Origin of the sequence: Paraburkholderia phymatum (assembly GCF_040965635.1) — a bacterium.
Taxonomy (GTDB): domain Bacteria; phylum Pseudomonadota; class Gammaproteobacteria; order Burkholderiales; family Burkholderiaceae; genus Paraburkholderia; species Paraburkholderia phymatum_B.
The window spans coordinates 1-55,717 of the sequence record NZ_JBFRCH010000019.1 but is presented as its reverse complement, the minus strand read 5'-3'; the positions used below and the strand labels follow the sequence as shown (position 1 = coordinate 55,717).

General features: G+C 62.0%; 57 protein-coding genes. 22 read left to right on the top strand and 35 right to left on the bottom strand.

The window, feature by feature from the left end:
- Positions 1–51: 51 nt before the first annotated feature.
- From AB4Y32_RS26440 to AB4Y32_RS26425, 4 genes are all read right to left on the bottom strand, one after another.
- Positions 52–186, bottom strand: a complete 135-nt coding sequence (locus AB4Y32_RS26440; RefSeq protein ID WP_368724189.1) for a hypothetical protein — start codon at positions 184–186, stop codon at positions 52–54.
- A 77-nt stretch (positions 187–263) separates the two neighbouring features.
- Entirely contained in the window at positions 264–1,172 is a 909-nt protein-coding gene (locus AB4Y32_RS26435; RefSeq protein ID WP_368724188.1) for a methyltransferase domain-containing protein, read from the bottom strand.
- 21 nt (positions 1,173–1,193) lie between these two features.
- The gene (locus AB4Y32_RS26430) at positions 1,194–2,363 is read right to left on the bottom strand and encodes a PLP-dependent aminotransferase family protein (protein ID WP_368724187.1); all 1,170 of its coding nucleotides are present in this window, start codon (positions 2,361–2,363) and stop codon (positions 1,194–1,196) included.
- A gap of 240 nt (positions 2,364–2,603) precedes the next feature.
- A complete protein-coding gene (locus AB4Y32_RS26425; protein WP_368724186.1) occupies positions 2,604–3,356 on the bottom strand; it encodes a helix-turn-helix transcriptional regulator in 753 nt (250 codons plus the stop codon).
- Positions 3,357–4,362: 1,006 nt separating this feature from the next.
- On the opposite strand from AB4Y32_RS26425, the gene AB4Y32_RS26420 reads away from it, so the two are divergent.
- On the top strand, positions 4,363–4,602 hold the full coding sequence (locus tag AB4Y32_RS26420; protein ID WP_368724266.1) for a hypothetical protein: 240 nt from the start codon (positions 4,363–4,365) through the stop codon (positions 4,600–4,602).
- A 73-nt stretch (positions 4,603–4,675) separates the two neighbouring features.
- On the opposite strand, the gene AB4Y32_RS26415 is transcribed toward AB4Y32_RS26420, so the two are convergent.
- Entirely contained in the window at positions 4,676–4,801 is a 126-nt protein-coding gene (locus AB4Y32_RS26415; protein WP_368724185.1) for a hypothetical protein, read from the bottom strand.
- Between AB4Y32_RS26415 and AB4Y32_RS26410 the strand changes: the two genes are divergently transcribed.
- Positions 4,800–5,285: a hypothetical protein gene (locus AB4Y32_RS26410; RefSeq protein WP_368724184.1), complete on the top strand. Its 486-nt coding sequence runs from the start codon at positions 4,800–4,802 to the stop codon at positions 5,283–5,285. The two genes, AB4Y32_RS26415 and AB4Y32_RS26410, sit on opposite strands and share 2 nt — an antisense overlap.
- A gap of 72 nt (positions 5,286–5,357) precedes the next feature.
- Here AB4Y32_RS26410 and AB4Y32_RS26405 read toward each other — a convergent pair whose 3' ends face one another.
- The 4 genes from AB4Y32_RS26405 to AB4Y32_RS26390 form a co-directional block, all read right to left on the bottom strand.
- Entirely contained in the window at positions 5,358–6,068 is a 711-nt protein-coding gene (locus AB4Y32_RS26405) for a lysophospholipid acyltransferase family protein (RefSeq protein WP_368724183.1), read from the bottom strand.
- Positions 6,069–6,266: 198 nt separating this feature from the next.
- The gene (locus tag AB4Y32_RS26400) at positions 6,267–7,085 is read right to left on the bottom strand and encodes a hypothetical protein (RefSeq protein ID WP_368724182.1); all 819 of its coding nucleotides are present in this window, start codon (positions 7,083–7,085) and stop codon (positions 6,267–6,269) included.
- Between the two features lie 18 nt (positions 7,086–7,103).
- The gene (locus AB4Y32_RS26395) at positions 7,104–7,805 is read right to left on the bottom strand and encodes an SDR family NAD(P)-dependent oxidoreductase (RefSeq protein ID WP_368724181.1); all 702 of its coding nucleotides are present in this window, start codon (positions 7,803–7,805) and stop codon (positions 7,104–7,106) included.
- Positions 7,802–8,791 (bottom strand): catalase family peroxidase, encoded by a 990-nt coding sequence (locus tag AB4Y32_RS26390; protein WP_368724180.1) that lies wholly within the window; start codon positions 8,789–8,791, stop codon positions 7,802–7,804. Before AB4Y32_RS26390 ends, AB4Y32_RS26395 begins: the two co-directional genes overlap by 4 nt.
- A 440-nt stretch (positions 8,792–9,231) precedes the next feature.
- On the opposite strand from AB4Y32_RS26390, the gene AB4Y32_RS26385 reads away from it, so the two are divergent.
- Positions 9,232–9,768, top strand: coding sequence for a hypothetical protein (locus tag AB4Y32_RS26385; RefSeq protein ID WP_368724179.1), 537 nt, complete (start codon positions 9,232–9,234; stop codon positions 9,766–9,768).
- On the opposite strand, the gene AB4Y32_RS26380 is transcribed toward AB4Y32_RS26385, so the two are convergent.
- Positions 9,723–10,730, bottom strand: coding sequence for an AraC family transcriptional regulator (locus tag AB4Y32_RS26380; RefSeq protein ID WP_368724178.1), 1,008 nt, complete (start codon positions 10,728–10,730; stop codon positions 9,723–9,725). The genes AB4Y32_RS26385 and AB4Y32_RS26380 overlap by 46 nt on opposite strands.
- A gap of 266 nt (positions 10,731–10,996) precedes the next feature.
- Between AB4Y32_RS26380 and AB4Y32_RS26375 the strand changes: the two genes are divergently transcribed.
- Complete coding sequence (locus AB4Y32_RS26375; RefSeq protein ID WP_368724177.1) at positions 10,997–11,599, top strand: phosphatase PAP2 family protein; 603 nt, start codon at positions 10,997–10,999, stop codon at positions 11,597–11,599.
- Between the two features lie 56 nt (positions 11,600–11,655).
- Here the strand turns inward: AB4Y32_RS26375 and AB4Y32_RS26370 are convergent, their stop codons facing one another.
- The 5 genes from AB4Y32_RS26370 to gtdA form a co-directional block, all read right to left on the bottom strand.
- Positions 11,656–13,020, bottom strand: coding sequence for an MFS transporter (locus tag AB4Y32_RS26370; RefSeq protein ID WP_368724176.1), 1,365 nt, complete (start codon positions 13,018–13,020; stop codon positions 11,656–11,658).
- 88 nt (positions 13,021–13,108) lie between these two features.
- A complete protein-coding gene (locus AB4Y32_RS26365; RefSeq protein ID WP_368724175.1) occupies positions 13,109–14,317 on the bottom strand; it encodes a 3-hydroxybenzoate 6-monooxygenase in 1,209 nt (402 codons plus the stop codon).
- A 55-nt stretch (positions 14,318–14,372) separates the two neighbouring features.
- Positions 14,373–15,014: a maleylacetoacetate isomerase gene (gene maiA / locus AB4Y32_RS26360; RefSeq protein WP_368724265.1), complete on the bottom strand. Its 642-nt coding sequence runs from the start codon at positions 15,012–15,014 to the stop codon at positions 14,373–14,375.
- A 33-nt stretch (positions 15,015–15,047) separates the two neighbouring features.
- Positions 15,048–15,746: a fumarylacetoacetate hydrolase family protein gene (locus AB4Y32_RS26355; protein ID WP_368724174.1), complete on the bottom strand. Its 699-nt coding sequence runs from the start codon at positions 15,744–15,746 to the stop codon at positions 15,048–15,050.
- 99 nt (positions 15,747–15,845) lie between these two features.
- Positions 15,846–16,892 carry a gentisate 1,2-dioxygenase gene (gtdA, locus tag AB4Y32_RS26350; RefSeq protein ID WP_368724173.1) on the bottom strand — a complete coding sequence of 349 codons (1,047 nt, stop codon included), beginning with the start codon at positions 16,890–16,892 and terminating at the stop codon, positions 15,846–15,848.
- Positions 16,893–17,093: 201 nt separating this feature from the next.
- Here gtdA and AB4Y32_RS26345 point away from each other — a divergent pair, with 201 nt between their 5' ends.
- A complete protein-coding gene (locus AB4Y32_RS26345) occupies positions 17,094–18,038 on the top strand; it encodes a LysR substrate-binding domain-containing protein (RefSeq protein WP_368724172.1) in 945 nt (314 codons plus the stop codon).
- A 263-nt stretch (positions 18,039–18,301) separates the two neighbouring features.
- Here the strand turns inward: AB4Y32_RS26345 and AB4Y32_RS26340 are convergent, their stop codons facing one another.
- Complete coding sequence (locus AB4Y32_RS26340) at positions 18,302–18,622, bottom strand: DUF4148 domain-containing protein (protein ID WP_368724171.1); 321 nt, start codon at positions 18,620–18,622, stop codon at positions 18,302–18,304.
- Between the two features lie 286 nt (positions 18,623–18,908).
- On the opposite strand from AB4Y32_RS26340, the gene AB4Y32_RS26335 reads away from it, so the two are divergent.
- The 3 genes from AB4Y32_RS26335 to AB4Y32_RS26325 all read left to right on the top strand — a co-directional run bounded on the left by AB4Y32_RS26335 (position 18,909) and on the right by AB4Y32_RS26325 (position 20,157).
- Complete coding sequence (locus tag AB4Y32_RS26335) at positions 18,909–19,253, top strand: cupin domain-containing protein (RefSeq protein ID WP_368724170.1); 345 nt, start codon at positions 18,909–18,911, stop codon at positions 19,251–19,253.
- Positions 19,254–19,411: 158 nt separating this feature from the next.
- Complete coding sequence (locus AB4Y32_RS26330; RefSeq protein ID WP_087733216.1) at positions 19,412–19,696, top strand: hypothetical protein; 285 nt, start codon at positions 19,412–19,414, stop codon at positions 19,694–19,696.
- 185 nt (positions 19,697–19,881) lie between these two features.
- Positions 19,882–20,157, top strand: a complete 276-nt coding sequence (locus AB4Y32_RS26325) for a hypothetical protein (RefSeq protein WP_368724169.1) — start codon at positions 19,882–19,884, stop codon at positions 20,155–20,157.
- Between the two features lie 11 nt (positions 20,158–20,168).
- Here AB4Y32_RS26325 and AB4Y32_RS26320 read toward each other — a convergent pair whose 3' ends face one another.
- Positions 20,169–21,134 carry an alpha/beta fold hydrolase gene (locus AB4Y32_RS26320; RefSeq protein WP_368724168.1) on the bottom strand — a complete coding sequence of 322 codons (966 nt, stop codon included), beginning with the start codon at positions 21,132–21,134 and terminating at the stop codon, positions 20,169–20,171.
- Between the two features lie 403 nt (positions 21,135–21,537).
- On the opposite strand from AB4Y32_RS26320, the gene AB4Y32_RS26315 reads away from it, so the two are divergent.
- Positions 21,538–23,541 carry a sigma-54-dependent Fis family transcriptional regulator gene (locus AB4Y32_RS26315; protein ID WP_368724167.1) on the top strand — a complete coding sequence of 668 codons (2,004 nt, stop codon included), beginning with the start codon at positions 21,538–21,540 and terminating at the stop codon, positions 23,539–23,541.
- A 175-nt stretch (positions 23,542–23,716) separates the two neighbouring features.
- Here AB4Y32_RS26315 and AB4Y32_RS26310 read toward each other — a convergent pair whose 3' ends face one another.
- Complete coding sequence (locus AB4Y32_RS26310; RefSeq protein WP_368724166.1) at positions 23,717–24,892, bottom strand: hypothetical protein; 1,176 nt, start codon at positions 24,890–24,892, stop codon at positions 23,717–23,719.
- 179 nt (positions 24,893–25,071) lie between these two features.
- Positions 25,072–25,503 (bottom strand): plastocyanin/azurin family copper-binding protein, encoded by a 432-nt coding sequence (locus tag AB4Y32_RS26305; RefSeq protein WP_368724165.1) that lies wholly within the window; start codon positions 25,501–25,503, stop codon positions 25,072–25,074.
- A 253-nt stretch (positions 25,504–25,756) separates the two neighbouring features.
- Here AB4Y32_RS26305 and pqqA point away from each other — a divergent pair, with 253 nt between their 5' ends.
- The 5 genes from pqqA (at position 25,757) to AB4Y32_RS26280 (ending at position 30,315) form a co-directional block, all read left to right on the top strand.
- Positions 25,757–25,831, top strand: coding sequence for a pyrroloquinoline quinone precursor peptide PqqA (gene pqqA / locus AB4Y32_RS40715; RefSeq protein ID WP_439899849.1), 75 nt, complete (start codon positions 25,757–25,759; stop codon positions 25,829–25,831).
- 80 nt (positions 25,832–25,911) lie between these two features.
- Positions 25,912–26,193 carry a pyrroloquinoline quinone biosynthesis peptide chaperone PqqD gene (pqqD, locus tag AB4Y32_RS26295; RefSeq protein WP_368724163.1) on the top strand — a complete coding sequence of 94 codons (282 nt, stop codon included), beginning with the start codon at positions 25,912–25,914 and terminating at the stop codon, positions 26,191–26,193.
- A gap of 327 nt (positions 26,194–26,520) precedes the next feature.
- Positions 26,521–28,248, top strand: coding sequence for a methanol/ethanol family PQQ-dependent dehydrogenase (locus AB4Y32_RS26290; RefSeq protein WP_368724162.1), 1,728 nt, complete (start codon positions 26,521–26,523; stop codon positions 28,246–28,248).
- A gap of 68 nt (positions 28,249–28,316) precedes the next feature.
- On the top strand, positions 28,317–29,555 hold the full coding sequence (locus tag AB4Y32_RS26285; RefSeq protein WP_368724161.1) for a c-type cytochrome: 1,239 nt from the start codon (positions 28,317–28,319) through the stop codon (positions 29,553–29,555).
- A gap of 319 nt (positions 29,556–29,874) precedes the next feature.
- Positions 29,875–30,315 (top strand): zinc-finger-containing protein, encoded by a 441-nt coding sequence (locus AB4Y32_RS26280; protein ID WP_368724160.1) that lies wholly within the window; start codon positions 29,875–29,877, stop codon positions 30,313–30,315.
- 50 nt (positions 30,316–30,365) lie between these two features.
- On the opposite strand, the gene AB4Y32_RS26275 is transcribed toward AB4Y32_RS26280, so the two are convergent.
- Positions 30,366–31,073, bottom strand: a complete 708-nt coding sequence (locus AB4Y32_RS26275; protein ID WP_368724159.1) for a DNA-3-methyladenine glycosylase I — start codon at positions 31,071–31,073, stop codon at positions 30,366–30,368.
- A gap of 277 nt (positions 31,074–31,350) precedes the next feature.
- Between AB4Y32_RS26275 and msrB the strand changes: the two genes are divergently transcribed.
- Positions 31,351–31,803 (top strand): peptide-methionine (R)-S-oxide reductase MsrB, encoded by a 453-nt coding sequence (msrB, locus tag AB4Y32_RS26270; protein ID WP_368724158.1) that lies wholly within the window; start codon positions 31,351–31,353, stop codon positions 31,801–31,803.
- 71 nt (positions 31,804–31,874) lie between these two features.
- On the opposite strand, the gene AB4Y32_RS26265 is transcribed toward msrB, so the two are convergent.
- Positions 31,875–32,390, bottom strand: coding sequence for an MOSC domain-containing protein (locus AB4Y32_RS26265; protein WP_368724157.1), 516 nt, complete (start codon positions 32,388–32,390; stop codon positions 31,875–31,877).
- Positions 32,391–32,499: 109 nt separating this feature from the next.
- On the opposite strand from AB4Y32_RS26265, the gene AB4Y32_RS26260 reads away from it, so the two are divergent.
- Positions 32,500–32,823 carry a hypothetical protein gene (locus AB4Y32_RS26260; protein ID WP_368724156.1) on the top strand — a complete coding sequence of 108 codons (324 nt, stop codon included), beginning with the start codon at positions 32,500–32,502 and terminating at the stop codon, positions 32,821–32,823.
- Between the two features lie 15 nt (positions 32,824–32,838).
- On the opposite strand, the gene AB4Y32_RS26255 is transcribed toward AB4Y32_RS26260, so the two are convergent.
- On the bottom strand, positions 32,839–34,119 hold the full coding sequence (locus AB4Y32_RS26255) for a DUF445 domain-containing protein (RefSeq protein WP_368724155.1): 1,281 nt from the start codon (positions 34,117–34,119) through the stop codon (positions 32,839–32,841).
- A gap of 260 nt (positions 34,120–34,379) precedes the next feature.
- Here AB4Y32_RS26255 and AB4Y32_RS26250 point away from each other — a divergent pair, with 260 nt between their 5' ends.
- Positions 34,380–34,808: a DUF3293 domain-containing protein gene (locus tag AB4Y32_RS26250; protein WP_368724264.1), complete on the top strand. Its 429-nt coding sequence runs from the start codon at positions 34,380–34,382 to the stop codon at positions 34,806–34,808.
- Positions 34,809–35,450: 642 nt separating this feature from the next.
- Here the strand turns inward: AB4Y32_RS26250 and AB4Y32_RS26245 are convergent.
- The 5 genes from AB4Y32_RS26245 to AB4Y32_RS26225 all read right to left on the bottom strand — a co-directional run bounded on the left by AB4Y32_RS26245 (position 35,451) and on the right by AB4Y32_RS26225 (position 42,398).
- Positions 35,451–35,819: a hypothetical protein gene (locus AB4Y32_RS26245; protein WP_368724154.1), complete on the bottom strand. Its 369-nt coding sequence runs from the start codon at positions 35,817–35,819 to the stop codon at positions 35,451–35,453.
- Positions 35,820–36,959: 1,140 nt separating this feature from the next.
- Positions 36,960–37,928 carry a ParB/RepB/Spo0J family partition protein gene (locus AB4Y32_RS26240; protein WP_368724153.1) on the bottom strand — a complete coding sequence of 323 codons (969 nt, stop codon included), beginning with the start codon at positions 37,926–37,928 and terminating at the stop codon, positions 36,960–36,962.
- Positions 37,929–37,939: 11 nt separating this feature from the next.
- Positions 37,940–39,091, bottom strand: coding sequence for a ParA family protein (locus AB4Y32_RS26235; protein ID WP_368724152.1), 1,152 nt, complete (start codon positions 39,089–39,091; stop codon positions 37,940–37,942).
- 84 nt (positions 39,092–39,175) lie between these two features.
- Positions 39,176–40,531, bottom strand: a complete 1,356-nt coding sequence (locus AB4Y32_RS26230) for a replication initiation protein (protein WP_368724151.1) — start codon at positions 40,529–40,531, stop codon at positions 39,176–39,178.
- Positions 40,532–41,558: 1,027 nt separating this feature from the next.
- Entirely contained in the window at positions 41,559–42,398 is an 840-nt protein-coding gene (locus tag AB4Y32_RS26225; RefSeq protein ID WP_368724150.1) for a MipA/OmpV family protein, read from the bottom strand.
- A 273-nt stretch (positions 42,399–42,671) separates the two neighbouring features.
- On the opposite strand from AB4Y32_RS26225, the gene AB4Y32_RS26220 reads away from it, so the two are divergent.
- Both AB4Y32_RS26220 and AB4Y32_RS26215 read left to right on the top strand, forming a co-directional pair.
- Positions 42,672–43,088 carry a MarR family winged helix-turn-helix transcriptional regulator gene (locus AB4Y32_RS26220; protein ID WP_368724263.1) on the top strand — a complete coding sequence of 139 codons (417 nt, stop codon included), beginning with the start codon at positions 42,672–42,674 and terminating at the stop codon, positions 43,086–43,088.
- Positions 43,089–43,308: 220 nt separating this feature from the next.
- Positions 43,309–44,253 (top strand): LysR family transcriptional regulator, encoded by a 945-nt coding sequence (locus AB4Y32_RS26215; RefSeq protein WP_368724149.1) that lies wholly within the window; start codon positions 43,309–43,311, stop codon positions 44,251–44,253.
- Positions 44,254–44,302: 49 nt separating this feature from the next.
- Here AB4Y32_RS26215 and AB4Y32_RS26210 read toward each other — a convergent pair whose 3' ends face one another.
- Genes AB4Y32_RS26210 through AB4Y32_RS26200 form a run of 3 tightly spaced genes read right to left on the bottom strand, consistent with a single transcriptional unit; the run spans position 44,303 to position 50,265 of the window.
- Positions 44,303–45,763, bottom strand: coding sequence for an efflux transporter outer membrane subunit (locus AB4Y32_RS26210; protein ID WP_368724148.1), 1,461 nt, complete (start codon positions 45,761–45,763; stop codon positions 44,303–44,305).
- Between the two features lie 19 nt (positions 45,764–45,782).
- Positions 45,783–47,057, bottom strand: coding sequence for an efflux RND transporter periplasmic adaptor subunit (locus tag AB4Y32_RS26205; protein ID WP_368724147.1), 1,275 nt, complete (start codon positions 47,055–47,057; stop codon positions 45,783–45,785).
- A gap of 10 nt (positions 47,058–47,067) precedes the next feature.
- Positions 47,068–50,265, bottom strand: a complete 3,198-nt coding sequence (locus tag AB4Y32_RS26200; protein ID WP_368724146.1) for an efflux RND transporter permease subunit — start codon at positions 50,263–50,265, stop codon at positions 47,068–47,070.
- Between the two features lie 352 nt (positions 50,266–50,617).
- Here AB4Y32_RS26200 and AB4Y32_RS26195 point away from each other — a divergent pair, with 352 nt between their 5' ends.
- A complete protein-coding gene (locus AB4Y32_RS26195) occupies positions 50,618–50,944 on the top strand; it encodes a DUF4148 domain-containing protein (RefSeq protein WP_368724145.1) in 327 nt (108 codons plus the stop codon).
- Positions 50,945–51,067: 123 nt separating this feature from the next.
- On the opposite strand, the gene AB4Y32_RS26190 is transcribed toward AB4Y32_RS26195, so the two are convergent.
- Positions 51,068–51,766, bottom strand: a complete 699-nt coding sequence (locus AB4Y32_RS26190; RefSeq protein WP_368724144.1) for a hypothetical protein — start codon at positions 51,764–51,766, stop codon at positions 51,068–51,070.
- Between the two features lie 308 nt (positions 51,767–52,074).
- Positions 52,075–52,263 carry a hypothetical protein gene (locus AB4Y32_RS26185; RefSeq protein ID WP_368724143.1) on the bottom strand — a complete coding sequence of 63 codons (189 nt, stop codon included), beginning with the start codon at positions 52,261–52,263 and terminating at the stop codon, positions 52,075–52,077.
- Between the two features lie 35 nt (positions 52,264–52,298).
- On the opposite strand from AB4Y32_RS26185, the gene AB4Y32_RS26180 reads away from it, so the two are divergent.
- Positions 52,299–52,619, top strand: coding sequence for a hypothetical protein (locus AB4Y32_RS26180; RefSeq protein WP_368724142.1), 321 nt, complete (start codon positions 52,299–52,301; stop codon positions 52,617–52,619).
- A 112-nt stretch (positions 52,620–52,731) separates the two neighbouring features.
- A complete protein-coding gene (locus tag AB4Y32_RS26175; RefSeq protein WP_368724141.1) occupies positions 52,732–53,166 on the top strand; it encodes a response regulator in 435 nt (144 codons plus the stop codon).
- 40 nt (positions 53,167–53,206) lie between these two features.
- Here the strand turns inward: AB4Y32_RS26175 and AB4Y32_RS26170 are convergent, their stop codons facing one another.
- From AB4Y32_RS26170 to AB4Y32_RS26160, 3 genes are all read right to left on the bottom strand, one after another.
- A complete protein-coding gene (locus AB4Y32_RS26170) occupies positions 53,207–54,601 on the bottom strand; it encodes an FAD-binding oxidoreductase (RefSeq protein WP_368724140.1) in 1,395 nt (464 codons plus the stop codon).
- A 313-nt stretch (positions 54,602–54,914) separates the two neighbouring features.
- On the bottom strand, positions 54,915–55,202 hold the full coding sequence (locus tag AB4Y32_RS26165) for a hypothetical protein (RefSeq protein ID WP_368724139.1): 288 nt from the start codon (positions 55,200–55,202) through the stop codon (positions 54,915–54,917).
- 278 nt (positions 55,203–55,480) lie between these two features.
- Positions 55,481–55,717 (bottom strand): hypothetical protein (locus tag AB4Y32_RS26160; RefSeq protein WP_368724138.1); only part of this gene is annotated, 237 nt, incomplete at its 5' end.

The following is a 55,717-nucleotide window of genomic DNA, read 5'->3' as shown; positions in this document are numbered from 1 at the left end:
GTTCGGACTCGCGCATGATTCGTCGCCACACATGCCACACGACTTGCGGATTCATCGCGCAGCCCCCAGTTCAGCGGCCTGTACACGCTCGCCCCGCCCGGCCTCCGGCCGGTAGCGGTTCCAGAGCGCGCGCGCCCGTTCAAGATCGGCGACGATCATGTCGCCGTCGTCCTGACCGCCGAGCACGCGCGTGTCCGGATGGTGCGCCTGCCCCTGATATTCGAGGATGACCGCGTGAAAAGTCTGAACGGAGCCAGTCGACCTTACTTGATGCAGAAAAGGCCTTCGAAACAAACGTGCTTGAAGACTGTCATGACGTCGGTGAAGCCCGCGCGCCGCAGCATGTCAATGTTGCCCTGGCTCGAGAACGGCTCGAGCACACCCTTCAGGCTCTTCGACTTCGCGATGATCTCGTCGCACGCATAGCCCTGCTCAAGCTTGTAGTCGATGTAAAGACCGCTCGCGATATCCTGGAAACGCGCGTCGGGCGCCCGCACCTTCTCAAACAGCAGGAGCGCACCGCCCCAATTCAACGATTGGTAGATGCGATTGATCAATTCCTGCCGCACACGCGGCGCAATGAACTGCACGGTGTAGTAGGCGATAATCAGATCGCTCGGCTCGTACTCGAACGACAGCGCGTCGCCGATAACGTAATGAACGTTGTCCGGCTTTGGCGACATCTGCGCCAGGTAGCACTTCGCCTGATCGACCATGTTGGCTTCGACATCGATCCCCACCCAGCGCACCGAACCTGCATGGCGCTGCGCGAGCTGGCGCGTGAGCGCGCCCGTCGACCAACCGATTTCATAGCACACCGAATCGTGTTTGACGAAAAAATCGCTCAACCCCAGCACAATGCGATGACCGTCCGCATAGCGCGGCACGGATTTCGATACATGCGCTTCGAAATGACGGGCCGTGTCCCCGCCGAAGCTCCATGATGCATTACCGGTCACTATGCCGTCACCGGCGATGAGCGGCTTCTCGACAGCGGGGGTTTGCAAAGCCTCTTCCATGGTGGCCTCGTTTCGAAATTGTCGTGACTTAAACTGATTCATATTAATCGGCAACTCAAGGCGCAACCTAGTCAAAAGCTGCCACGCCGGGAGATTGCTGAAGCGATTTTGGGCAGCGAATATGCGTTCCCCGCGCGCAAGACCACTCTGCACATCCCGGCGCCCAGACCACGCTCAGAGCAGACCGCCGAGCGCAGCCGCAAGCTGAGCCACGCCCTCCTCGATGCGCGGCGGCGGCACAGTGACGAACGAGAGGCGCAGCGTATGGGTATCGGCCACCCCGGCATAGAACGGCGAGCCAGGCACAAACGCGACGCGCGGCCCGCTCACCGGCGCCAGCGTCGTTTCGAGCAGGCGCGTGGCATCGACGGAATCGGGAACGCGAGCCCACAGGAACATGCCGCCCTCGGGCACGTTCCAGGTCATGCGCGACGCGCAGTGCGACGCGAGCGAAGTCAGCATCGCATCACGCTGCGCCGCATAGAGCCCGCAGATCCGCTTGACGTGTGCATCGAGAAAGCCCGTGCGGAGCGCCTCATAGACCATGCGCTGGGTGAAGCCGGAAGTGTGCAGATCGGACGCCTGCTTCGTCTGCACCAGCTTCTTCATCAACGGCTCCGGCGCGATCGCATAGCCGACGCGCAGTCCGGGCGCGACGATCTTCGAAAACGACCCGAGATAGACGACGCCATCCGGATTCATCGACAACAGCGTCGGCAACGGTTCGCCCGTGTAAGCCAGTTCGCCGTAGGGGTCGTCTTCGATCACTACGACGTCGGCCGCCCGCATGGCCGCGATGAACTGGTGACGCCGCGCTAGCGGCAGACGTCGGCCGGTCGGGTTCTGGAAATTCGGCATCGTATAGACGAAGTTGGCGCCGCGAATCGCCGCCTCGGTCAGCGCCTCGGGAACGATGCCCGCGTCGTCGCACTCAATCGGCACCACGACCGGCTCGAACAGCGAGAAGGCTTGCAGCGCGCCGAGATAGGTCGGGTTCTCGACGAGAATGCGGCTACCAGGATCGACAAGCACTTTCGCGAGCAGGTCGAGCGCCTGCTGCGAGCCGGTGGTGATCAACACCCGGTCAGGCGTCACACCATGCCGGTCGGCGATCCACTCGCGCAGCGGCGTATAGCCCTCGGTCGGCGCATATTGAAGCGCAGCATGTGGCGCCTTATCAAGGATTGCCGCACACGCCTCCTTCATCAAGCCGACTGGAAACGTTTGCGGCGAGGGAATACCGCCGGCAAACGAAATGACTGACGAGTCTTCGGTGACCTTCAAGATTTCGCGAATGGCTGACGAGGTCAGACGCTGCGCTCGCTGCGAAATATCGAAATGCATACACACGTCTCACGGTTGGGCCGACGCGCGCAAAGGCCGCGCCACCCGGCGGTTAGGCGTCAAGCCCGGAGCGGGCCTTTCGCAGTGGGGTTCTCCTAGCCTAAATGCCTCGTCGAGACGCGCCCTAGTCAAAAATTGTGGGGTTAGCGCTTTTTTGCCCCCTTCAGGCGGTTATGCGGAACAGCAGAAGTTCCCGGAAGCGGCGCTGACGGACGAAACGCGCGGAGCCGGCGCGACGCATCAGGCGACTGAGACGAAGGCTGAGCCCTTGATGACATAGCGGGCGCGATAGGCTGTTGGCGTAAAGCCATGAGCGCGCCGGAACTGCTTTGAAAACTGCACGGGGTCCCCAAAGCCACTCGCGAACGCCGCGTCCTGAATCGACATGTCGTCGCGCCTCAGGCACGCGCAAGCGTGCTCGAGGCGCCGCTTCAACAGATACTGGTACGGCGACATGCCCGTGGCCTGCTTAAAGCAGCGGCAGAAGTAGTACTCGCTGAGCCCCATCTGGCTCGCCAGATCGGCGAGACTGATCGGCAATGTGATATTCGCGTCGATGAACTGGTCGAGACGACCGAGCTTCACTGAGTTGATCGACGGCAGCTTGCTGTTCGTCTTGCCCGACCCGCGGTAGCGCGTGACGATGTGCGCGGCCAACGTCCGTGCGAACGTTTCCGCGAACAGCTTGCCATGCGGATTGCCGTTCGCTAGCTCGGCGTCGATCAGTTCCGCAGCCTCAAGCACGAAGCGGTCCTCTTCGACCGCGAAGCGCGGCGTAAGGTCCACGCGGCTGAGCCCCATCTCCGAAGCCACCGTGTCAACGAACGACGGCTCGAATGTCATCAGATGCAGGCGCCCAAGCGGGGTGGCGTATTGCACGCGATGCGAACAGCCGCTGGGAATATAGGCAGTGCTCCCCCGCCGCTGAATTTCCGACTGCCGCACGCCGTCCAGCACCCGATGTGCCTTCGAAATCGGGTTGAGCTTCACCATCAGATAATGCTCATGGATTACATGCCCTACTGTCTCGAACAGGTCATCCTGCCCGTGTTCGAAATACAGGGACTGCCACCCGAATGATGCGCTCGTTCTCACCGCCGCAGAACGCAGAACAGCTAGTCTGCTCGAATCATCGCGGAAATTGAGGATTGGGATCGGCTTGCTCATGAAAATTTGTCATCCTTAAAGTTGCCCTCGAATCGTCGGAAGCTTCGGCGACATAATCCGAACTGGCACTCGTAAGCACTATAAGCATACTCAACGTAACTCCGGCCCCCCGGCAAAATAGGAAGTGTGGTTGGATAGTCCGTCTGGCGGTAGTCGAGCGAGACAGGCTCATTCAAAGGAAACATCGACATGTTCGTTACAGCCCGTATGCACATAACAGCCATAATTGCTTCCCTTCCAACCAGCTGAATCACATTAATAGCCCATAATTTTTACGAGATATACCTATCAGCCAAAGAGGTTGTAAAAAGATATCCGTGTGGTACGGATGATTCTCCGATCCAGCAGGGCGCGACGGAAAAGGCCCTTCGACGCGAGAGCTTCGGACTGGATGCTTCAAAGACGGCAAGCGCTACGAAGCCGAGCGAGTGCAACCCGGCTCCGAGACTTTGAGGAAATGTTCGATAAGGCCATAACCTTACGGACGGGATTCGGAGTGTAGGGTTTAGGAGGTGGAGTGACGAATATAATGCGCACCCGTGCGAATTGACTGTTTTATTTCTTTCGCACTAGAAGTAAAAGTGTCACTGCAGCATAAGCTATGCGCCGCCATTTCGGGACTCACACGGTGACACTCTCATTGCCGCCTAAGCCCACGCCCTTCGATTTCCCTCTAACTGCTTGTTACGAAACTCGCATACATGTTGCACCTTCGGCGTGGGCCGCCGCGTACACTGCGCTGACGCCATCGGCGCGAATCGACTCGCGAATGCCATTGAATTCAGCCGTACTGGCGCAACATCAGATCGAACAACTGAAACGGGGTATCAGAATGACAGGATTCGGTAAGGCCACGCTTGCCGCCGCAACGCTTCTTTTCGCCGTCAGCGGAACGGCGCACGCGGCGGGCTGCATCAAGGGGGCCGTGGTCGGCGGCGTCGCGGGACACTACGCGGGGCATCACGCCGTCATCGGCGCGGTTGGCGGCTGCGTTGTCGGGCATCACGTCGCGAAGAAACATGCCGAAGAACAGGCGGCGCAGCGTCAGGCAGCACACGCCCAATACCAGTAGTTTTCGACGAAGCCCGCGTGCGGTGATCTGCACGACACTCGCGATTTAATTCTGTCTTAATTGTCGCGGCTCATTATCCGTTCGCTGGCTTGTCATTGATTTCCCCTGTACGTGCCGCCAGTGCATCGGCGGCATCTTTTTCCGCGCGTTTCACAAGCCATTCGCGCGCCGGAAACGAAGAGAAGAGGTACACCACCATGTCGCACAAATCGCGAAGCCGCAAACAGACCCGTCCCGCCATGTCGCCGCTGCTGCGCGCGCTGACGTTCAGCCGCGCCGCGCACGAGCCCATCACGCGCGCCATGCTGCTGCAGGCGTACGCGAGTCTCGACGCGTTCCGCCGAGGTCAAGGCTCGCGCGAGCTGTACACGACGCTCGGGCGGCAACTCCTCGTCGCCGAAGAACTCGGCCGCATTGGTCGTCTTTCTGAAGCGCTCGACGATATCGCCGAAGCGCAGATCGCGATGACGGACATCGACGCGATCGAGAAAACGCACGGCAAGTGGATCATCGAAGGCGACAACTACGCGTGGCTGACCATCGCGCTCAGCATCTTCGAGCGGCAACTCGCTGCCGCGTCGCTGGAAGACATCGCGAAAGCCGAAGCGCGGATGATCGAAGGCCTGATGCGCGTCGAGCAGCAAATCGCGCACGGCACCCTCGCTGCCGCCGTAACGGCATGAGTGGATAGCGCGCGTCACGCGGCGCGCGATCAGCGACCTAGCCTTCGCGCGGCGTGATGCGAAAGGCCCGCGCTAGAGCTTCTTCAACTCCGACTGCATCCAGTCGTGAACGTCGTGAATCAGTTCCTGCGGCGATCGCTCGGCAGGCGATAGCGTAGGACCGACGACGACACGGATGTGCCCCGCACCCGTCGGCCAGCCTTTCGCGGGCCACACCTTGCCCGCGTTGTGCACCACGGGCACGATCATCGCGCCCGTTGCACAGGCGAGGCGCACGCCGCCCGATGTCAGCCTGACGGGCGCATCATGCGGCACGCGCGTGCCCTCCGGAAAGATCACGACGATATCGCCTTTCGCCAGACGCTCCGCCGCTTCACGCGTGACGGCGACATGCGCCTGCCGAGGCGAGCCGCGGTCGAGACTCACCATGTCGAGTCCCTTCAGCACCCAGCCGAAGAAGGGAATGCGCAAAAGATCCTGCTTGAACACGAAGCTGATCCGGCGCGGAAAGAGCGCGAGAAACGCGAGCGTCTCCCATGTCGACTCGTGCCGGCAGAGGATGATCGACGGTTCTTTCGGCAGATGCTCCAGGCCTTCTATCGAGCAGCCGATGCCCGGCAACATGCGCATCGCCCGCACGAGCGCGCGGCACCATAACGCCGCGAGCGCGTAACGGCCCGAGCGGCCGACAAACGGGTAAAGCAACAACATCACCGTGGACCAGATCGTTCCGCTGCCCAGCAGACAGGCGATGAACAGCCATTTGTTGATCACAGCGCGCATGTTATGTGGCATCGACGGATAGGGAGGGAAGGCGCAAGCCAAACCCAGATACTACCGGCGATGAGCTATCCGCACGCGTCAATGCTGCAACGCGCGGGCAATCGACGTCGGGCTTTCCGCCTTGTTGCCCTTTGATCCGCTCCCGCACCAAGACGGCATGGGACGAAGAAAACGCCGGCCAGAGCCGGCGTTCAGTCTTTAGTTATCGAGGCCGAGGTCGCCGGGCAGCGCCGGAAGGCCGGATGTTCGGCAAAGGTTCGCGCCGCGCGGCGCTGGTACATTGCAGGCGCCACAACGCTTTGCCTCTTTCGACTTGTCGTGATGCGCAAACTTCCCCCGTGCGCGAGCAGAGCATCTCCGGCAAATGCACGCTGCAATGTGGACAAGCCAACGTTCAGACGAAACCTGCCGCGCGTATCGACGTTCAAATCGCGCGTCGTGTGAATCGTCCTCCTCTTCATCGACGCATCCGTTTGCGCATGCCCCCTCGCGCGAACGTGATGCTTCGGTAGCGGCGAAGTCTGGGTCCGGAACTTCCAGATTGTGAGCGGCGCGCAGCGCCCTTACTCTCCAGTCACACATTACCGGCACCCATCGCCCGTGAAAGGAGACACCCATGCTTTCCGCGTTGGTCGAAACAATCGGCGCGCTCGGCATTCTGGCGAGCGTCGCGGCGAAGATCGTCGAGTTGCGCAAGCAGTACAAGCGTTGCGCAAAAGTGTGCAGCGATATAAAAGCCCCTCCGCAGAGGGGTCGATGAACCGCGTGAGAGCCGTGCCTTTCGTTACGGCTCGAAGCATCATCAATTTCCTCACGATGCGACTTGAGGGGATCGCTGCGAGCGAGCGTTGCCGTCAGGCCTGCTTGAACCAGCGTGATCGAGGTCGGGTCTGCCGTCAGATAGCCGATCGCCGCACGGAAGCGATCCTCGTAGTTCGCGCGCACGTGCGGATCGAGCGTGGACTGCACTTTCGCATGCAGGCTGCTCCAATCGCCCGCATGCTCGAAATTGCTCATGATGTAGGCTGACTGGGTTCAAACACGTCCGGCAACAGGAACCAGTGCCCCCGTGATGCACTGCGCCTCTTTCGACAGCAGGAACGCGATCACTGCTGCGATCTGCTCCGGCGTCACCCATCGCGTGAAATCGGCGTCGGGCATGTCGGCGCGGTTCTGCGGCGTATCGATGATGCTCGGCAAGATCGCATTGACGGTCGCGCCCTTGTCCTTGAGTTCTTCCGCAAGCGCTTCCGTCAAACGCATCACGGCGGCCTTCGACGCCGCGTAAGCGCCCATCCCCATCCCCGCCTTCAACGCGGCCATCGCGCCGACATTGACGATGCGTCCGCCCGCCGCTGCAGTCAGATGCGCAAGCGCCGCCTTCGATGCGTTCAGCGTCGTCTTCACGTTCACGTCGAACATTCGCTGCCAGTTCTGCGCGCTGCCATCGGCGACCGACTCCCAACTGAAGCCGCCCGCTACGTTGACGAGCGCGTTCAAACCGCCGAGCCGGCCTGCGATCGAATCGATCGCTTGCTGGGCCGCGTCCGGTTCCGCGAGATCGACATCGCTCGCGATGCAGGCCTGCGCGAGCGGCGCGGGCAGGTTCGCGGGCGCCGCCCCGCGTCCGACGAGCGCGACTTTCGCGCCGCGCTGCGCCAGCAATTGCGCCGTGGCGAGACCCAGGCTGCCGAAAGCGCCCGTCACGGCGACGATGGTTCCGTCGAGGCTGTTCATGAAGTACGCGCTCCCAAATCTTTGTCCGCATCATGCCGCTTCGAAAACGAAATGCCGTACGCGCTGCTGCGCGCCGCGAAGATTTCGTCGGGCGGAAAGCCGATGCCCTCCGCGAGATGCGAAGGATCGAAAACGGTGTTGTCACACGGCTCGCTAGCGTCAATCGACGTGATCTCGATCGTGCCCAGCCGCACGGCCTCGCGATTGGCCTCGTCGGGCCAGCGCTGCGTCACATCCATCGTCGGATCGCCGGGTCGGTCGAGCAGCGCAAGCACATGAAAGCGCGCTGTGCCGGCCGCGATCCGTTGTTCGAGATCGGCGCGCAGGAAATCGGCGCTTCTGTCCTTCGCTTCGTCGTCGGAAATCGTGACCTCGCCTTCGGCGGGCACGACCTTGAACTTGATGAAGCGCGTCTGTCCCGCTGCGTTGGTCGCCGGAAAAGCATGGACGCCCCAATACGTCGTGCCCGCGAAGCTCTCCGGCAGCGGCCTCGCGACCACATGGTTCGCCTGATTCAGCGTTTCAGGATTGGCTGCGGAAAGCGCCTTTACTTTTTCGGCATCGGGCTTGCCGTCCGGACCCGGAATGCGCGCCTTCAGGAACGCCAGCATCCGGTCGAGGTTCTTCGCCAAATGAACGGGCGCGCTTTCCGTGAGAATGTCGGTGAATGGACCATCGTTTTCGAGCCTGAAACTGAAGCCTCTCAAGACCAGCTTGTTCGTATCCGCGACAACGGGATTGCCGCCGCCAACCGAAAAACGCGCAAGCACGCGCGCCGGCTTGTTGAAGCTCGCCGGCTTCGTGACCTGCGATACGTCTTCCGACGGCGTATAGCGGCCTCGCACGCCGATCCCTTTGGCAAAGCTTGCGCGCACGCCTTTCGGATTGCCGGCGACGGCCTTCAGCGCGTCGACGATGGCTGCCGGCGTCGACGCGCCAGGCTGTGTTTGCTGCGAACCGACGGTATTACCGCCTTGAGCATTCATAAGACCACTCCTTTTTTTGTCGATGCAGACGCCGCGTCCACAGACCAGTTTTAGAGCAATCGAAACGAAAGCGCACGTTAGGAATGACTAAAGGTGATTGCGTGATCGCTTTGCGACGCGAGCGGCGCGGCTTGCGTGCTGTCTTGCCGTGCGCCGCTCACGATATGAGTCCGCGCGATGCGCTCACGAAAACAGGACGATAGGACAAAGAGGCGCGACGCAAGGGCAATGGCCATTTGCACATACTGCCTCATAGTCACACACAAGACGGCATCGAGCACCATGAATCACCTATTGCAGCAAACGCGTTCCTGAACGTCGGGCAGCAAGGTCTTCTGAAATCAGGGTGTCCTGCCTTTTCCGTCGCCGAGACCGGATGCGATGCGTCGCTCGCCATCGGCCACGAAAACCGCGACCCTTGAGAAAGAGGAGATCCTGTCATGCTCGATCTGCCAGAGCGACGCCGACGCTGCATCGGCGAAGACCCATACGAGCAACTTCTGCTGCAACTGCAAAGCGATGCGCTGATGCAAGGCGGCCTCGCGCTCTTGCCGCCCGTGTTATTGCTCGCGCTGCTGCATGCGCATTCGCACGTCGGCTGGGATGTCTGCTATGCGGCGCTGCGCCAGTTGAATAACGATCATGGCAGACATATGCGGGAACTCGGCACCGCGCTGTCGCTGTTGAAGTCACTGCGCGGCAGCCGGATACTCGATCCGCTCGCATGGCACGCGGCGATGCGCCGGTTGGTGCACGGCATCGGAGGCCGTTTGCATGCATCGCCTTCGATGCGGATGCGAGCGATGCGGCGCGCCGTCGTCGTCCGCGCCACGCTCATCGGTTCGTGCGCTTTCACGTTGCACAAGCCTTCGCACGCCGCGCCGCCGCCGACCCCAATGCGCGCTGTGAGAACGCCGATCGATTGGCAACGCTACTGGCTTTCGGCGATGACCTCGGCGCGGTCCACATGGCTGTGACGCTTTCGCCACGCGGCGGGCGGCATGCCGAACTCGCGCCTGAACGCGCGATGAAACGCCGATTCCGATTCGTACCCGACCTGCTCGGCGATTGCCGCAATCGCCTTGCTGCTGTACGCCAGTTCCTGCGTCGCGACGATCAGGCGCCAACGCGCGAGGTATTGCATCGGCGGCTGCCCGAGCAGTTCGCTGAAACGATGTGAAAACGCGGAGCGCGACAGACCGACTCTTCGCGCGAGCTCGTCGACGGTCCAGTCGTATGACGGTTGCGCGTGCAGCATCGACAGCGCGCGTCCGACGAAACGGTCCTTGACGCCCGCTAGCCAGTTCTTGCGCTCGGCGGGCAAGTCGTCGATGCAGCGTCGCACGGCCCACACGAACAACAGCTCCGACAACCGGGAGAGAACGATCGCGCTGCCCGCGCGCGATTGCGCGGCCTCGGAGGCGGCAAAGCGCAGCGATGCTTCGAGCCATGCCGATTGTTGATCGTTGCGCACGTCGACCTTGAAGAGGCGCGGCAAAGAGCCGAGCACGGGATTGCTCAGCGCGTCGTCGCACGCGAGGAAGCCGCACAGGAGGCGCGTCGGCGCGCCGCCGCCGCCATGCGAGACATTCAGCAGTTCGCCTGGCGCGGTACCGAGCTGCGATTCGAGCAGCGGTCCCGCCGGCACGGGCGCGAGATCGAGCGCGCTTCCCATGATGTGCGCCTCGCCTTGCGGCACGACGAGCAGTTCGCCCGCGCTCACGCAGATGGCGGGATCGACGCGGTCGGGAAGATGCGCCCAACAGGTGCCTTCCGTGATCAGATGAAACGAGACCACGCGATCCGCTCTTGGCAGAAAGGCTGCGCACAAGGTCTGATCGGGGTGGCCGAACAGACACCACGGCGCCGTCAGTTCAGCGTGCAGATAGACTGCGCCGGACAGACGCACGACGCGCAACACGTCGGAGACCGCATCCATGAAGCACCGCCATTCGATTTCGGCATGTAGCTAAAAAGACGGCGATGATGCCGTCTTTTGCAAGTCCATCGAAAGAATACTCCGTTCGCCCGGTAAAGGTGACGCGAGGAGCCATGAATGCTGTGCGCGGTTGGGAAGCGCATCGGAGCGCCATTCGCGCGCCTAAGCGTGACATAAGTTTCGGCCGGTACGATTGGGCGGGTCTTTTGCTTTCCTTTCTTCTGCCTTCCTTGTCAGGCAGCTCAATTCATCGACACGATTGCAGCATGAATACACTCGAAGCGTTCAATCAGGCGCTCTTTCTGATGATCAACGCGGCGGCCTCGACGCCGCGCTGGCAAGTCGACGTCGCGACTGCGATCGCCGACTACGTTATCTATCTCGTTCCGCTGACGCTCGGCGTGCTTTGGCTGTGCGGCGGACAGCATCAGCGCGCGGCGGCCGTGCGCGCATGCTGCGTCGCGCTGCTTGCGCTCGGGTGCAATCAGATCATCGGGCTGTACTGGATGCATCCACGGCCCTTCATGATCGGGCTCGGCCACACGTTCATCGAGCATGCTCCCGATTCGTCGTTTCCCAGCGATCACGGCACGGTGTTCGCCAGCGTCGCGCTGACCCTGCTGCTGGCTCGCGTTCGATGGTACGGCGCGCTGATGCTCGTGGCCGGGCTGGCCGTTGCGTGGGCGCGCGTGTTCATCGGCGTGCATTTTCCGTTCGATATGGTGGGCGCAGTCGTGATTGCATGTGCAGCGTTCGTCGTTGTGACGCCGCTTTGGTCGTCAGCCGGTGATGCGCTGATGGGCGTGCTGATCGCGCTCTATCGCAAGCTGCTCGCGTGGCCGATTGGGCGTGGGTGGATTTCGCAGTGAGCGTGGCGTAAGTCTGGGCGCGCACCGAAAAACTGCGTGCGCCAAGACGATTTCCATCAGCCCGTCTGCTCCGGCGCAAGCGCATCCAGCGTCTCGCCGCGCACATCCCGCGCCGCCCACGCACCCAGCACGAAGATCGACACGGCAGCGACGACAGCGGGTATGGCGATCAGCATGAACATCGCCGGCAGCGGCAGCCCTGCCGCCAGCATCGCGCCGCCCGCCATCGAACCGACGACCGATCCGCTACGTCCGATCCCGTTCGCCCAGCTGACGCCCGTCGCGCGGCAGTCGGTCGGATAGAACACGGCGGACAACGCATTCGCGCCGACCTGCGAACCCGACACGCAAAAGCCCGCAGCGAACACGGCCAGCGACGCGAGCCATGGCGATGCGGCGAGACTGCCGATGGCCGCCGTGAAGAGACCCGCCAGCGCATACCCGAGCGCCAGCACGTAATGCGGATTGAAGCGGTCCATCAGCCAGCCGAGCACGATCGCGCCGACCGAGCCGCCGACCTGGAACATCGCCGTCACGAGCGCCGCCGTATGCAGCGAAACGCCCGTCGTGCGCAGAAGCGTCGGGAGCCAACTCGACAGCAGATAGATCACGAGCAAGCTCATGAAGAACGTCAGCCAAAGCAGCAGCGTGCCGCGCAGCAGATCCGCGCGAAACAGATGGCTGACGGGCGAGCCCGCTGGCTTGCCATGCGGCGCGACGAACGTCGCTTGCGAAAAATCTTCATGCGGCGCGATGCGCGCAAGCAACCGCGTCACCTGCTCCGCGCGCTTGCCTGCATTGACGAGATAGCGCACGGATTCGGGCAGCCGCCATGCAAGCAAGGGCACGAGCAGAAGCGGCGCGACACCGCCCGTCAGCAGCACCGAGCGCCAGCCGAAATGCTCGATCAGTTCCGCCGCGACGATGCCGCCCAGCGCCGAGCCGATCGTGAAGCCGCAGAACATCGTCGTGACGAGAAACGAGCGGCGCCGCGACGTGCAATACTCGGAGGTCAGAGTGATCGCATTCGGCATCGCGCCGCCGAGACCGAGGCCCGTGATAAAGCGCCATGCGATCAGCTCATGCAGTCCGCCTGACCACGCCGACGCCGCGCTCGCAGCGCCGAAGCACAGCACGCACGCAAGCAACAGACGCTTGCGCCCCACGCGATCGCCGAACGGGCCGAACACGAGCGCGCCCGCCATCAAGCCCGCGAGCCCCGCGCCGAACACGGGCGCAAGCTGCGCCGGCGACAGCTGCCATTGCGCGCGAATGACGGGCGCAATGAAGCCGATCGATGCGGTGTCGAATCCATCGATCGCGACGATCAGAAAACACGACACGACGATCGTCAGTTGAAACGGCGAAACCGGATTGCGGTCGATTACGTCCGTGACGTTGACTGGCTGCGCGTTCATCATCACCTGTCTCCTTCAGTCAGGCGGGCATCCGTTATATTTTTTTGGCCCGCCCTTCGTTCAATTCACTTTTCGCTTCAAGCTCCAGGCTTCAGGCGACGCCCTTCAAGCAATCTTCCGCGCGCCATCCATGCAGCCATTGCAGCGCATCGTAGAACTGCTCCTGCGTGCGGCCGACCCACAGCGAATTGCGCACCAGACGCTCGACGCCCTTCGCGTGATAGATGCGCCCCATCTCACGCGTCGAGTACAGCACGCGCGCGGTGCGCGGAATGCGCGCCGTCTCGTACAGCTTGAACGCCGCTTCGAAATCGCCATCGGTGGCGGCAACGGCAGCGCCGAGCGTGACGGCGTCTTCGAGCGCCTGGCAGGCGCCTTGCGCGAGGTATTGCGTCATCGGATGCGCGGCGTCGCCGAGCACCGTCGCGCGCCCATAGCTCCAGCGCTCGACGGGCTCGCGGTCCGCCGTGGCCCAGCGCTTCCATGAAGTCGGCCGGTCGAGCATCTGATGCGGCAGCGGATGAATGCCTTCGAAGTACGACAGCACTTCTTCCTTGCTGCCTTCGCGCACGCCCCATTCCTCTTGCTCGCGGCTATGGAACGTGACGACGAGGTTGTATTGCTGGCCGCCGCGCAGCGGATAGTGCACGAGGTGACAATGCGGACCGGCCCACACGACGGGCGCATTGATCTGCAGATCCTTCGGCATGTTGTCGACTCCGACGACGGCGCGATACACGACGTGTCCCGTCACGCGATGGTCGTCGCCGATCAGCGTCTTGCGTATCGCCGACTTCACGCCATCGCAGCCGATCACGGCATCCGCGCGATAACACTCGCCGTGCTGATCGATGACGGTCACGCCGCTCGCGTCCTGTTCGAGCGAGCAGACTTGCGTATTCGTGCGGAACTGGATCAGCGGATGATCCTGCACGGCTTCGAGAATCGACAGATGAATATCCGCGCGATGAATCACTGCATACGGATTGCCGAAGTGCGCGCGATACGGCGCGCCGACATCGATGCGCACGATTTCCTTCGCGTCGAGCGCATCCATCAGCTTCATGTAGTCGGTGAACACGGCGCGGCTGCGCGCCGCCTCGCCGACGCCGAGCGCATCGAGCGCATTGAACGCGTTCGCGCCGAGCTGGATGCCGGCGCCGATTTCCTTGATCTCGGCGGCCTGCTCGAGCAGCTGCACGCGAATGCCTTGACGCGCGAGCGCCAGCGCAGCCGCGAGGCCGCCGATCCCGCCGCCGATCACGAGCACGCGCCCGCCTTTGCTGTTTGTCTCACTCATGACTGTCTCCATGCCCTACCTTTGGTCTCGTTGCAGATGGTTTGCCGATCTGCAATCAAGCGGTGTAATCGGGTTGACGCTGCGGCTGCGCGGCGTCGAATGCGGGGTGTTTCAATGCGTGCTCATACACGGCGAGGCCCCGGCGATACGCGCGCAGATCGCAGTCCATGCGCAGCGCGTTCGCGATCTGCGGCACGAGGCACACGTCGGCGAGCGTCAGTTGCGCGCCGAAGCACCACGGCCCCGCGTTGCGGCGTTCGAGCAGGCGCTCGACGCCCGCCATCCCTTCGGCGATCCAGTGCCGATACCACGCGGTCTTCTGCTGCGGCGTGACCTTCAGCTCCGTTTCCAGATAGCGCAGCACGCGCAGGTTGTTGACGGGATGAATATCGCAGCCAATGAGCGCAGCGAATTCGAGCACACGTGCGCGCAATTCAGGTTCGAGCGGAATCAGGCGCGGCTCCGGATATTGCTGGTCGAGATAGTCGATGATCGCGAGCGACTGGCCGAGTCTGAAGTCGCCGTCGATCAGCGCGGGCACCGACGCGGACGGATTCACGTTCGCCACGTAATCCGCAGCGCGATGTTCACCGACGCGGATATTGACGGGCAGCGTGTCGTACGCGACGCCTTTGAGCGCGAGCGCGATGCGCACGCGGTACGACGTCGAGCTGTTGAAGAAGCTATGGAGTTGCACGGCAGAGTCTTCCATCAATCGCATCAAGAAGCGTCAGACGACGCGCACAGTCAGTTCACCCAGACGCTCGACGCCGACTTTCATCGTGTCGCCCGTCTTCACCGCGCCGACGCCCTCGGGCGTGCCCGTGAAGATCACGTCGCCCGGTTCGAGGCGGAAGAACTTCGACAGATAAGCGACCGTCTCCGCAACCGACCAGATCAGATGCGACACGTCGCTCTTCTGCTTGGTCTCGCCGTTGACCGTCAGCCACAGGCCGGCGTTCTCGAAGTGGCCGGCCGTGCTCGCGGGATGAATCGGGCCCATCGGCGCTGATCGATCGAATGCCTTGCCGATCTCCCACGGACGGCCCATTTCGCGCATCTTCATTTGCAGGTCGCGGCGCGTCATGTCGAGGCCGACTGCGTAGCCCCAGACGTAATCGAGCGCATCTTCGACGGCGATATCCGAGCCGCTCTTGCCGATCACCGCGACAAGTTCTGCTTCGTAGTGATAGTTCTGCGTCTGCGATGGATACGCGAGTGCGAGCGTTTCGCCATAGGCGACGGGCACGACGGCATCGGCGGGCTTGCAGAAGAAGAACGGCGGCTCGCGATCGGGATCGAAGCCCATTTCGCGCGCGTGGGCCGCGTAGTTGCGGCCCACGCAGTAGACGCGGCGCACCGCGAATTGAGCGTCGCTGCCGGCGACGGAAATCGCGACGTGCGCTTCGGGCGGGAAAACAAAAGCCATGATGAATTCGACTCGACAGATAAAAGGATGGAGCACGCGCCGCCGATGCGGCGCGCGAAGACACAAGATGCGGAAAGAGGTGGACGAGAAAGCGCGCGTCTAGCTGCGTTCTTCGCGCAGCAGATTCAGCGCCGCGAGCACAGGGCGATCCGAATAGCTGAACAGCACACTTTCCGCCGACGCCGACAGTTGCACGGGCGCCCACGACGGCGCGACGAACACATCGTGCGGCTCGAACGCGAATTCGTCGTTGCCGATCTTCACCGTGCCCTTGCCTTCGACGACGCAGTAGATCGTCGCGTCAGTGCTGCGATACATGCGGCCCTTGAAGCCCTTCGGCAGGTATTGCATGAAGGTCGCGATGGTCGGCATCGGCCAGCCGCCCGTCGCCGGGTTCACGTAGCGCAGCTTCACGCCGTCCCATTCGTCGAGTTCGCCGTTGCGGTACAGCGCGTCGAGCGCCTCGCGGCTGCGCTCATACGGGTAGCTGAAAATCGGCGACGTCGGATCGGACACGCGATGCCGCACGGGCACCATGTTGTGGCCGAAGCGCGCGAAGCTGTCGCCCTCGGGGCGCGAGACGGGCTGCGTCGCTTCGGGATAGTTCTCGGCAAAGCCCGCATCCATCTGCGCGACGAGCGGGATGTCGAGACCGTCGAGCCACACGAAGGGCTCGCCGCCTTCTTCGACGGACGGATTGCCGTGGTCATGCCACGTCCACGACGGCGTGATGATGAAGTCGCCGGGATGCATCGTCGTGCGCTCGCCGTTGACGGCCGTCCACGCGCCCTTGCCTTCGACGATGAAGCGCAGCGCCGATTGCGTATGCCGATGGCTCGGCGCGATCTCGCCGGGCAGGATCAGTTGCAGCCCGGCGTACAGATTCGGCGTCATGCTCGACTTGCCGGGCAAGCCGGGGTTTTCGAGCACCAGCACGCGGCGCACGGCTTCTTCCGCGCTGATCACGGAGCCCGCCTCCATCACGAGGTCGCGCACCTGCGAGTATTTCCAGATCGCGGGCTGCGCTTTCGGCTGCGGCGTTTTCGGCACGAGGTTGTGCAGCGACTCCCACAGCGGCGTCAAGCGCTGGCGGGCGATCTGCTCGTAGTAGGCCGCGCGCGATGCGCCCGGATGGTTGTTCGTCATTCGCGTCTCCTGTCTTGCTTTCGGTGTCTCGCGGGCACAATGCGCTGGCGGACCGCGCGCCGGTTTCATGGACTCTGAGCATCATTTATATGCGACGGAGCTATACCCGGTAAAATGGCGAATTCATCTAATCGATATGGTTTTGGATATATCTCCGCAAACCCAAGCCGGATCGGCGGATCGTCACGGGAGGACTGCGCGATGGACTGGACTTACCGCCTGCGTCTGCGGCATCTGCAAGTGCTGCTGAGCCTTGCGAGCACAGGCAACCTGAGCCAGTCGGCGGCCGCCCTCAATACGACGCAGCCGGCGCTGTCGAAATGGCTGAAGGAACTGGAGGAGGACGTCGGCCTGGCGCTTTTCGAGCGGCATGCGCGCGGCTTGCGGCCGACGCCTTATGGCGAAGCGCTGATCGAGCACGCGCGCCGCATCGAAGCGCATCTCGACAACGCGCGCGACGACATGCTTGCGCTGCGCGAAGGCGGCAGCGGACTCGTGAGCATAGGCACGTCGGGCGTATCGGCGGCGGACACGGTGCCGCTTGCCGTATCGCGGCTGCTGGAGCGCATGCCGCGCGCGAAGGTGCGGATCATCGAGAGCACGATGAACCAGCTGATGCCGCAGCTCGCGCGCGGCGAGCTGGATATCGTCGTCGGCCGCTCGGGTCAGGAATACGACGATCCGCAGTTGCAAACCGAGCCGCTTTATACCGAGCCCATCAACTTCGTCGCGCGGCCTCATCATCCGCTGACAGACAAGACCAGGCTCGGCTGGGACGACGTGCTCGCGTATTCGTGGATCGTCTGGCCGCAGGGCACGCCCGTGCGCAATGCGCTGGAGACAGCGCTCTCGGCAGTGGGCCGCGCGTTGCCGAATCATTGCGTCGAAACGAATTCGTCGATCCTCAATCTCACGCTGCTGAACAACACGGACCTGGTCGGCGTCGCCTCGCATCGGGCCGCGCTGCGCTTCGAGCAATTGAATGCCGTCCACATTCTGCCGATGCAGCTCGAAGGGTTCGGCTCCGTGTCGATGTACTGGCACGCGGAAAACGAAAATCGCGCAGCCGTGTCGACGGCGCTCGAAGCGCTGCGTGCCTACGCCGACCCGAAGACGGGCGGATGGCATATGGCGCGCGAAGGTTGATCCGCGCGTGGATCGCCTGTGACGTGCGCTCAGCGCAAGCCGCCCGCGAGCCGCTGGCGCGCGCGCAGCCGACTGACGCTAACGTGGACAGTAAAGCGCGAAAAAAACGAGCAGCCGCCACTGCAATGCGAACAGCGTGTGTTCGTCGCAAGCGACGCTCGTCAAATGAAGAAACCGCGACGTGCGTCCCGTCCTGTGACGGCGCATGTCGCGGCTGATTGGTTCGCTACGTCACGCTGGCTGCGTCGAGCCAGCGCTCTCGATCAATGATGCTCGAACACAGGGACCGAGTACGAGCTTGCCGCGGACGACACGCGTTGTCCTGTCTGAGAAGTGCCGTCCGCCGTGCCGCCAATGTCGCTAGTTTCCCCGCCATTCGCAGCTTGAACCTTTGCTTGCGCTGCCTGGATGTTGGCGGGGTATTGGGTGTCGCTGCTGTTCGAAGGCACATAACCGGCCTTTTCCAGTTGCACCAGTTCAGCGCGAACCTGTGCACGGCTAACCGGCTGACTGGATTGTGCGAACGATGCAACCGGAACAGCGAGGACAGCAGCAAGTGCGACGGCCTTGATGAGCGATTTCATGATCATTACCTCCAGATTGATTTTGGATGCGTCGAACGGTTTGTTCGTTGCGTTGAAAACAGTCTAGGAGTGTCGGCACTTGGGATAAACACCTATTCGACCAACTCACAGTTGCGCCAAACGTGACAAACCGGAATCGCTTTACCTCGGTGAATTTCTGATTGCGCAAGGGCTCGCCGCCGATCGCATTGCGAGCCGCGTCTACACTTCGATTACGCACACTCCGGCGGATCGCGCAGAAGTGATTGCGCGTCAACGCCCTGACGCCATACGAAACGGAGACGAAATGAACGGCCCACACGCGGCACCGCACTTTTCTTCTGTCGATGCGCAAGCGCTACCGTGGACGCAATCGGTTTGCGCGAGCAGCGTGCAGATCAAGAATCTCGGCAAGGCCAACGGCCGCGCAATGCAGCTCGTGCGGTTCGAGCCGGGTACGGTCTTTCCCACGCATCTGCACACAGGCCCGGAGTTCATCTACATGCTCGAAGGCGAAGCGACGCAGAACGGGCAGCGCCTGTTGCCGGGCTGGGTCGGCATTGCCGAATCGGGCACCGTCGACACAGGCTTCACAAGCGACACGGGCTGCGTGTTCCTGTTGATCTACGAGCTGACGCAGCGCTTCTGCTAGTGGCGCGTTTATCACACGCGCAAGCGAAGGCTGCCGCCCGTTACTGCCCGTTACAGACGCAACATGCGGGATGCAACATGAGAACGACTGCATTTATAGAATGCCGTCACTCGCCACCATGGCATTCATTGCGCGAACGCCCGCAACGGAGCAACAAGTTGAAACGCCTAACCCTCATTTGCACCGCTGGCCTCATCGCCGCCTCTACGTCTACGGCCGCATTCGCCCATGTCGATGTCGGCGTGACTTTCGGCATCCCTGCTCCCGTTTATGTCGAGCAGCCGCCTGTCGTGTACGAAGCCCCGCCGCCCGCCGTCTATGCGCCCGCGCCCGTCTACTACGGCTATGGTGGATACGGCTATCGCGACGAACGCTGGTGGCACGACCATGGCCGTCATCGCGGCTGGCATCATCATCACGATCACGACGATGACGATGATTGAAGGCGCTTGAATCCTCTTGAATCGTCTCGAAGCCGGTCGGGTCATCGACCATCGGGCGAACCCGATGACATCCGCTCCACGATTTTCGACAAAGAAGCCGCACAAGGCATTGCCATCCAACGAACCGTCATGGTAGAAGCTCCGCTCGCCCGTTTCCGGCGCGAGTCAGTGAACAGGAGCATACGGTGAAGAGGACCGCCGAAAACAAGTTGAAGGTGGTTGCGGTACGGGTGGACCCCGCGATCGAACGAAGGTTGCGGCTATTGGCCGAAGTCACGGGGCGCAGGCAGTCGTTCTTCCTGCAACAGATGATCGAGAGCGGCATCGGTGCGATGGAAGAGGCCTGGCTGCCGCCTGCCGTACTCGCACAGGTCCGCGACGGCACATTGCCGACGCGCGAACAGATGGACGATGCGATGCCCGATCTCTTTAGCGGCATCCTCGCTGAAAACGAAACCTGAGGCGTGACGCTTTATCGGCTCAGAAACGCTTCGCGAATCGTTGCGGTCAGCGCGCGTGCGAGACGCGGATCGGATGCGAGATGACCCGCATCGACGAAGTGTGCGTGCACGGCGGGAACCGCGTACATCAGTCGACGCAGATTGTCCGGCGGGCACACAGGGTCACGCAGGCCATGCACTGCGCGAATCGCGACACCTGCTGCAACGGCCCGCTTCGCCAACGCAATCAGACGCCGCTCGCCGAGCCAGCAGTCGTGCATCAGATAGTGAGCCTGAATGCGGTACTTCGACGTCGTCGCATCGTCCCGGCCAGGCATTCTCTTCTTGCGCGACACTGAAGATCTCGACGAAGCCTGCATGAGAATCGCGCTTTCATATGCGCGCCACGCCAACGCAACGGCATTGGCCTGCATGTGCCGCATCGCGGGCAACCGTACGCAAGCCGACGATAATGACGACGCGCGTTCGCATTCCGCTGCATGCATCAGCGCGCGCCACGCTCGCGGCGCACGCGCACGCGACGTCACGAACAGTCGACGCACTTCACGCTTCGACGTCAGGAAGAGTCCGCGCAATACGACGGCGTTGACAGACGCCGGATGCGTGCCCGCATAAGCCAGCGCAAGCGCGGCGCCCCACGATCCGCCGACGACACCCCATCGCGCGACGCCCAGCTCGTTGCGTATCGCTTCGAGATCGCGGATCAGACGTTGCGTATCGTTGTGACGCAGACGGCCGCGCGGCGTCGATGCGCCCGTGCCTCGCTGATCCACCATCACGACACGCAAGCGCGCAAGATCGAACAGACGCAGCACGCCAGGCTGACTGCCGCTTCCCGGCCCGCCATGCAACACGACGATGGGCACGCCGTCAGGGTCGCCATGTACGGTGTAGGCGATCGTATGGCCGTCGCGGGTCAGTCTGCGATGCGTGCTGTCGTGCGATCTGTTGCGCGATGCCGCGCGATTCCGGGTCATGGTCGAGTCATCCGATTTCTTCACGGCGAACAGCCGCGCGTAAGGTGTGCATGCCATCCGCGTATCTCGCTGCGTTCCGCGTAATCACCAATATTCGCAGCCGTCGCGCAACCGTAACTTCGTGATAGCACAGCCATGGCCATCACGAAGGCCCGCCAGCCTGCAGCATCTCGCGATCTGATCACTACGTCCCGCCCGTTCGCCCCCCGCAAGCGACCAAGGCGAGTTTGCCCCGACGCCGACTGCTTCGGCCACGACATCACCCTTTCGCTCGGCTGACGACTTCATTCGCTGCCGAAGAGAGTATCGGCTTTTTGGCGCAGGTCTTGCTTTTTAATCCGGCGATGCCGGCACACGACCGGCACGATATCAGCCCCCATCTCGCATGGGACCGGAGGAGACAATGCGCGAACAGCCCCACCCGATCACGGGATCATTTGTCAGCCGCGACTGCGGCTGGCTCACGCCGTCGATCCAGAAAGCGCACGAGCGGTCCGAAACCTTCGGGCTCAACGCGACGATGCGTCCGGACTACGACGTGCTGACGCAAAGCGAATTGCGCATGAAGCTCGAGCAGAACCGCGCGCTGTGCGCGCACGCGACGCCTGTGATGGAAACGCTGCGCGAGCAGATCGCGAACACGCAAAGCATGATAGTGCTGACGGATGCGCAAGGGCTGATCCTTCATTCGATCGGCGACGACGACTTTCTGCGGCGCGCCGAAAAGGTCGCGCTGAAGGCAGGCGCGAACTGGGCAGAGGAACGGCAAGGCACGAATGCGATCGGCACGGCGATCGCCGAGCGCTGCGCGACCGTCGTGCACGGCGACCAGCACTATCTCGCGGCCAACCGCTTTCTGACGTGCTCCAGTGTGCCGATTCTCGATCCGTATGGCGATCTCGCTGGCGTGCTCGACGTGACGGGCGACCATCGCAGCTACCATCAGCATACGATGGCGCTCGCGAAGATGTCTGCGCAGATGATCGAAAACCACCTGTTTTCCAGCACCTTTCGCAATACGCTGCAAATCGCGTTTCATGGACGGCCGGAATTTCTCGACACGCTGATGGAAGGCATCATGGCCTTCACGTGCGACGGACGCTTTCTGTCCGCGAATCGCAGCGCGCAGTTTCAGGTGGGCTTGCCGCTTGCGGCCATGCGCGCGCATACGCTGTCGTCGCTGTTCGGCCTGACGACGCCGCAACTGATCGACCGTCTGCGCGCGAGCCGGGGTCATCACATTTCGCTCGATCTGAACAACGGCACTGTCGTTTGCGCGAGCGTCGAGTTTCGCCGCGCGACGCACGACGAGAGCGCCTGGCCCGCGGACACGGTCGTCGCGCCGCCGCCCGCCGCCGCGCGCGCGCAGCCCGCGAGAAGCGCATCGCTCTTGAACGCGCCATCGCGGCTCGATTGCCTCGACACGGGCGACCCGCAGATTTCCGCCGTCATCGCGAAGGTGCGCAAGGTGATCGGCAAGGACATTACCGTTCTGATCACGGGCGAAACGGGCACCGGCAAGGAACTGCTCGCGCAGGCCATCCACAACGATTCGCCGCGCCGCGCCGGGCCGTTCGTCGCCGTGAATTGCGCGTCGATACCGGAGAACCTGATCGAGTCGGAACTGTTCGGCTACGAGGAAGGCGCCTTTACGGGCGCGCGGCGCAAGGGCGCCGTCGGCAAGCTGTTGCAGGCCAATGGCGGCACGCTCTTTCTCGACGAAATCGGCGACATGCCGTACCCGTTGCAAGTGCGGCTGCTGCGGGTGCTGCAGGAACGCGTCGTCGATCCGCTCGGCTCGAGCAAATCCGTTCCCGTCGATATCGCCATCATCTGCGCGACGCACCGCAATCTGCGCGAGATGATCGTGCAGAACCGTTTCCGCGAGGACCTGTACTACCGATTGAACGGCCTCGTCGTCAAGCTGCCGCCGTTGCGCGAACGGACGGATCTCGCCGTCGTGATCGAAAAGATGCTGCAACTGACGCCGCCCGACGAAATCACGGGCGCGCGGCTCAGCGTCGCCGACGATGTGATGACGCTCTTCGAGCAATGCGCGTGGCCGGGCAATTTCAGGCAACTCGGCAATCTGCTGCGCACGGCCGCCGCGATGGTCGACGACGATGGCCAGGTCAGGCGCGAGCATCTGCCCGAAGACTTCTTCGACGATCTGCGCGCAAAGCCGGCGCCCGCGCCGCAGCCCGCGAGCGATGCGTTGCCGCTGCCAGGCGCGCGGCTTCAGGACGTGCAGGCGTGCGCGATCGCCGTGGCTGTCGCGAAACACAACGGCAACGTGTCGGCGGCCGCGCGCGCGCTCGGCATTTCGCGCAACACGGTCTATCGCAAGATGCCGTCATTGGGCAACGGCAGCAGTGCGCAAGCCGACTCAACGCATGACGACACGTAGCACGCCGCATTCTCTGTCCGCATTCCTCTGTATATTTGCAGCGTGCTGCGTGCTGTTGCACCCGTTGTTGCTTTTTGAAACACGTGTGCTCCAAATCTGGACAACCTGTTCACCGTCGAGCCGCAAGATCGCTCGCGCTTGCTGGCGTCACATGCGGTATCGCTCGATCCGTCCTCTAAGGTCCGTTGCCATTGCTTGTGCGCAACGTCCAGACGGTCGCCGTATTCGTGTTGTCGTTGACTGCCGCGAACTGCGACTGTCCGCTGCTGCTCAGACCGAACGCAAGGCCGAATGCGGAGCCCGGCGTCGGATCGACCTGCATCTGCGCAACGAAATGCCCGTCGGGCGTGAACTCGACGATTTCACTCGATTGCTTCGCGTCAGGATTGATGGCATCGCCATTCGCCGTCACCAGATCGCCGTTCGGCGCGAGCGCCAATGCCAGTGGCCCGTGAAGATGGTCATTGTCCTGATAGATGACCGTTCCCGGACCGTTATCGTGCGTGAGCGCCGCAGCACCCGAAACCGCGAACACCTGGTTGTTGTTGGTCGATGCGACGTAAAGCACGTCGTGGGCGGCGTCATAGGCCAGCCCCGTCGGGCCGACGACGAGCGCGGCGGGATCGGTTCGATGCGCGTAGCCGGACGCAATGATGCGCGAGCTGCTCAGGAGCGTCGCGCCGCTCGCGCCAATGTCGATATCGATCCGTGCCACTGTTCCATTCAACACGTTCGAGACGAACGCGGTGACCTGCGCCCCCTGCTCGCTGATGACCGTCATGTCCCACGGACCGTCCAGCAGTGTTGAATCTTTCAGTTCGCTGAGGAGCCCGCCTTGCGGGTTGATCACCAATAGCGAGCCAGGCGAGGTGATGGCTGTGCCGTTCGTCGTCGGAAGATTGCCGACCAGCACAAAGCCGCTCTTCAGTACCGCAAGTGCGGTGGTGAGGCCCAGATTCTGCCCCTGGAAAAAGGTCACTGGCTGGCCGTCGGTCACGAGCTTCACGATGGTCGTCCCGGTGCCTTGCTTGTTCGACGCGGCGTTGAAGTTCGATACGAGGACGTCGCCGGGGCTCAGCGCGCTGCCTGCCGGCACGCCACCCGGCACGAAAGCAATGCCGTACGGATTGAGGTCATGCTTGACTGGAACCGTCGAAGCGACGGTCGATGTCGGCGGAATGACAGGTTCTCCGCCTGCCACAGAGGGCCCCAGCGACAGTACGGCGAGGCCGATGCCGCACATGGCGGCGGTTAAGCGCACGGGCGTAAAGCAGAACGTTCGACGGAGCTTCGATGGGCGTATGAATGGCGTGGGAGATTCGAAGGCAGACAACTGCATCAAAGCTTTCATAGGGCACCTCCTTCCCTTGCGGTCACCCCAGCTGCCCGGGCGGCTGGGAAAAGCTCTGAGAGTCTTCAATGCTTCGGCGCGAAAAGCCGCTCGACGCGTAAACGTGTGAGCGGCCCATTTATTCCACGTCTATCCGTGCTTCGCGCGAAGAACCTCGATCTTCGCCCGGATTACGCGCTTCACGGTGTCGCGGCAAGCGACGCATGCATACCCATCGAATAGTGACCAGGTTTGTTACATACGAGCACGTAGTGGCCCGGCGCAAGCTTGATCGTGAGGTGTCGGCTCTTTCCTGGCGCAACGTCCTCGACTTCGCCCATCTTTTTGAATTTCTGCTCCGGCACCTGGCCTTTATGAACCGGAAGCGCATTGTCGGCGAGCGACGTCTTCAACACGACGAGTTCGTGAACCATCTTGTTGTCCGCGGCATTGCGGACGTCGAATGTCACGGGCCCAGCTTTGACCTCGCTGGTGTCGAGCTGAATTGCATCCGAGAGCAATGTCGCGCTGACGTGTTGCTGAGCGTCACCGCGAGCCGGGAAAATGCCAAGCGCAATTGTGCTGGCGAGAATCATCACGTGTTGAACGAATCTCATGGCTGCACCTTTCATAAAGCTACTGCCGCAATCGACTGATTCTCCATAGGACAATGACCGGCATGCACACGCAAACGAGCGTGTTGAAGCAGGTCAATTGCGCGCCGGCACGCGTTTCACCTAAACGCCTGCCACGAACGATTTATTCCGACGCCAGTGCGACGGCTGTTTCATCCGCGTCGCGAGTGCTTCCGGCATGGAGCTTGCGTTTCACGGCCCCGACCGCCATCGAGCCGCGGTCGTTCGTCAAACCATCCAGGAGACAGCCATGCAGTGGAGCACACCCGCCTATAAGGATTTGCGTTTCGGTTTCGAAGTGACGATGTACATTGCCGTCCGCTGAAGTCATGCTGAAATGCCGTCGCGCGTCGCACGCGGCGCGTGACGGCGCATCATCGACGCAAACAAAAAGGCCGACACGCCATGATGCCGATGCCCGCCGATGCCGGTCCGGGCGCGCGCCCGCGCCTCAGCCAACTATTCCGGCTGCAATGGGAGCCCGGCGAGCACGTCTATGTGCTGCGCTATCCGGACGGGATGGTGAGGCTCAATCCAAGTGCGGGCGAAATTCTCTCGCGCTGCGACGGCACGCGCGAACTCGATGAAATCATCGACGAGCTCGAAGCGCTCTTCAACGCGTCCGGCCTCGCACCGGATGTCTATCAGTTCATCGACCACGCACGACAACGCGGCTGGCTCGACTGACGTTTCGTCTTCCCGCGCATTACGTGAGGATCGCCTCATGTTCGGCTTGTCGTGTTTCGACATGCGCACTGAACGACGTCGTGCTGTCACGTTCGGCAACACCTGATCGGCCCACTGCTCCACGATGCAACACAGCACGCGCTGCCCCGCCGCGCGCCTTGTTGTCATATACGCCTGCAAAGCACGGGCTCCAAGCCGATTCGAGAGGATCACCAGGTAATGAGGCGGCAATGGCATGCGACTTGCCTTAACGGCCACGCAGCCGACACGCAGATCGAAACCCTTCTGCCCACAGGCGTCGCACCGATAACTCAACTGGAGACAACGATGAAGACAAGTTCGGCTTCGCCCGCGCGGCTCGCGATGCTGGCCGCCGCCGTCGCGGCAACCATCAGTCTGAGGCCGGGGCCCGTCGCCGCCGCGGCCGACTATCCCGCTGTGACCTACGAGCGGCTAACGTCGGCGCAAAGCGATCCGGGCTGGCTCACCTACTACCGCACCTACAACGGCCAGGCGCACTCGCCGCTCAAGCAGATCGACGCGTCGAACGTGAGGGGTCTCAAGCAGGCATGGGCCTATAAGTTTCCAGCCGACCTTCAGCAAGGCTTCGAAGCGACGCCGCTCGTCAACGGACGCTATCTGTTCGTGACGACGCCCAAGGACAACGTCTACGCGTTCGATGCCGTGTCCGGCAAAACGCTGTGGAAGTACGAGCCGAAGCTCGGTGCCGAGTCGTTCAAAACCGCGTGCTGCGATGTCGTGAACCGGGGCGTGGCGCTGTACGGCAAGAACGTCTATGTCGCGATGTTGAGCGGCGAAGTGGCTGCGCTCGATGCGCAAAGCGGCGCGCTCGTGTGGAAGAAGCAGATGTTCGATCCGGGTACGGGCTACGCGTTCTCGCTCGCGCCGCTCGCACTGGACGGCGCGCTCGTGGTCGGCAGCTCGGGCGGCGAGTATGGCGCGCGCGGATTCATCGCCGCGCTCGATCCCGCGAACGGCAACGTGCTGTGGAAGCGCTATACCGTGCCCGGCGCGAAGGAACCGGGCGGCAACACATGGCCCGACGGCATGCAGGGGCACGGCGGCGCGCCCGCGTGGCTGACGGGCACCTACGACTCCGGGAGCAAGACGCTCTATTGGGGCGTCGGCAATCCGGGGCCGTGGCTCGCCGATCTTCGTCCCGGCGACAACCTCTATTCGGACTCGCTGCTCGCACTCGATCCGAAGACGGGCGACCTCAAATGGCACTATCAGTACACGCGTCACGACACGTGGGACTACGACGGCGTCAACACGCCCGTGCTCGCGAACATCAAGTACGAAGGCAAGGACTATGACGCGATCATTCACGCAGACCGCAACGGCTATTTCCACGCGATCGACCGAAGCAACGGCAAGCTGATCTATGCGCGCCCGTTCGTGAAAGCGACCTCGGTCACGGGCTATACGGTCGATGGCAAGCCCGTGCAGGACGAATCGAAGTATCCGAAGACGGGCACGACCATTGAGACCTGTCCGAGCTTTCTCGGCGGCAAGAACTGGTGGTCGGTTTCATACGATGCGGACAAGCACATCGCCATCGTGCCGACGCTGCACGCGTGCATGTCGCTGTCCGGCAAGTCGGTGAACTACATGGAAGGACTGCCGTATCTGGGCGAAGGCTTCGAGATCAAGCCGGAGCCGGGCAGCCAGGGATACGGCGAACTGCAAGCCATCGACGTGAACACGGGCAAGAAGCTCTGGAGCCACTGGAGCAAGCTGCCATGGAACGGCGGTGTCGCAACGACGGCGAGCGGCCTCGCGTTCAGCGGCTCGCTCGACGGCCATCTGTATGCGTTCGACGTCACGAGCGGCAAGGTGCTGTGGCAAAGCCCGAAACTCGCCAGCGGGATCATCGCGCAGCCGTCGGTGTTCGAGATCGACGGCAAGGAATACGTCGCGGTGCTCGCGGGCTACGGCGGCGCCAACCCGATCTGGGGCGGCCCGATGGCCAAGGTCGCAGAAAAGGTGCCGCGCGGCGGAACGCTCTACGTGTTCGCACTCAGCCATTCGTGATTTCGCAGAACCGGGACGCGGCGCGCGCAATGCGTCGCGCCCGTCCCGATCTTTCCGGACGCTTCGACATGAACCACTCTCTCAATCGTATTCCGGCGGCGAGCGTGCTTGCTGCCTGCCTCGCGCTCGCATCGGTGCCCTCGATGGCGAACGTGAAGGTCTGCACGTTTCCCGGCAGCCCGTCCGCGGCACTGGATCAAGCCGTCGCGCGCGACGTGTTCGCGCAGGCGGGCATCCCCGCGACGTTCGTCAAGCACGGCATCGGCGATGGCGACGACGATGGCGTTTCGCTGAAGGAACTCGACAGGACGCTCGCACGCGACTGCGACGTGATCGCTGGCTTTCCGCGCTCGATCGTCGCGGATGCTTCCAACAGCAAGCTGCAGTTTTCGCGCGGCTATCTGCGCGCGGGCTACGTGAGCATCGAAGCGCCCGACGCGAATCCGCAAGGTGCCGCAAAGAACACGGTCGCGGCGATGTACGCGAGTCCCGCGCAACTGATCGCCGTGCAGCAGCAGAGCATCACGCTCGATCTGGAGAACACGTCGGCATTGACCGTCGATGCCGTCGCGAGAGGACAAGCGCAGCGCGCGATCGTCTGGTATCCCGCCGTCGTCGCTTATCGGCTTGCGCATCCGCAGCAGCGCTTCACGGTCGCCGCCGCGCGCTCGCCGTACGCGGACTGGCAGCTCGTGTTCGCGTTCGGGCCGCGCACGGCCGCGTTGCGCGAACGGATCGACGCGGCGCTCAATACGCTGTCGAACGATGGCCGGCTGATCGCATTGACACGCGACTGGACGATGCCCGCGAATGCAATCGCCGAAACTTCCGCCGACGATCCCGCGCGTTATCGCGACGGACCTGGCGGATCGCATGGATCGCGTGCGGTCGTCCGGCCGGCGTTGCTCGCGGCCGCGAATTCGAACGACGCGGGCGGCTTCGTGAAGATCGCCGCCGACGCGGCAAGCGGCGCGCCGTCTTTCGATCAGGCGCAGGCGACGCACGGCAAGATGCTCTATTCGGCGGCTTGCGCGAAATGCCACGGCGCGCAGTTGCAAGGCGTGACGGCGCCCGCGCTGCAAGGGCCGGCGTTTGCGCCCGCGTCCAATGCGCATCTGACCATCGGCGGCATATTCACGTACATGGCGACGAACATGCCCGCCGACAAACCGGGCAAGATGAAGGATCAGGATTACGCCGACATCATGGCGTTCCTGCTCTACTCGAACGGCTATCGGCCAGGCGGCGCGAAGATGACGGCGGACAATGCGCGCGCATCGGCGACGCCCCTCAATGCCGGGAAGTGACGTCGCGTACATGGGCCGCGCCGCGATCCTCTTTCTGGATCGCGCGCGGCTTACGGCTTTATGCCGCGCGGCAGCGCGATCGGCTCGAAAGGGCCAAACGCCGTTCGTGATTTCACTGTGATCGGTGCCGTGCGCGTGCGCAGTGGTGCAGCATCATCAATCTCATGTGACGGCGCGTGACGCACACGGGCGATCGGGTTCGGCGAGCCGTGCCCTCGTTTGGCATGTTTCGGTAAGCTAGTGCTTTTGTCCGGCCCGTGCGCTTCGGCCATCGGGCGAACCTTTGTATGAAGCCACTGAAACCGACTGAGACGTTGCCATGCGCGTAGGCAAACCCGTGAAGGCGCTGCCGCAACCGCTATGCGATTACTGCGGGGCGAAAGCCGTGCTCGCGCGGGCAGGCGACGAAAGCTATCCATATCGCGACGATCACGGTCCCGTGTGGATCTGCACGCCGTGTCAGGCGTGGATCGGCATTCACGCGCGCAGCACGCGCCACGTGCCGCTCGGACGACTCGCCGACGCCGCGCTGCGCGACGCGAAAAGCCGTTTGCACGATGCGCTCGAACCGCTCGTCGCCGGCAAGGTGCGGCGCGATGGCGTCAATGCATTCGAAGCGCGCGCGAAAGCGGTCCGCTGGGTCGCGACGGAACTCGGCTTCGATCCGCTGCCCAATTCCATCCACATGCTCACGCTCGATCAATGCGAGCAGGCGCTTCGATTTGTCGACGCGTTCATGGCCGCGCGACGCGGCATCTGATTGCGTTGGCCTGTGCGCAACGTCGTCGCGCGATGTCGCACACGCAGCGCTCAATCGCGCGGCCAGACGCCTGAGCTGCCGCGCCGATGGCTGTCGACGAGATGCGTGTCGATGACGCCTGTCGCTTCCATCAACGCATGCATCGTCGTCGGTCCGACGAAGACGAAGCCGCGCTTGCGCAATGCCTTGCTCAACGCGACCGATTCGGCCGATGTCGTGGGAATATCCGCGATCGTTCGCGGGGCGGGCGTCGCGTGCGGCTGAAACGACCAGATCAGCGCGACGAGTCCGCCCTCCGCGCGCAAGCGGACGGTCGCCGCCGCGTTCGTGATCGTCGCCAGAATCTTCGCGCGATTGCGGATGATCCGCTCGTCGGCCATCAAGCGTTCGACGTCGTTCTCGTCGAATGCGGCCACCACGTCGGGATCGAAGTTGCCGAAAGCCTCCCGGAAGGCCTCGCGCTTGCGCAGAATCGTTGCCCACGAAAGGCCGGACTGGAATGCCTCGAGGCTCAACCGTTCGAACAGCCCGCGCTCGTCCCGCACGGGCATGCCCCACTCGGTGTCGTAGTAGTGCTTGAGCATCGAATCGACAGCGGCCCACGGCGGACGAGCGAGGCCATCGGCACCGATGACGGCGTCGAGCGGCTGTGACTTCTTCGGACGCGCGGCCTTCTTTGCGGCAGCACGCGCCTTTTTGGCGGTGGGCTTCGCGGTGGATTTCGTTTTGGGCTTTGTGGCAGGGCTGGTTTTCTTCATGCTCGAATCAGTGGGTTTGCTCGATGCGCGTCCTTTGCGCCGACGCGCCTATTGTCGTATCGCTCTTCTATCGACGGCAAGGATGGCGGCGGTGAATGACGCGCCCACTGCAAGCACGCTGACATTTGCGTATGCTTGAACGTATTGGCAGTGCCCATATACACGAGCGCTAGTGGCCGTCGCCGGTCGCGCCGGCAGGCTTCCTCACGCCCGTCATGCCCGTCAAGAGCGGTAGATGCAAGCGGCGCTGCCCTGCAAATCAAGGAGAGATTCACACATGCCCACGTACACAAAAACTCCGGAAGCATTGGACCGTCTCACGCCTGAGCAGCGTCGCGTGACGCAGGAGAGCGGGACGGAGCGCCCCTTTTTCAACGAGTTCTGGGACAGCAAGGAAGTGGGCTTGTATGTCGACGTCGTGTCGGGCGAGCCACTCTTCACGTCGCTCGATAAATTCGACAGCGGCTGCGGCTGGCCGAGCTTCACGAGGCCGCTCGAAGACGAACACGTCCTCGAGTTGCGCGACAGCAGTCATGGAATGATTCGCACGGAAGTGCGCTCCAAACATGGCGACAGTCACCTCGGCCACGTTTTTCCAGACGGTCCGCGTGAAACGGGCGGACTGCGCTACTGCATCAACTCCGCGTCGCTGCGCTTCATTCCTGTATCGCGTCTCGAAGAGGAAGGTTACGGACAATATCGCAGCCTCTTCGACAACACGAAGAAGTGAGTGACATCGCGTGACAGTGGCCCGGCCGTCCACGCCGGTGTTGCCCGCAGCGACGTCGTATCGCGGCGGCGCTAGCCCGCCGCGTGCAACGCTACGGGCAGCGCTTCGATCGCATCGCCGATCCGGATCTCCCCACCCTTCACGACGCGAGCCGTAATGCCGCCGAATCCGCGCACGGCGTTGTAGCCGCCTGCACCCAGCACGTCTTCCATCCGGGAACACGGGTGACACTCGCCCGTCGCTTGCAGCACGGCGCCGCCGATCCGGAATTGCCGGTCTTTCAGCGCCATCAGGTTGATGCCTTCCGTCACGATGTTGCGCCGCAAGTCGCTCGCGGCAACGTCGCTGCGCGCCAGATGACTCGCGATGCTGCGCAGACTCTCTGCCTGAATCAGCGTGACCTGCCGCTCGCCGCCACGGCTCGCGTAGTGGTCGCCGACGAGGCCCTTATCCGCGTCGATCAGCGCCGTTTCGACTACCGTCATCGCGACTTTTCGCCGCGTGCGCAAACCTATCCAGACGATCCTGCCGGGACGGATCGGACCGTCGATCAGCCTGGCGAGCGGCGACGAGGGATTGAGCGGCATTGGCAACCTGTGCGGATGAAGACGATAGGGATCAGCGGGGCGTGCGCCACAGCGCATGACCCGTTCACCCGTCTTTATACTATCGCCCATCGGATAACAGGACCCGGCAATGAAACGAGCAGTACTCACGGCGGCGCTCGCCATAGGCCTCGTGCAACCGTCGATGCAGGCGTGCGCGCAGACGGTCGCCGATCAGTGTTTCGCGATCGGCGATATCGCCGGTCAGGTCGCCTCATGGCGCCTGCACAAGAAGACCAGGGCGCAGGCGCTGGACCAGGCGCAGAAGTACTACAAGGACGCGTCTGATCGTCAGGCGGTCGGTGCGGTGATCGACCGGGTCTACAGCGGCGCGGCGATGACGCCGGACCAGGCGAGCATGCTCTTCACGCAGGAATGCGCGCAACAGAAGAAGAAGCCGGCAAACTCGCAGTAACGCCGCAAGCACGCGTTACCACGCGTGCAGACGCATGAGCGCGAAAATCTGCGAGCTCGCGTAGAGCAGCAGGCCGATGCAGCCGCCTACGATCGTCCCGTTGATGCGAATGTATTGCAGGTCCTTGCCGATGTTCAATTCGATCTGCTCAGACATGTCGCGCGAATCCCAGTTCTTCACGGTGTCGCTGATGTGGCGCGTCAGATAGCCGGCAAAATCCGGCGCCATTGCGCGCGCCGCTTCTTCCATGTGCTGGTTCAGCGAACGGCGCAACGCTTCGTCGTTCGCAAGCTCGCGGCCGATCCATTGCCCCATCGCGGCCACTTTCGCGTGCAGCACTGAGTCGCCGCGCTCGAGATCGACGCGCAGCCAGTCGCGCAACTGGCCCCACAAGTCGCGGACGTATAGCGCGAGATTCTCGCTGTCCTTCACATAGCTCTTGATCTCCTCGCCCTTCTGCAGAAAGACGGGATCGGACTTCAGCCTGGCGATCAGGCGTGCGGCCGCTTCGTCGAACTTGCGGCGCAATTTGTGTTCAGGGTCTTCGCCCACGCGCAGCAACATGTTGTTCACCGCCTGCGCGACGACATTCGCGCCGCTCTCGCCGAGCCACTCGGACGGCATCAGCTTTTCCCACGTCGGATACTCGCGCTTGAACCAGTCGACGATCTGCTCTGCGATGAAAGCGCGAACGCCCGGCTCTCGAAGCAGCGCCATCAGATGCTCGATGCCATCATCGAGCAGTTGCTGGTGCCGGCCATCGCGCGTCAACGTATCGAGAATCGCGCCCGTTGCCTTCGACAGATCGATTCTGTCGAGCATCGCGTCGAGCGCGTCCTTGATGAAACGTTGGATGCGCGCGTCGTCGAGCAATTCGAGTATGCCCGTCGTCAGCTTCACCACGTAGTCGCCGAGGCGCTGCGTATTCGCGTCGACGCAGAGCCAGTTCGTGATGCTGTGCGCCGGATCGTGCTTGCGGATCAAACCGACAATCGACGATTCGTCCAGAAACTTCTCGCGCACGAAGAGCGCGAGATTATCGGCGATCTTGTCCTTGTTCTGCGGAATGATGGCCGTGTGCGCAGCGACGCCTGGAATCGGCACGCGCCGGAACAACGCGACAACGGCGAACCAGTCGGCCAGAGCGCCTACCATCGCCGCTTCCGCCACGGCCTTGATGCCGTCGACCCACATGCTCGCGCGCATGAACGCGGTCGTGACAAAGACGGCTGTGGCGACCAAAAGCAAAAGCGTCGCGCGACGCTTCGCATGCTTGAGTTCGGATACCTTGTTCATTGGACTGGCTTGTCGGTTCATTGGTATTCGGGACGCACAGCAGATGCTCGCGCTCACGGCGGCGTTGAATGGATCGCCACCGTCAGCGTCGGCTCTTCGATGCGTTGACACTAGATTAACCGGCGTGCTGTACTGCCGCCTCATCACGACGCATGGGTCGACGTCCGCGCCCATCCGTCCTGCCCGCGCACGGTGGGTTGCGAAAGCGGATGTGGCTCCCCGGTGCAACGCGGCGTCGACTCTCGTTCAGCGGAGGTTGTTTGTTTTCCCACTCCCAGATTCCCCGCGCGACGATCCAGGCCTATCTGGAGACGCACTATTGCGTACACGGTTCCATGCCGGCGACGCTGAAGATCGGCGAATCCAACGCGTCGCTGGCTGCAATTCACGACGCGCATGCCGTGCGGAGCAGCGCGTTCATTACCGCGTGCAATCCGTTCAGTCAGGTGCTCAGCGATGCCGCCAACGTTAGCCGGCAGCATGCGCTCGCCCGCGAGCTCTCGCAGCGTGGATTGACGTTCATCGATGGCATTGGCGAGCATCCGACCAACGGCTGGCCCGGCGAGCCGAGCTTTCTGGTACTGCGAGTGTCGATCGAGGACGCCAAGACGCTTGGGATGCTGTTCGGGCAAAACGCTGTCGTCTGGTGCGGCAGCGATGCGGTGCCGCAGTTAGTGCTGTTGCGATAGGTTTTGGGCAGATTTTCTGCGCTTTCGGACGCCAGAGGCCAAGCGCGACTGGCGAGTTGCCGGAAATGTGTAGCAGACACGACAGGTTACGTATCAAAAGCTACGCATCAGTGGGTTTGCATTCGAAAACCAACGAAGCTGGCATTTGACGCAAAATATCTCGTGCTGGAGCCGAAATGTCGTGAAACATACCGCGTTCGGTCGGCTAAGTCATTGCATTGTAATGGTTTCTTCGCTTGGACGATTTTCTTAAGGTTGTTTCACGGATTCTGTGGCAAGTGCTTGCTGATTAAAGATTTTCAGCGTTGAGTGGTGTTTTAGGGTTGTGGCGGCGCGGTGGCTTTTCGCGGGTTGACGCTTCTCCCGGGTGATGTGCCACTGCTAGAACGCATCGGCTGGAAAGCTCTTGGGTCCACTGTGAGGCCGTTTGCGAAAAATTAATCTGTATAACTTACGATTCCCGAGATGTTGACCCCAAGATTTATCGCATTCTGGTGCAGTCCGACGGCAAGCTGTTCGTTAAATCGCTGGCGCTTTCAGTGCGAGCTTGGTCCATCTACGGCTTTCACGCATGATTGTGCTCGGCGCATAGGTGTTGCTTCTGTCGACCGATACCAGGTGCGTTATCTACTTTTGCGCTTGTCAGTTTTGGGGCTTCGATTCGCGGTTGTGTGTAGCGTGTGTCGTGTGTCGTCCTTCGAGCAGTGGTCGTTCGGCGTGCGTGCTGCCGATCGGATCACGCGCCAGCGTGTGCTTTGCCTCGCGTGTCCGTTCTAGCGAGCCGACGCCAGATCGCCAGGTTAACTGGCTGCGTTCGGTCATGTGAGAAGACTCGCTGAACCTTCGGCAAAGCGCCTCTGCGTCGTCGGTCGTTGTCGCGAGCCACAGACGGGCCCAATGCGGCGGCGCGCATCTCCCACTGTTCGCTTGCTTAGCGGCGATTTCAGAAATCTCGGGGCGTTCGTTGATTTTGCTGCGCGTCGGCGAATGTGGCGAGAAGTCAAAAGTCATCGGAGCGCCGTCGACATCGAATCGGCTTTTTGGGTTTAACGGGCGGAATGGATTCGTCGTGCCAATCCGCGGGACAGCTTCGTGTCAATCGCACAGACTCCTGTTCCGGCATCGACGGAGCATCGACGATGCATCGTCGACATACGGACGTCCGCGCTGCAGAGTTTCGCAATGCACGCCCAGCGGTTGTATCGCCAGTTGGTATGGCTCGTACTGCTCTTACATTTGATCGAGTGATGGAACGTCGGCGCACGCCGAATCACATATTCGCGCTCGGCGCTTTCCTGGTCGCCGGCGCAGCTCTCGGTCGACAAGCACCCGGCGCCGCGAATCGATGATGAGCGTGCCAAATTCGGTTTCATCGCTCCGCATCGACTCATGGCACCAGGAGCCGCACGTTCCTTCTTCGACAATAAACTCTGGCTGCCCGTAGTTAATCTGAGATGTTGTGGCTAACGCGCCGCTCGTGGCTAACCTCAGTTCAGCTTCCGCAGCGGTCGCACATACGGAGCGACGCTTTAGCTCGAAACCGGCCTCATCGTGACGGGAAGCGCCATTGGAGTACAGGCAGTCGAGTTCACCCCAAGCGCTACATCGGCAGTAGGTGAGCGCTCGCGCGACCGGTTATTTACGGTAAATAGCCGGTTGAACCATTCCGTCGTCGGCTCGTCACGCCTCCATCTATTTACCGTAAATAGCGGACTTGAAAGAATGGCCCCAGGTCCGCGATAGGCGCCCGGCCCCGTCACTGACACGCCGCGACGCGGAGTCACGGACATCATCTTATTTACCGTAAATAACCGTGGCGGTGACCCACTGACATCACAGCGACAGCCCCAATTATCAATAAAAGAAAAACGACACACCGCACCTTAGATCGACGCAACAGGTGTACCGCGCAACGAGATCGAAGCCTGGAATGGTGGGCGAGCAAAAAGCTGCGATTGCAGCAACTCCCACGGCGGCGGGAAAGAGATGGGGGATCTAATACGAGAGGGCCGGTCGGTATCGACCGAGGCAAGGAAAACCACGCGACCACTTCGAATCGGAGCGGCGTCGGACCAACCACCGTCGACTCAAGAATTCTTCGAAGAATCCAACTGCACCTGCCGCACACGACGACAGGCGCCTTCACACACCTTAATTCCCCGACGACTGCACGTCCTCGAGAAACCCGGTAATCAACTGTCGAAGTTCCTCAACTCGATCTTGCGGAACACCACTTGCGCGCAGCCGGATCACGAGCAAATCACCCTTTCGCTCAATGCCGACGTCCTCTTCCTTTCGAGCTGATGCCGCAGGACGAGTTGCACCCAACAGCGCAGTCAACACTTCCGGTGCCGTTCTCGTGGGATCTTCCGCAAGCTCGATCGCCCGCTGCACGACCTCATCGCGAGCCATCTTGACCGCGCCGGCCAACTTCCGGGCACCCTGAAACTGAATATCGTGCGGCGAAGGAAATGCAGCGACGACCTCATCCGGCAACTCAGCCACCAGCAGCGCACTCGAAATATTCCCTTGCGACAGCCCGCAAGCCTTCGCCATTGCGTTCTGCGACGGCCACAACTTGTCATCCAGCGCGCGCTTGTACCAGACGCCCTGTTCCCACGGACTCAGGTTCTTGCGAGCCCGATTTTCCTGATCCATCTGGACGAACTGGCCTTGTTCGGTGATTTCCCGATCGACGATCGCATTGACCGGCAGCCCCAGTTCCAGACATGCGCGATGGCGCCGATGACCGAACACGATCTCGTATCCATCGCCATCAGCGGCCGGCCGAACCTTGATCGGTTGCGTATTGCCGCCCGCTTCCGCGATAAGCGACTTCAGCTCGGCAAAGCTCTCATCGCCGAAGTCCCGGCGATTCGCCCATTTCGACGCCTGAATCGTCGTAGGGTCGAGCGCGCGAATCGGTACCGTTCCGTCGTAGTCTTTGAGCTGCGCCTCCAGCTGTGAGACGCGATCGGAACTCTCGCGCATCGCGCTACGAAACGCGAGCATCTGACCGGGCGCCGTGCGAGGAGAAGCGCCGCGCCCCCCTTCCGGAGAAGCCGGCGCGGGCACCATCAGATCACCAGTCTTTTTTGCAAGCCTGTCCTTGATCGACATTTAACCCTCCCTTATTTCGACTTTGCCCAAAAGGCCACAATGGATTGCTCGACGATTTCGGTCACCCGGTCATAGGCCTCTCGCGCCCGGCGATACGTCTTCGCATTGCCGTCGTATCGCGAGATGTCGTACACGGTCCCGAACTCTGCCGAGCTTGCCGCCGTCACAGCCGTCTTCGGAATCTCGACGGGCAGTACTTTTTCCGCATACGTCGCGGAAATCCACTCGCGCACGACGCCCGCCGCCGCATCCGCAGGGTCGACCCGTGAGAGCAGCACATGAATGAACTCGAATGACTTGTCGGTGTTCGTCTCCGCGGTCAGATTCGAGGCGAGATCGCTGAACAGCGTCCAGAACTGTGCCGAGCTGGCGAAGTCGAGCGCATTCGGCGGTGTCGGAACAATCAGGCCGTCCGCGGCCATAAACGCGTTGACCGTGCCGTAGCTCAGCGCGGGCGGCGTATCGATGATGATGACGTCGTAGTTGCGGCGCGCCTGCTCGAGACTGGTGTTGAGCACATTCCAGAACTCGAAGTCGGGCTCCTTCATCTGGCGACTCGGCAAAATGAATTCCACGTTGAACAGCGACGACGAAGCCGGGACGAGATCGATTCCGTCCCAGTACGTCTCGCGGATCGCGTACTCGATACTGCTTTGATCGCCCGTTGCAAGGGCAGTGATCGTCGAATCTTCTTCGACCTCCGTGTCCGGCAGAATTCCGAACAACGTGGTCAGCGAACCTTGCGGGTCGGTGTCGATCACAAGAACGCGGTGTCCGCGCAAGCTCAGTCCTTGCGCGAGCGTCATCGCCGTGGTCGTCTTGCTCACGCCGCCTTTGAAGTTACCGATCGCGACGGTCATCGCCGGCGCGCTGTCCGGACGCAGCGCGTTGTTGCGATAGGCCCGAACCCATTCTCGCGCTTCCGGCAACGAGAATTCGCGCCGCGAACCCGTGGCATTCACCGTGCCGGGCGGAAGATCGCCCTTTGACGCGCGATAGGTGATTTGGCTCTTGTCGACTTCACACAGTACAGCCAGTTGTGAAGCGTTAAAAACAGGCGGGATTTTGCGGGCGTTCGGCGCCAGCATGCGGCCCCGAACCTGCGAGACGATGTCAGTCGCGCGAGCGGCCTGATCGACGATGTCTTGAATGGTAATGTTCATTAGCTGATCCGCGGAAGACAATGCAGTCAGCTTATATCAGATGGCTCGACAGAAAGCCATCAATTCAACGGAAAAACGTGATTTTCAGGAATTCCGTTGCGACGCAATGTCCTGGTGATTTTGAGAAAGCCACACGTCGAACTTGTCAGCGTCGAACTCAGGCCGCACGCGATTTCTCAGCCATGACGCAAAGTTCACGCGGCCGACGGAACCCGAGAAGAGTCCAGGACTATCGGGTCGGAACTCGCGCGCGTACTTGGCGCCATCGCCCTCGACGAACTGCCGCGCGAACGTCCGCTTCTCATCCTGCGTCAACCCCTTGACGGCTGCCGCGCACTGGAGACGATCGAAATCGATACGTAGTTCCTGGATGCGTGCATCCAGCGTCCGGGAGCGGGCCGCAGCGGCCTGCTTCTGTGCCTTTTCGCGCTTTTCTTTTTCGTACTCCGGCTCAGAAACGTCCGCCTTGTTTTCTATCAGCGTGCGAATAAAGCCAGCCGTCGACCGCTTGATCTGACCTTTGCGGTCCTTGTCTTCAGCGAGTTGAACGACGAGTCGGGCGCGCTCTTCGTCTTCGATCACAAAGCTGAGCGCGAGCTTGTCGCCAATTCCGTGCGCGCGAAGTTTCCGATAAATCTCGGTATCGCGTACGTGTGCGAACTCGTCTTCGGTCTCCGGCGTCAGAAGCGACTGCTGAGCGCCTTGACGAATGAGAAATTTCACTCCCGTCACTGAACGGCCAAGCCGTTGATATTCGACCTCGACGTTGATGTCCGAAACGTCGTTGATTTCCTTCACGGCCTTCTGAATGACCTTGCTGTTCAGCCGGCGGAAATCGTCGTAGTACTCCTGGGTCGCACCAAGAAGCTTCCTCAGCACCGGCAGTTCGATCCAGCCAGTCGAGCCAACCTTCTGAAAACGAAGGCAATTCTCGTAGAGCGTCAGCGCGTGCGACTTCGAAAACTTGCGCTGCACCCCGAGATTGACGGTAGCGTAAATTGACGGATCGTAGAGTTTTTCGGCTAGCGCCTCGTCGTAGCGATACGAGCACACGCCTGCGCGGATTTCGGCGAAGGACAAAATGGGCATCACGCTCCAGCGCTCCCGTCCGTCGTCCATGACGTTGAACTCGACAGCCGTGGTGGCGAGCTGCCGCAATGCCTCGCGCAGCTTCTCGGTATTTTCGCTTTCCGTCCACCCGAGCACGAGCATGAGCGTCCGCACCGGAAGGCGGTGCGTTCTCGTGGTCAGGAGATTGTCGTACGAGTGCAGCAGCAGCACGTTGGAAAGCTTTCGCTCCAGCAACGAAAGTTCGCCGCTCGTATGAATTGCGGCGACGTGCTTTTTGACACTCTCGCTACGAACCTCACTCGGCAAAGATTTGGGCATGGCGGGATTGTGCGCCAAATGACCCCAGCTTGCAATCACCGTCTGGGACATGTGAAAACACGCATTTTTCGATTTGTGCGATTTCGTCTGCGCGTTTTGAACAGATCGATCGCGTTTTCGACGAATCCACCGCAGACGGGGACAATTCCACCTCGAATGGGGACGCGCGACGCCCCGGACGGGGACGTTTCGCTGAAAATGACACCCCGACGAGGGACGTCAGCCACCCCAAACGGAGACATAAAGCCCCTCAAATGCTTGTCCGGTAAGGGATTGAGCACTGTAAACGCTGTAAACGTTGTTTACCAAACGGTATACAAACCTCAAGACACCCTAGGCGGGGACAACTCCGCAGAGTTTGTTGCTGCTTCAGTTGAGAAACCGCCGATCTCAACCCAGGCGAGGGACATCAGGGCCGTTTCCCGAAAGCTAGAAACTTCGCAAGAGATCGGCGCTAACTATCTGAACGGAAAAACGAATTCCTCATTTTTCAGCCGAACGCGCTTTCTGCTCGCATCTATTTATCGTAAATAACCGTCTAATAATTTCTTAGTCTGCTGATCCGATCCACCCTAACTGGGGACAACAGGACTCTACGTTAGCGGGGCGGCACGAAGCACCCCAACAGGGGACATTGGACGATCTACCCCGAAAACTTCCAAAAATCAGGCAGTTGCGACATACCCACACCCCGAAAGCCGCGCCCATTCGAGCAATCTCGTTCTCATTGCCACCCTAGATGGGGACGATTGCGTAATCGTGACTTTCCCAGCATCCGTACCGAGGAAATTCATCGCCCCAAATGGGGACATTCGCCATGTGCCGTATTTACCATAAATAGATCACCTCAAACCTCGCTAGGCTTGCTCAGCCGACACCCACTCGTCCCGATTGGATTGCGCCTGATCTCAGTGGAGACCGAAACATAGATGTGACAAACAGTCGCTACTCCCTTATCCACCTGCTTCGGCAAAAGCTCGTTAAGCATTCAAACCGCGCCAAATACGAAAATAATAAGGACCACCAGGAAAGGAAGTCGACAAAACCCCCTCAGACCCAACCCGCATCGTCATTCATATCAAAATTGGTAGTTAATCGACACGTCGCACACGCCGTTGGTCTTCGACTGCGTAATCGGGCTGCCCGCCGCGCTGCCGAGCAGCCGCTTGATTGCGCCGTCGGCGGTGACGAACCAATGCTTGTCGACGAACCAGATCAGTGTCACGCCGAATCCCGCCGACTTAAGTCCCGCGCTTGCGTCGTACTGCGCGTATCGAGAGGCAGCCGCCTGCGCGGCATTCACGCCAAACCAGCTATTCATATACTTCGAATCGGCGAACGTGACGGATGGCCCCGCAAACCAGAAGAAATTCTCTGAACTACCCGGCAGCGGCATGTACGCGCCGAGGTCGGCGACCCATCCGTTCGAGCCGCCAAAACTGCGCGTCACGGTGCCGCGAAAAACGAGAGGGAATTCCTTGGAAATCACATACTCCCCAGCCAGCTTGACTTCGGGCGCAGGATTGATGTTGCCCATTCCGTCGAGCCGCGACGGGTCATCGTGTGCGCGCCGGCCCAGGTCGTAGACGGCCGCAATGCTGACGCGCCAGTTGTCCCCTTGCAGCACGTTGACGCCCACGCCTTCGCCCGTCGACAGGAAGGCGAGATCCTTGTACCGGATGTCGATGCTCGGGCCGACCAGCGTGTGATAGCGGTCCGATCCATCGTAGCGAGGTTCGAGAGTCGAACCGAGACCGAGCCTGACCTCCCAGTCGGGGCGGCTTGGCTGGTACATCTTTTCGAGCGGAATGCCTGCGGAATATTGCCACTCGCCAAGCGGCGACGGCGTTTGCGCGTACGCGGCGGGCGCACCGCAGATCATATAGGCGAGGCTGGCGTAGACGGGTAGCTTTGTCATGTCTGCGAACATCACGGGTTGCGAGTTCGGGGATGCGACTCATTGCTGCTACACACAACGCCCCCAATTTACGACAACTGGAGGTTCCGCGGAAGTAGCAAACGTCGCGCCTGTCCGCCAGGATATCGCGTCGTCCATGACCAGAGTTGCATCATCGGCGCACGGCGCGTCGCGGGAACGGAAGCGGCGCACTATTCGACAGATCATCCGGCGAGGCGCCTCAACGCGTCTATATAGTTGTCTTGCTAATCGAAGCATGATCGAATGGATGCCATGTTCGATCAATGCCTTTATTTCAATGCCTCCGCGCTGGCCCGTCTCGTCGAGCGGGAATGGGCACCCGTCTATGCAGAATTTGGACTGACGCCCGCGCAAGGTTTCGTCTTGCGCGTCGTGCTGGCGTCGCCGGGATGTCTTGGCAGTGAAATCGCCGACAAACTGGGCATCGCGCGCCCTACGGCTACGCGCCTTGTCGACAGCCTTTCCGAAAAGAAGCTGGTCGAGCGCCGGCAGGGAACATCTGACGGGCGCGAATGGGGCATCTATCCGACGCGCTCGGCCAAGGCGCTGGAAAAATCGATCGCCGACGCCAGCGCATGTCTCGCAAGGCGCCTGCGCGCCCGGATCGGACCGGACGTGGTCGAAACCACGGTGACGGGGATGCGCAAGATACGCAAAGCCCTCAGATGACGAAGCGCTTTCGCTGACGAACAGTTGTCTTGCTAATCAAGTGACTCGCTGCAACGAACTTCAGCGTCCCACCGATATTTCAGCGCATCAAATTGTAGGAGCGGCCTGAACAGTCAATTCAATCGCAGGCGCTTTATCCGTGCGCCGTATCTTTGTACAGTTCAACACCGAATGTCTGACTCTCGTTTTCCTAAGGGCAAACGACTTCACAGAAGCGGCAATGATGGACTATCTGCAGTCACTCAGGATGTTTGTAAAGGTCGCGGAGCTTGGCAGTTTTACGAGCGCAGCGGACCAGATGAACGTATCCAGCGCGGTCGCGACGCGCAGCGTGGCTTCGCTCGAAGAGCGTCTGGACGCTCGCCTGCTGCAACGGACGACGCGCCGTGTCACGCTCACGGAAGCGGGCCGGTTGTTTCTGGACCGCGTGCGTTCGATCGTTGCGGATATCGACGACGTCGAGGGCGGGTTGCTGGCCGCGACAGGCGTGCCGTCGGGCACGCTGCGCGTTGCGGTGCAGGGCACGGTCGGCGCAGGTCATCTGGCGATGCTGTTGGGCGCGTACACAGCGCGCTATCCGCTCGTCGTGCCGCAGGTGATTTATGCAGATGGTCCCATCAGCCTGGTGGAAGGGCGCTTCGATGCGGCCCTGACGAGCGACCACTATCCGCATCCCGGGTCCGTCGTGGTGCGCGTGGTCGCGCGTTCGCGGACGATGCTCGTCGCTTCGCCGCGCTATCTCGCGAGCGCCGGCCGCATCAGACACCTGGCGGACCTCGACCGCCTCGTGATGCTTTCGCATGAAGACGGCGCATCGGCCGCCGAACACGATCCCGCGCGCCAATGGCTCGACGCAAACGCACCGCGCGCCACGCACATCCGCGCGAACAGCAGCGACATGCTGCGGCGCATGGCGCTCGAGGGGATGGGCATTGCGTTGCTGCCGGCGCCCATCGTTGCGGAGGACATCGACGGCCGTACGCTGATGCAGGTGCTACCGGACACGACTTTGCCTTCGACGGGACTGTCGATTGCATACGGTAGCCGCCGCAATCTCGCGCCGAACGTGCGAGCGCTTGTCGATTTTCTTGCTGCCCAGTTCGCATCCGATTCGTTCACAGCGCCCGTCAAGCACGACGATATCGCGCTGGAAGAGGGCGCATGAAGCAACGGCGACGAAGCGCGAGACGGCAGTTCGCCTTCCCGTCGCTTCGTCATTCGGACGCTTGCGTATCCGTCAACGTCGCGCGATCCCATCCGCCGCCTAGCGCCTTCAGCAACTGCACGCTTGCGTCGACTCGCCGCGCGTCGATCTGATCCGCCGTGCGCTCGTTGGTAAGCGCGATGGTTTGCGCGGTGACGACGTCGAGATAGCTGACGGCGCCTGCCTGATAGCGGTTGGTCGTCAGCTTCAGCGAAAGCTCCGCCGCCGATGTCGCGCGTTGCTGGCTGTCCGCTTCATTCGCGAGCGTATCGAGCGCGGCCAGGTTGTCTTCGACCTGCTGGAACGCGACCAGCACCGCTTCCCGGTAATCGGCGACTGCGCCGTCATATTGCGCGGTCGCGTTCCTCAGAACGGCCGTGCGGCGGCCGCCGTCGAAGAGCGTCCCTGTGATCTGCGCGCCAAGCGACCAGAAAAGGCTTGGCGCGGTGAACCACGGCGCGAAGTACGTGCTTTCGAGTCCGGCCGCCGCGGACAGCGTCAAATCCGGATAGAACGCCGCATGCGCTTCGCCGACCTGCGCATTCGCCGCGGCGACACGCCGTTCGGCGGCGGCGATATCGGGGCGGCGCTCGAGCAGTTGCGACGGCACGCCCGTTGGAATCTGCGGCAACGCGACGTTCTCCACTTTCGGCGGCAGCGAAAACGATGAAGCGGGCTTGCCGATCAGCGTCGCAATCGCATGCCGAAGCTGCGCGCGCTGCACGTCGATATCGCTGTCCTGCGTACGCGTGCTTTCGAGCTGCGTTTGCGCCTGGGCGACGGCGGACGCATCGATCGCGCCGTCCTTCAGTTGCTGCTGCACGATCTGCAGCGCGGCGGCGTAGGCCGTCACAGTATCGTCGAGCAGCTTCTTCTGGCGATCAAGCGAACGCAGGTCGAAATAGTCGATCGCGAGATCGGTCGCGACCGACAGGCGCACCGATTGCAGATCCGCTTCGCTCGCCTGCGCGTTGTCGCGCGCATTGACTGTCGCATCCTTCACGCGGCCAAACAGATCGGGCTCCCAGCTTGCCGCGACGCCGACCGAATAGTCGGGCACCGTCTTGCCCGCGAGCGACTTGCCCACCACGTTCTGCGACGTGCGCGCCCGCGATTGCGCGGAGCCCGCCGTTACGACAGGCGCGTAGCCCGCGCGTTGATAGTCGACCATCGCGCGCGCCGCTTGCAGTTGCGCGACGGCCTTGCGCACGGTCTGATTCGACACGTCGACCTGTGCTTCGAGGCGATTCAGTTCGTCGTCGCCGTAAAGCGTCCACCATGGGCCGCGCGGCTGCGCATCGGCGGGCGCGGCGACGGTCCAGCCGGACGCAGCTTGCGGCGTGCTTGCATAGTGATCGGGCACGGCCGTTTGCGGCTGCGAATAGTGCGGCAAGGTCGAGCACGCGCTCAACACGCATGCGATGCCGATGACGAGCGCCTTGCGGAAAAACGATGCGCGGACATTGAACATGATCAGCCTCACTTCGCACTCAACCATGCTGCTGGGACTTCGCAGCCGCGCTTGGCGTGGTCGGAGTCGTCGAGACACGCACGGTTTCGCCGCTGCTGATCGCGTCGCCGGGATTGTCGATCACGCGGTCGCTTGCTTCGAGCCCCGACGCCACTTCGACGTAAGTGCCGAAATCTCTACCGATCGTCACCGTCTTCAACCGCACCTTGTCGCCGTTGCAGATCACGGCGACCGTGACGCCACCGGGCCGGAAGAGCAGGGCGCTCACGGGCAGTTCGAGCGCCGGATGCGCCGTTTGCAGCGCGAGATGAACCTGCGCATACGCACCCGGAAGCAACGCGCCATCGCGGTTGTCGACGTCCACTTCGACGCGCAACGTGCGGCTCACGGGATCGATCGAATTGGCGCTGCGCGCGACGATCGCATCGAAGCGGCGGCCGGGATATTGCTGCGTCGTCAGATAGACCTTCGTTCCCGGCGACACGCTGCTTGCGTCGTTTTGCGGCACGTCGATGTAGACGCGCAAGCGGTCCGTCTGCTCGATGTGAAAGAGCTCGCCCGCGTTGGCCGCAAGACCCGGCGATCCGCCCGCCGTCACCAGCGCGCCGACGTTCACGTTGCGCGCGGTGATCACGCCGTCGAAAGGCGCCGTTACTTTCTCGTACGACACCATCTCGGAGAGCCGCGCCACATTGGCCTGCGCAGCCTGCCACGCGGCGAGCTTCGCCGCGCTGTCACTCGTCTTCGCATCGGCGTCCTGCTGCGAGACCGACTGCGTTTGCAGCATCGTCTGCCAGCGCTGCGCGGTGCTGCTCGCAAAGCGGTAGTTCGCCCTTGCGTTCGCCTCGTCGGCGCGCGCCTGTTGAAGCTGCGCGTCGAGCTCGGGCGTCTGGATGTCCGCGAGCGTTTGCCCCGCCTTCACCTTCGCGCCGATGTCCGCATCCCAGTGCTGAATATAGCCGCTCGTGCGCGCGTAGATCGACGCGTCGGCATAGGGCATCACGGAGCCCGGCAGCAGCAGTTCTTGCGATGCGGGTGCGCGCGTCGGCGTCACCGCAACGACGGTCAGGTAGCGCTGCGCGTTCACCTGATCCGTGAGCGCCGTGCTCGCGTGCAGGCGCGGCACGATGCCGATCGCGAGCAGGGCAGCCGCGATGGCCGCGAGTGCGACGGGCAAGATGAAACGCGCGCGCTTGCTGGCGGTGGCGGGCTGCTGCGCGCCAACAGAATCGGCGAGCGCGAGGTCCGTGCCGGTGGACGGATCGTGCTCCGTCGGCAGATTGGGCGTGGTCATTGGCATGTCCTTATTGAGCGTGTGTGGTCACGTCGGCGCGCTTCGCGTCGGCGCGGGCGCGGCGCTTTGCTAGCCACGCATGCACCATTCCGAAGACGACGGGCACGAACATCAACGTCGACAGCGTACCGATCGCGAGGCCGCCGATCACCGCGCGGCCGAGCGGCGCATTCTGTTCGCCGCCGTCGCCGAGCCCGAGCGCCATCGGCAGCATGCCGACCAGCATCGCAAGCGCCGTCATGAGCACGGGGCGAAAGCGGTTGAAGCCCGCGTCGAGCGCGGCGGCGAGCGGCTCCATGCCGGCGGCGAGCGACTCGCGCGCGGTGTTGATGACGAGAATGCTGTTGGCCGTCGCGATGCCGATGCACAGGATCGTGCCCGTCAACGCCGGAACGCTGAGCGTCGTATGCGTGGCGAACAGCATCCACGCGATGCCCGCGAGCGACCCCGGCAACCCGCTGACGATGATGAGCGGATCGAGCCACGACTGGAAATTCACGACCATCAGCAGATAGACGAGCGCGACCGCGAACACGAGGCCCGCGCCGAGGCCGGCAAACGACTCGTTCATCGACTGCACCTGTCCGCGAATCACGATCGACGAGCCGGGCGGCAACTGGGCGCGCGCCGCATCGACGAGCTTGGTCACGTCCGCGGCGACACCGCCCAGATCGCGCCCTTGCGTCGACGCGAAAATGTCGAGCACGGGCTGCACGTTGTAGTGCGATACGACGGCCTGTTGCGAGCTGCGCGACATCGTGCCGAGCGTGCCGAGCTCATTCTGCGGATTGACGCCAACCTGGTTCGTCGTCAACGGAATATTGGCGAGCGTTTGCAGCGAATGAATGTCGTACTGCGGCACTTCCGTCATCAATGGATAGCTGACGCCGTTCTTCGGATCGAGCCAGAAATTCGGCGTCGTCTGCGAGCTGCCGGACAGCGCGATCAGCAGATTCTGCGCGACGTCCTTTTGCGTGAGCCCTGCTTGCATGGCCTTCGTGCGATCGACGTCGACGTCGATGGTCGGTTCGTCGCCGGGCTGCTGGATGCGCGCGTCGACGAGACCGCGCACGCTGCGCATCTGCGCGAGCAGCTTGTCCGCGACGACGCGATTCTGCGCGAGCTTGTTGCCCACGATCTGCACGTCGATGGGCGCGGGCAGGCCGAAGTTCAGGATCTGGCTGACGATGTCGGCGGGCAGGAACGCGAACGTGACGCCCGGAAACGATGCGGCCAGCACGTTGCGCAACTGCGCGACATACTGCGCCGTTGGCTTGTGATCGGGCTTGAGCGTCACCATGATGTCGGCGTCTTCGGGACCGATCGGGTCCGACGAGTCGTAGGTCAGATTGATGCCGCTCACGGGCACGCCGATGTTGTCGAGCACGGCCGCCTGTTCCGACTGCGGGATCACCGCGCGTATCTTTGCTTCGACTTCATCGGTGATGCGCGCCGTCTGTTCGATGCGCGTGCCCGTCGGCGCGCGCAGATGCAGACGGATTTCGCCCGTATCGACGGCAGGGAAGAAGTCGCGGCCTGCGAACGGAATCAGCGCGAGCGATCCCACGCATAGCGCGAGATAGACGGGAATGAAGCGGCGGCGGCTCGCCATCGCGCGCTGCAAGACGCGACGATAGCCGTTGCGCAACGCTTCAAAGCGGTGTTCGAAGCGGGCCTGAAAGCGAGCGAAGATCGCAAGGCGGCCGCGCGCGGCATCGCCATTCTTCGAAGGCGCGCGCATCAGGTACATCGCGAGCGTTGGAATGAGCGTGCGCGAAAAAAAGTACGACGCGCACATCGCGAACACGACGGCTTCCGCCATCGGCACGAACAGATAGCGCGCGACGCCAGAGAGCAGAAACATCGGCACGAACACGATGCAGATCGCGAGCGTCGACACGAAGGTCGGCACGGCAATTTCGCCGGACCCGTTCAGTATCGCGTCGTGCAGCGGCTCGCCTTTTTCAAGGTGATGCGTGATGTTTTCGATTGCCACGGTCGCGTCGTCGACGAGAATGCCGACCGCGAGCGCCAGTCCACCGAGCGTCATGATGTTGATCGTTTGCCCACGCGCTGACAGCGCGATCAGCGACGTGAGCACGGCAAGCGGAATCGACACGGCGATGATCAACGTCGCGCGCCAGCTGCCGAGAAAGAGCAGGATCATCGCGGCCGTCAGGCACGCGGCGATCAGCGCTTCGCGCACGACGCCCGAAATCGCGGACTTCACGAACACGGACTGATCGGAAAGCGGCGTGATGTGCAGCGCACCAGGCAGGCCGGCCGCGATCTTCGGCAGCATCGACTTGACCTGCTGGATGATCGTGAGCGTCGATGCGCTGCCCGTCTTTTCGACCTGCAAGAGCGCCGCGCGCTTGCCGTCGCTGCGCACGATGTTCGTCTGCGGCGCGTAGCCGTCGATCACGTGCGCGACATCGCGCACATAGACCACGCTGCCGTTCACCGTCTTGATGGGCAGATCGTTGAGCGCGGCGACTGTGCCCGTGCTGCCGTTCATCTCGACGTTGTACTCGCGCGAGCCGATCTTCGCGGTGCCGCCCGGCAGGATCAGGTTCTGCGCGTTGACGGCATTGACGACGTCGCTGGGCGCAAGGCCTTTCGCCTGCAGCGCCTTCGGATCGAGCTGCACCATGATCTGCCGGATCTTGCCGCCGTACGGCAGCGGCACGGCGGCGCCCTGAACGGTCGCGAGCTGCGTGCGGATGAAGCTGTTGCCGAGATCGTAGAGCGTCTGTTCGGGCAGCGTCTGGCTCGAAAGGCCCAGTTGCAGCACGGGCACCGTCGACGCGTTATACGTGATGATGTTCGGCGGCAGCGTACCCGGCGGCAAGATGCGCAGGATCGACGCGGAGTTCGACGCGGCTTCGGCGATCGCGCGATTGATATCGGCGCCTGGATGAAAGAACACCTTCACTACTGAGACGCCATTCAGCGATTGCGATTCGATGTGCTCGATATCGTCGACGTCGCTCGTGAGCGCGCGCTCGTAATTCGACGTGATCCGATGCGCCATGTCTTCGGCGGAAAAGCCGGTATACGTCCAGACGATGCTGATGACGGGAATGTCGATGTTCGGAAAGATATCGGTTGGCGTGCGCAGGATCGCGAGCGGCCCGACGATGAAGAGCAGCACAGCCAGCACGACAAAAGTGTAGGGCCGCCGCAGGGCCAGCTTGACGATCCACATGAGGTTTCCTTTGGACGATGAACTGTCGGCATGCGCATGCGCGGATAACGCGTGGGCATGTCATGGGGTCGCAGTGTGGCGGCGGCGCACTTACCCATTAGTGACTGGCACATTACAAATCCGACATCTTGCGCCGCGATTGATGAACCGTGACGCATGCCCATCGGGTAGATGACGCATTTGTCATGTGAGAGACAGGCTTAGGTCAGCACTCATTGCACACAATGACGTTAACCCTTTGCGAACCGAAACCGACAAGAGACGAATCACGCGAATCTGCGGCGAAGGGCATTGGGGCCGCCTTCGTGACGAAGGTGGCGCTGGTCAACGACTCACATGCAGGTGAACCATCATGAAAGCACTGATTCAGGCTGTAATCGTTTCGTGCGCGCTGGCTGCGCCGGCACTTTCTTTTGCTCAGGCCGATCAAGGGCCGGCCACGCGCGCTCAGGTGCGTGACGATCTGCAACGCGTCGAACAGGCGGGCTATCGTCCGGGCGGCGACGAAGCAACATACCCTGCCGATATCCAGGCAGCCGAAGCGAAGGCATCGACAGGCGAGCAGCAGCCGATGGAGCGGACGGCCGTCGGTGGCGTAGCGCCGAATGGTTCGATGCAGATGGGCGCGCCCAGTACGACGGACGGACATCCGAAGTCGATCTTCTTCGGCGGCCAGTGACGGCAACGCGGCGGGCGGAATGCGCTCGCCGCCTGTCTTGAGAAGTCCGCGCTGGCATCACGCAGCAAGGACCGAGAGGAAATCAAACGGTGGGCGCGGCTGATCGTCAGCGTCGCGGCACATTCACTGATCGTCGCCGCTGTGCGCGGCTTCGCCCGTTGCACCATCCGATCCTTGCGAGCCGGTGTGCGCCGGCTTTATGTGCTCGCTTGTTCGTTCCGCTCCCGTACTGACCTGCTCGGCGGCCGCCGTCGCCGGTGGCTCGACCGTTTCGCCGAGAATGGGTGGCGCGCCGCGAACGGGATTCATGTCATCGGGCGCCGATGCGGGATTCGCTCGTGATGTCTTTGGTCGATGACGGTGCGGGGCCGGCGTCTTCTTTGCGGCCTTTGCGTTTGCGCTGGCCTGCGCGTCGGGCTGCGCATCCGCCAACACTGCGGTGGATTTATTGTTATCGGCGGGCGCGGCATCGCTCGATTGCAACTCGCGCTGAAGTGCCAGTGCCTGCGGATTGTTCCTGTCCAGCATCAGGATCGCGTCGACCAGTACTTTCGCGGATGCGCGGTCGTGACGGCCCAGGCTGTCGCGCGCCGCTTGCAATATGGACGCAAAGCGCGGATCGAGCGGGCGTTCGAGCGAGATTGCATCTGTGTCAGCGGTTGCATCGTGAAGCGGCAGGTAAGTGTTGTCGCGCGCGCTGGCGGCAACCGCCGTTTTCATGTCAGAGGGATGATGCCTGTCGGGATCGATCAGCCACGCCGCCACGACGGCGCCGCCGATCAGCAGCCCCGTTAGGGCAAGGCTTTTTGTCTGACTGATCATGCTGGCCATCCCGTGAGAATGTGAGCATTGATCTGATCTACGCGGCGTGGTTTCCCTTCAATGGTAGGCGTGAGTGTGCGGTGCTTGCGATGACGGGTCCGACAATGATTAGTCGCGGTCGGACAGCGACACAGCGATAGACCCGCATCGACTTCTCGACGTAACACGCGAGCTTTCGTCTGTTGGATGCACGCGTACGGCCGATCGACAAACGTTGGCTATCGTCAGACACCACGCCGTCATCACCAGCGCATGGAAGCAGCCCCAAATGCGGTTGATGTCCTTTAATTTCAAGCGCTCAGGATCGTTTAGACGACGCGCATCCCGGCATTGGCATAAGCCGTGCAATTGTGGATGCGGGCGCAACGACGACCCGTTTTGTGCTGCCGCTGCGGCGTCGGCAATATCGATCGGATTCCGAAAAGCGAGTTGTTCGTTCGAGCCTCTTTGTTGGCGCGCGGCATGGTCTGGCCGATCGTCTCATCAACGTTGAACATAGCGCGCGCATTGCACCTGAACCAGGTGCATCCGGATGTTCGACACGCTTATTGGAGTCGTCATGAAAGGGAAATCCCTCGCTGTGCTGCTGGTCGCATGCGCTTCGACGCTGGCTGTTCCGTCCTTCGCGGGCGGCTATGGCTCAGCATCCTCCTCCTCCTCCTCCGATTATTCCGTGGCCCATGCGCCCGTATCTCATCATGTTCAAACCGTTCACACCGGGACAATGAGACACGAGCAGGGCAGCATGGACGACCAGAACCAGGGCGACGTCGGCGGCGACGAATTCACCAGGTCGCAGTCAGGCCATCGCGATCCGTCGGATACCCTCGATCCGATGTATCACGGCGGTTGACGGGCGAGGTCACGGAGCGCGTTGACTCTCGCTCCGTGACCCGAACATTCCTTGAACAGATCGGGCTTTATTCATATGATTGAATCTTTCCGTGTTCGCGGAGCCTGCTGCGATGGAACGCGCCCTTCTCGTCGACGACGAGCCGTCTACGCTCGATGCGTGGGCGAGCGCATTTCTACAGGCGGGCTATGAGGTACTGACGGCCGCCGACGGCGTCGAGGCGCTCGAATTGCTATATGCGTCGACCGTCGATTACGTCATTGCCGATCTGCGTATGCCCCGCATGTCGGGCGGTGTGTTGTGCGAGCGCATGCGCGACGACGCGACGATCGCCGACGCCATTTTCATCCTCGTATCGGGCGAGCTGACGCCGCCTGCGTTCGTCCGCTACGACGGCTACTTTCGCAAGCCGCTGGACCTGGCGGCCCTGTTCGAAACGATGCATCGTCTGCGTTTCAGTACCGAGCGCGTGTATCGCGGTTTGGGCGAAGCGCGCCTTCACCGCAATGCGCCTGCGGAAAGATCGATACGCAAAGCAGACGGCTGATTGAAAACGGCCTACGTGTCGTATTCGTCAGCGAAGGGGCTCACAGTACTTTTCCCGGATTGAGTATGCCTTTGGGATCGAGCGCGGCCTTGAGCGTGCGCATCAATGCAAGTTCAGCCGGCGAGCGCGAATAGCCGAGAAACGGCTTCTTGTGCGTACCGATCCCATGTTCGGCAGAGACCGAGCCGCCCATCGCGCGCACGACGTCGTACACGACGACATCGACCGCATGCACGCCTTCGGCCGGCAGCTCCGCGAGGGATACGCCGATGTGCACGTTGCTGTCGCCGAGATGTCCGAAGTAAAGGCTGACAACCTGCGGCCAGCGCGAGATCAGTGCCTTCTCGCAGCGCTCGGCAAACTCGCCGATGAGACCAATCGGCAGGCTCACATCGTAGTTGATCAGATTGGGCAACTCGTCGATCGCGAGGCCTTCGCGGATCAGCCATAGCACTTGTGCCTGCTGCAACGAAGTGGCGAGGACGGCATCGCTGACGAGACCCGCTTCGAGCCAGGCGCCGAGGCAGTTTTCGAGGCGAGCTGCGCTCGTCTTCGCGTCGTGGACGGCCGTCGCGCATTCGATCAACACGTAGAAGGCCTGCTGGGCCGGCAAAGGCGCCTGCACGCCAGGCGTATTCGCCGACACGTAGCGATAGAAGTCCGGCCACATCACTTCGAAGCTGCTGGCATCGGGCAATTGCGCGCGGACCTGCTGCCAGAGCGCGACTACCGACTGATAGTCCGGCACCACGCACAGGCACGTCGAAGCCGAAGGAAGCTCGGGATAGAGCTTGAGCACTGCGCGGGTGATCACACCGAGCGTGCCTTCGCTGCCGATCAACAGGTGCTTCCAGTCGTAGCCGGTGTTGTTCTTGAGCATCTTGTTGAGCGAGCTGACGATCGTTCCGTCGGCGAGTACTGCTTCGAGTCCGAGAACCTGATCGCGCACGACGCCGAAGCGGATTGCACGGTTCCCGCCGGCGTTGGTCGCGAGATTGCCGCCGATCTGGCACGAGCCGCGCGCGCCGAGGTCGTACCCTAACTCGAAGCCGGTGGCGCGTACCGCGTCCTGTACCGTCTGCAGCACGGTTCCAGCCTTGATGGTGACGGTGCTGGCCGCCGCGTCGATTTCTTCGATGCCGCTGCAGCGCTCCATCGACAGCACGATCTCGCCGCCGAGCGGGACTGCGCCGCCCGCGAGACCCGTGATGCCCCCTTGCGGCACCACTGATACACCGATGCGATGACAGAGCCGCATGATGCGCGACACCTCGTCGACCGAGCGTGGACGCGCGAGCGCCAGGGGGCGGCTGCCTGATGCTTCGCCGTAGCCTGTGAAGTAGCGCGGCGCGACGTCGATGCCCGGCGTCACGATGTCGGTTCCCAGTTCCTTTATCAAGGTGGCGAGGATGTCGGCTTGATTCCGCGATTCCACTTGAACGCTCCAGAGGCGGCCCGGTCGGGCCAGATGCTGACGCGCGAACGCGCACGTCGACGGCAGAGGCTCACTATTGCCCACGGACCGAGTCCGCGCAATCGATTAATCCGCATGCAAGACATGATAAAAAATGATGCGGCGTCGCACGCGGCTGATGCACATGCGTGCGTGAAGCCGGGCAATCGGACATCAGATTCTGTTCTTGAATGTGGGGATGCTTTGCAATGTCGAGCGAAACCGGGCTGCGATTTTGCCGAATCCGTCCGGAGTGGGATGCAGTTCATTTGCCCAGTCGCGATCTGGTTGGCGATCAGTTCCGCTTCTGGCTGGAGAATGCAGCGGACGTGAATAACGACCCGACACAAGGCGTCGATAACGAACTCTTGCGCGACATACTGGGCGTCATTAAGTCGAACCACGAGTCGCCATCGGCCACGATGATCAACGGAGTAAGGCCTCGCGACAGATGGCTGCGCTGTTGCCGTATTTCGTCGACACGCGCCTGATTTTCCTCTGCGCGTCGTTTCAGATCTTCTTCGATTCTGCGCTGTGCTTCGCTGTAGACGTTGTTCTCTGTGGTGGCGTCATATGTGCTCACGATGGCCCTCGATATCTCGTCGCATCGACAGTGGCAGACACCCGATGTTCGTTTTTCAGATCGCGCGGCTTGTGCGCCTGTGTTCATCGAGTGTGTGCCAAAAGATTAGTCAACGGAAGTTAGTTAAACAACTGTGTGGTGAGCGAGCCCTAATAGTCGGATGCGTGCGAGCCGACGAACCGACGTGTCAATTGCGCAATGGAGTAGAACGCACAAAGAGTCCAAAGGAATTCGTGAGTGCCTCTTGACAGATGCAATTGCCATATGCGTACGACCGCTTATTCTGGCCCGGAAAAATTTATTTGCGGAAGTGCTTGACGCGGTGAATGGCGATCCGCATAATTCGGCCTCTCCAAACGACGGAGACGCGAAAAAGCAGCAGCTTTTAGCGAATGTTCTTTAAAAACTAACAGCCGACAGATGTGGGTGCTCGATGACGGCGCGCGGCGATTTTCCGGAATTGCCGAAGGCAAAAGTAATCGAGTCTCACACAGAAAGAAATTGAGGAAGGTTTG

Bases quoted from the DNA above. Each gene is read 5' to 3' on its own strand.
- AB4Y32_RS26430 (WP_368724187.1), bottom strand. From the start codon at position 2,363: ATGCATTTCGATATTTCGCAGCGAGCGCAGCGTCTGACCTCGTCAGCC.
- AB4Y32_RS26425 (WP_368724186.1), bottom strand. From the start codon at position 3,356: ATGGTGAAGCTCAACCCGATTTCGAAGGCACATCGGGTGCTGGACGGC.
- AB4Y32_RS26420 (WP_368724266.1), top strand. From the start codon at position 4,363: ATGACAGGATTCGGTAAGGCCACGCTTGCCGCCGCAACGCTTCTTTTC.
- AB4Y32_RS26410 (WP_368724184.1), top strand. From the start codon at position 4,800: ATGTCGCACAAATCGCGAAGCCGCAAACAGACCCGTCCCGCCATGTCG.
- AB4Y32_RS26415 (WP_368724185.1), bottom strand. From the start codon at position 4,801: ATGGTGGTGTACCTCTTCTCTTCGTTTCCGGCGCGCGAATGGCTTGTG.
- AB4Y32_RS26405 (WP_368724183.1), bottom strand. From the start codon at position 6,068: ATGCGCGCTGTGATCAACAAATGGCTGTTCATCGCCTGTCTGCTGGGC.
- AB4Y32_RS26400 (WP_368724182.1), bottom strand. From the start codon at position 7,085: ATGAGCAATTTCGAGCATGCGGGCGATTGGAGCAGCCTGCATGCGAAA.
- AB4Y32_RS26395 (WP_368724181.1), bottom strand. From the start codon at position 7,805: ATGAACAGCCTCGACGGAACCATCGTCGCCGTGACGGGCGCTTTCGGC.
- AB4Y32_RS26390 (WP_368724180.1), bottom strand. From the start codon at position 8,791: ATGAATGCTCAAGGCGGTAATACCGTCGGTTCGCAGCAAACACAGCCT.
- AB4Y32_RS26385 (WP_368724179.1), top strand. From the start codon at position 9,232: ATGCTCGATCTGCCAGAGCGACGCCGACGCTGCATCGGCGAAGACCCA.
- AB4Y32_RS26380 (WP_368724178.1), bottom strand. From the start codon at position 10,730: ATGGATGCGGTCTCCGACGTGTTGCGCGTCGTGCGTCTGTCCGGCGCA.
- AB4Y32_RS26375 (WP_368724177.1), top strand. From the start codon at position 10,997: ATGAATACACTCGAAGCGTTCAATCAGGCGCTCTTTCTGATGATCAAC.
- AB4Y32_RS26370 (WP_368724176.1), bottom strand. From the start codon at position 13,020: ATGATGAACGCGCAGCCAGTCAACGTCACGGACGTAATCGACCGCAAT.
- AB4Y32_RS26365 (WP_368724175.1), bottom strand. From the start codon at position 14,317: ATGAGTGAGACAAACAGCAAAGGCGGGCGCGTGCTCGTGATCGGCGGC.
- AB4Y32_RS26355 (WP_368724174.1), bottom strand. From the start codon at position 15,746: ATGGCTTTTGTTTTCCCGCCCGAAGCGCACGTCGCGATTTCCGTCGCC.
- gtdA (WP_368724173.1), bottom strand. From the start codon at position 16,892: ATGACGAACAACCATCCGGGCGCATCGCGCGCGGCCTACTACGAGCAG.
- AB4Y32_RS26345 (WP_368724172.1), top strand. From the start codon at position 17,094: ATGGACTGGACTTACCGCCTGCGTCTGCGGCATCTGCAAGTGCTGCTG.
- AB4Y32_RS26340 (WP_368724171.1), bottom strand. From the start codon at position 18,622: ATGAAATCGCTCATCAAGGCCGTCGCACTTGCTGCTGTCCTCGCTGTT.
- AB4Y32_RS26335 (WP_368724170.1), top strand. From the start codon at position 18,909: ATGAACGGCCCACACGCGGCACCGCACTTTTCTTCTGTCGATGCGCAA.
- AB4Y32_RS26320 (WP_368724168.1), bottom strand. From the start codon at position 21,134: ATGACCCGGAATCGCGCGGCATCGCGCAACAGATCGCACGACAGCACG.
- AB4Y32_RS26315 (WP_368724167.1), top strand. From the start codon at position 21,538: ATGCGCGAACAGCCCCACCCGATCACGGGATCATTTGTCAGCCGCGAC.
- AB4Y32_RS26310 (WP_368724166.1), bottom strand. From the start codon at position 24,892: ATGAAAGCTTTGATGCAGTTGTCTGCCTTCGAATCTCCCACGCCATTC.
- AB4Y32_RS26305 (WP_368724165.1), bottom strand. From the start codon at position 25,503: ATGAAAGGTGCAGCCATGAGATTCGTTCAACACGTGATGATTCTCGCC.
- pqqD (WP_368724163.1), top strand. From the start codon at position 25,912: ATGATGCCGATGCCCGCCGATGCCGGTCCGGGCGCGCGCCCGCGCCTC.
- AB4Y32_RS26290 (WP_368724162.1), top strand. From the start codon at position 26,521: ATGAAGACAAGTTCGGCTTCGCCCGCGCGGCTCGCGATGCTGGCCGCC.
- AB4Y32_RS26285 (WP_368724161.1), top strand. From the start codon at position 28,317: ATGAACCACTCTCTCAATCGTATTCCGGCGGCGAGCGTGCTTGCTGCC.
- AB4Y32_RS26280 (WP_368724160.1), top strand. From the start codon at position 29,875: ATGCGCGTAGGCAAACCCGTGAAGGCGCTGCCGCAACCGCTATGCGAT.
- AB4Y32_RS26275 (WP_368724159.1), bottom strand. From the start codon at position 31,073: ATGAAGAAAACCAGCCCTGCCACAAAGCCCAAAACGAAATCCACCGCG.
- msrB (WP_368724158.1), top strand. From the start codon at position 31,351: ATGCCCACGTACACAAAAACTCCGGAAGCATTGGACCGTCTCACGCCT.
- AB4Y32_RS26265 (WP_368724157.1), bottom strand. From the start codon at position 32,390: ATGCCGCTCAATCCCTCGTCGCCGCTCGCCAGGCTGATCGACGGTCCG.
- AB4Y32_RS26260 (WP_368724156.1), top strand. From the start codon at position 32,500: ATGAAACGAGCAGTACTCACGGCGGCGCTCGCCATAGGCCTCGTGCAA.
- AB4Y32_RS26255 (WP_368724155.1), bottom strand. From the start codon at position 34,119: ATGAACAAGGTATCCGAACTCAAGCATGCGAAGCGTCGCGCGACGCTT.
- AB4Y32_RS26245 (WP_368724154.1), bottom strand. From the start codon at position 35,819: ATGACTTTTGACTTCTCGCCACATTCGCCGACGCGCAGCAAAATCAAC.
- AB4Y32_RS26240 (WP_368724153.1), bottom strand. From the start codon at position 37,928: ATGTCGATCAAGGACAGGCTTGCAAAAAAGACTGGTGATCTGATGGTG.
- AB4Y32_RS26235 (WP_368724152.1), bottom strand. From the start codon at position 39,091: ATGAACATTACCATTCAAGACATCGTCGATCAGGCCGCTCGCGCGACT.
- AB4Y32_RS26230 (WP_368724151.1), bottom strand. From the start codon at position 40,531: ATGTCCCAGACGGTGATTGCAAGCTGGGGTCATTTGGCGCACAATCCC.
- AB4Y32_RS26225 (WP_368724150.1), bottom strand. From the start codon at position 42,398: ATGACAAAGCTACCCGTCTACGCCAGCCTCGCCTATATGATCTGCGGT.
- AB4Y32_RS26220 (WP_368724263.1), top strand. From the start codon at position 42,672: ATGTTCGATCAATGCCTTTATTTCAATGCCTCCGCGCTGGCCCGTCTC.
- AB4Y32_RS26215 (WP_368724149.1), top strand. From the start codon at position 43,309: ATGATGGACTATCTGCAGTCACTCAGGATGTTTGTAAAGGTCGCGGAG.
- AB4Y32_RS26210 (WP_368724148.1), bottom strand. From the start codon at position 45,763: ATGTTCAATGTCCGCGCATCGTTTTTCCGCAAGGCGCTCGTCATCGGC.
- AB4Y32_RS26205 (WP_368724147.1), bottom strand. From the start codon at position 47,057: ATGACCACGCCCAATCTGCCGACGGAGCACGATCCGTCCACCGGCACG.
- AB4Y32_RS26200 (WP_368724146.1), bottom strand. From the start codon at position 50,265: ATGTGGATCGTCAAGCTGGCCCTGCGGCGGCCCTACACTTTTGTCGTG.
- AB4Y32_RS26195 (WP_368724145.1), top strand. From the start codon at position 50,618: ATGAAAGCACTGATTCAGGCTGTAATCGTTTCGTGCGCGCTGGCTGCG.
- AB4Y32_RS26190 (WP_368724144.1), bottom strand. From the start codon at position 51,766: ATGATCAGTCAGACAAAAAGCCTTGCCCTAACGGGGCTGCTGATCGGC.
- AB4Y32_RS26185 (WP_368724143.1), bottom strand. From the start codon at position 52,263: ATGTTCAACGTTGATGAGACGATCGGCCAGACCATGCCGCGCGCCAAC.
- AB4Y32_RS26180 (WP_368724142.1), top strand. From the start codon at position 52,299: ATGTTCGACACGCTTATTGGAGTCGTCATGAAAGGGAAATCCCTCGCT.
- AB4Y32_RS26175 (WP_368724141.1), top strand. From the start codon at position 52,732: ATGGAACGCGCCCTTCTCGTCGACGACGAGCCGTCTACGCTCGATGCG.